Raw genomic sequence first — 51,838 nt, 5'->3', positions numbered from 1 at the left:
TTACTTTCTTGTTCTTGGTTAATACTGATTGTTTTTATCAGGTGCAAGATATGAGGTGTCAAAACTAAATTTTTGCAATAAATTTTCTTGTGGTGTGGGCCGGAAAGCCCGCACCGGACGGGCGAGACGCCCATCCCACAAGAGGAAAGCTAATGCACTATTTTAGCCCTGTCACGCCAGTAGGGTGCGTTATGTCCACGCCAAAATAACAAATGAGTTCGCCAAAATAACAAATGAGTTCGCCAAAATAACAAATGAGTTCGCCGAAATAACAAATGAGTTCGCCGAAATAACAAATGAGTTCACCAAAATAACAAATGAGTTCGCCAAAATAACAAATGAGTTGGCTAGCAAGAACCGCAGGCATCGCCATGATTGCAACAATTTAGCTATGTCACGCCAGCGTAACGCACCCTTCTCCTATCGGAGACGCACTCGCGTTCGGGTGACGCTCGTGCGTCGCTAACGCTGCGCTAACAGCAGTCGCCTGCAAAGGAGCCAGTGCGGTCTTCTCCCAAGGGGAGACGCCAAGGGCGATGGGGTCTCCCCAAGTGGAGCATCTGGCGTTGGAAACCCTACCAAGAGCGCTGCTTCACCGCAAATTTTTGGTGGATGAAGTTTTTTCGACTTGTGTGTACACCGTAGCCGCAAGCGGGGAGGGGATTAAGGGGAGCCAGTGCGTTGGGCGGGCAAAGCCCGACTTGTTCGCGTAGCGTCTCCGACAGGAGAAGCACCTGGCGTGTGGGGTGCAATGACTGTGGGAATCATAACTAATTATGCAAACATGATATTACTAAATTTACCATCTGCCAAGAATTATCAAAACGCACCAAAATAACTGAGTAGCCAGATCACCAAAAAAAATTTTTAATGAATGCTCTGCCAAGCTTTGACTATTCCACTATCGACTTTTTCGCGATATTCTAATACCAGTCTGATATCTAAGTTCTTCTGTAAGGCAGAAGATAGCATCCCACTAAATGAAGATAATCTAATAATCTGATAGTTGTTAGTATTACTCAGTTTAAAATTATCTTTTAACGTAGGGAGTATCAAAATATGGAAGTTAGCGCTCGTAATTCATTAAAAGGAACTATTAAGAAAATTAACCAAGGAGCAGTCAACTCTGAAGTCATATTAGAAATTGTGCCTGGGGTGGAAGTAACTGCAATTATTACCAAAGAGTCGGTAGACCATCTCCAACTTCAAGAGGGAAAACAAGCGATCGCTGTGATTAAAGCGTCAGATGTCATAATTGCTACAGAATAGCTCGAAATGAGTAGATAAGTTGTGGCGATCGCTCTATAAGCGGATCGCTACAATTATCTAACTATTTTGGTAAAAGTTGTAGCAGACTGCAAAAATAAAGGACTCTTTAGTATCTGCTAATCCCTGACTGTTTAACGCTCTTTTGTGTCTCTGGTGAGATAAAAATGCTCTGATTTGCTGAGATTCTGGAAATCTTAATAATTTGATAATCAAATGGCTTAAGACTCTGGTAGCCAAAAGGTAGTCGCTAGATGCAAACGGTGTTGAGTTGCATTCAAGGAAATAGGGGAAACCATGTGCCAAGAGCGATCGCAACGTACAATAGCAACTGAATATTGCGGCAAGGGTGGAACTTCTTTAACTACAGATGTAGTCTGATTATCTTTGAGAACTCGGAAACACCCTCCCCACTCTGGGTTCCATCCTTCATTGAGATAGAAAAGTTGAGTTACATGTTTACGCGGGATATCTGTATGAGGACGGTTCCAGAATCCTAAATCATGTCGTGTTAAATAAATAGTTAGTGAATGGTTTTTCAAATCCAAATTAGTAAGATGCTCCATTGCCTCTCGATAATCAGGAGTGAGAAGTTCTTCAATCAATTTTTGCCAACTAAGACTCAGATCCTTGATATCTTGTAAACCTTTGTACTTACTTTCATCCAGAATGCAGCGTGCAAAAAACCTGTAGTCATTATATGTATATTCCGGGTATCCATCTGGCTCAAAGTCTCTAGCATGATATTCTTTATAGTTTGTAGTCGGAAAACTATTTGCTAGTTCAGATTGTACTGAAGTGTCAAGCAAGTTTTCAAATACAATCCATTTATAAGGAATTTCCTGCATAGTTGCATTACTAATTGCACTCAAGTTCAACATCATCCCTCCTAAAAAACTTTCAAATAGTTTATTGCTGTTTAACTAAATATCGCTCCAAATCGTCTATCATCCGATTGGCTGCAAGGGGGCCAAACTGAACCCAGTAAAACCCCACCTCATGAACTTTTTCCTGTTGGACAACTTTCAACTTTGACCACAACGGTTCTGCTTTCAGTTGCTCAAGCATTGGGTGTAAATCCCTTGTGCCCAGTACGTCTTCTGATACTAGAAATAAAATATCCCCATCTAACTCCCTCAAAAGTTCTTTTGATAAAGCATAGGCAGCAGGGCCACCCCCTAAACTCAGGGTTGCTTGACTATCCAAAGTTTGAGAGTAAGGACGTGCAACACCCGCATCTTTAAGAATAACTCCTGAAAAACTTGCCTTCGCCCACAGCCAAAGTGCATCAGTACGCAATTCGGCAACCGAGACTAAAGTTGTGTTCAGGCGATCGCCCATTTTTGCTTTAAACTGTGTCAAACGTGCATAATAATTATCCATTACCTGTTGGGCTATTTTAGTTTTACCCAGAACACTGGCTGTGAAAGCAAAAGATTCTTTCCAAGCTCCACTGGCTCCAGGAGGAGCCAAAACAGTGGGTGCAATGTGTGATAACAGTGGATAAATATCTTGATGAAAATGCATACCAAGAATTAGGTCTGGTTTGAGAAACAAGACTTTTTCGATACTAGGAGAGAGCCAATCTACATCTTCAATACCTGATAGCGGGCCTACTAATCGCTGCAATTGTGAGACAAATGACTTTGAGGCAGCTATAGGTTTGATCCCCAACGCCAAAGCATTTTCTAAACAACTACCACTAAGCACAACAACTCGTTGAGGATGAGCAGGAACTATTGTCTTACCCATTAAGTGCTGAACTACTCGAACCTGATTTAAAGAAGAAACACTCTTGTTATGGCTAACTTTTGGGTAATTAAAAAAGAAACAACCGTTTAGCCACACTACCACAGCAAGCAATCCTAAAAGGGGCAGGCATCGGACAAAACACTTGGTTAACCAATGAGTTGTTCTCATTAAAATTCCCACTTCACTGTCAACTGTGCTGTATACGGACGACCAGGAATAATTCTTTGGAGATAATCAAAGCTTGCTTCATAATATCGAACATTAAATATGTTGTTGAGGTTGAGTCCAACGCTAAAGTTGTTATTCCGATAGTACAGAGCTGCATCGGTAAGAAAGTAGCTTGGGATCGTATATGTATCAAAACTATCTGGCATTTGATCTCCAACGTAGTTAAAGCCAATTCCACCTCCAAAACCTTTGAGAGAGCCAGTACCAAAGGTGTAAGTTGTCCACAAACTAGCGACATGAGCTGGTACTCCTTCTACTCGATTCCCGACTGGAAGATCATTGTCTTTGGTAATGCGTGCGTCTGTATAACCGTAAAAGCCAATCACATTCCAACCAGGAAGAATCTCTCCGGTGACACTCAGTTCTACTCCCCGACTTCTTTGTTCTCCTGTTTGCACACTATAATCGGGATCGGTAGGATCGGTAGTCAAAACGTTAGTTAGTGTCAGATCATATAAAGCAAGTGTTGCTGAGAGTTTGTTATCGAATAAATCAGTCTTAACGCCCACTTCATACTGAGTACCCAGCCGTGGTTTAAAAAGGTTGTCATTTTTATCTGCACCCGTTTCTTGTTCAAAAGAACGGCTATAGCTGGCGTAGAGTGAGACAGGCGCTACGGGTTGATAAACTATGCCTACCCTTGGACTAAAGGCAGAATCAGACTGGACACTCGCCGTTGATGTAATCCGATTAGCAAACTCATTCTCTACCAAGTCATAACGTCCACCCACAAGCAATTTGAGGTTATTGGCAAGTGTCACTTGGTCTTGAAGATAAAAGCCTAAAGCATCATCTCTAAAGAAGACATCAACTCCTCCAAGAGTATCACCTAGTGGTTGACCATACACTGGGTTAAAGACATCAAGAGGGGCCGCAGCTGTTCTAAGTACACTAGTTCTTCGGGTTTGTCTAAATAAGTCAAACCCCACCAAAAGTTTATGTTTTATATTACCAGTGTTAAAATCACCAATAACATGAGTATCTAAAGTATAAGCTTCATACTCTGTTGGCTTTGGAAAAGTAGTCTGATCTCTTTCGACAGTGCGGTTGTCTGCTTCCAGCAGACTGGTAACAGCTGTTTCACGTAAATCAAGGGTTAAAAATGCAGCTTGAAATGAATTACTAATAGACCAGTTATCGTTAAAGCGATGTTCTAGATTGTAATTATATCTATTAAGCTGGCGGTTAAAGAAATCAGTCGGTTCCCCTAAATAACGGTTAATAGGGATTTTGCCATTTGGGTTAGGAAGTATAGTTGCACTAGCAATCTGCTCCAAACCAGTGCCTAGCGACTGTTGTATGTCTTCATACTCTGTATCAAAAGTTAGATTTGTATTTTTCCCTATACGCCAATTAACAACAGGCGAAACGAAAAAACGCTTTTCATTATAAAAATCAGTAAAGTCTTCTGCGGTTCTGTAAGAAGTGTTTAAACGATACGACAGACTGCCATCTTTTGTCACAGGGCCAGAAAGGTCAAGTGAAGGTTCAAAAAGTTCATAACCACCACGCCTTACCTCTAAGGCATAGTAAGGTTGACTCAAAGGCTTTTTAGTAACTATATTAATGATCCCACCTGGATTGACTTGACCATAAATTACAGAGTTTGGCCCTCTAACAACTTCTACTCTATCTATATTTGTCAGCGAACTTGAAAGAGCAGCAACATCTGCAAAGCGGTCTTTGACACCGTTTCTATAAACGTTTCTGGCTCTAAAACCTCGAATAGAAAAAGTGTCTGCAATTCGAGATGAAAAATTATTTTGGACAACGCCAGCATTTCTGAGTATCCCAATTAAGTTACGCGGTTGTTGGTCTTCGATAACCTGCTGAGGAATTACCTGAACTGAAGCGGGAATATCACGCAATGGTGTATCTGTTTTCGTTGCAGTAGTTGCATCTGGTACCCGATAGTTTGTATCTGGTGGAGCAGTCACCTCTAGTTCTATGGGATTTTCTGGCTCTGTTGTAGATGGTTTTTGTTCTGGCGTTGTTGTTGGCTGTTGAGCAGTAGAAGTACTAGGGGTCACTCCAAAAACTAAACCTTCTTTTGTACTATCAAACAACTCCACCGCAGGCACAAAAGCTTCCCCAGTCACCGTTACTCGCAATGTGTTCGCATCTACATTTGCAACTGTAATTAATGCAATTCCGGCTACTGGCTTTGATTGTTTAAAATCCCCACTTCTTAGTTGCAACTTGGCGTTAGGGATATCTGCAATATAAGAATTACCCTCAGTTTTCGGTAAAACTTGTAATTTAAGAGAATTAGCTGTGACTAAAATTAACTCTATCCCTTTATCAGTAGAGTTAACCTGAACATCCGTAACTAATACCACATCTGTATTTGCTTGACTAAGTTCGGGAAATTTATTCTGTCTGGGTACTCTCCATAAATATGAAGCATTAGTTTTAGGAAGCTGTAGCTGATTCAATGTTTGAATTTCTTTAAAAACTTCACCTGAGCGTACTAAAGTTTTTTTGACTGACGGTTGTTCAGGATATGCTGGATTGGCTAAAGTTAGACAAACAATAGATATTAACCAGCAAACAGCAGGATATTGTAGTCTGATAAGCATTTTTACATACACTCCTCAGTGGTTACCAGGTCTTAAAATTGATATTTAAGTATAATTTTTATCATTATTTAGAGAATAATTATTTTTACTAACTAAGTTGGTAAAAAATATATTTATACCAACCTAATTCTTGTAAAAATATATAACTTTTCAGTTTTTGCGTTTTATTCGAGCCGGAATTTTTTTTATTCGAGACGGAATTTTTATTTCTGACAGGACTTAGGACTTACCCCAAACTTCTTACGAAAAGCATTACTAAATGAAGGTAAGCTAGCATAACCTACTGTTCTGGCTACTTCTGTGACATTCATATTTCTTTCAATCAGTAGCTTTTGAGCTAGTTCCATACGGTGGTTATGTAGGTAGCCAAATACTGTGATCCCAAAAACCTGCTTAAAGCCTTGCTTCATTGTGCAATCATTTAAACCAACTTGCCGTGCTAATTCAATAAGAGATGGTGGGTTGTCTAAATGTTTTAACAGAATTTCCTTAACATTGTAAATACGGTCAATATCTGATGGCTTGAGTTTATTAATCTGGAAGCAATCTTGGTTGATTTGTACTTCTTGCTCGACTAGCATTGCTACCAGTTCCCAAACCTTACCTTCAAGATAAATTTGTTTAGTAAAGCCTTGGTAGGGACATTGAAGGATTTGCTGTACTGCTATTTGCATTGCAGGAGTTTGAGTTCCATAGCGTTCATAAGTTGGTTGATCCCAACGTCTAATTAGATGTTGTAATTCTTTTGGGAGTTTACCAGATGTATTTTCTGCAAAGCTATGAAATATATTTGGATGTAGGTGAATAGCTACTTCTACTATCCGCGCTGATGGCTCGAATACAGCGCACTCAGATGCCATACCACTGCCACTTAAAAAGTATTCTGCTGTCTTGAACTCAAGGTTTTTAAATTCGCTCTCTAACAAAATAAGGAATCGAAATTCTAATGGATGCTTTCGCTCATGAAGTTTTAAAATGAATGATTTTGGCTGCTGATAATTGGAAATTTCTAAAGATATGCTATCTCGTAGCTGAATATGTCGCCAATACCCTTGCCCAAATTGATACTTTCTAGTGATATCAAAATTATCTGAACTATCATTATTCTGAATTATTTCTGCTTGGTATAATAGTTCTACGTAATCTGGATACGGGAGTATTAATGTCATTGTAATGGTAAGCTACTATGAAGTATTTAAAGAGTCAAAATAACAGATACTTGGCTCATCAAGTAGATTCGGTTGTTTATAAAGATGTTGTTTACGAATTTTCCGAACAAGAACTACTACCACACACTAGACATGAAGGATCGCGATAAGAATGTCGTTTGGCAAATTCCATTCGCATTAAGTCAATTGTCAGCAGTTGTGACAATAGGGGTTGACTAAACTTAGTAATCAGCTTTATTACCTCTAATGCACTAAGACAAGCTAGTGTCCCAGAAACAGCACCGAGAACCGAGAACCCACGCTGATTCCAATCCGGCTTTTCTGGGAACAAGCATGATAGACAAGGAGTGACACCAGGAATAATCGTTGTCAGGTAAGCTTCCATTCCGTCCATTGCAGCTTCCACCATTGGTTTTTGCCAGCGCACGCAAGCCTCATTGAGCAAGTTCCGCTCTGTGAAATTGTGGGCGCAATCAACAGCTATATCAGCAGATTGCACTAAAGAATCTACATTCTCCTTTGTAACGTAATCATGAACTGCTTCCACTTGAATATCAGGATTAATAGCTTGCAGAGTTTTTTTGGCTTTGAGTACTCTTGGCTTACCTACCCAATCATTTGTCATCAGAACCTGACGATTCAGATCATCTAGCCGTAAATCACCACCCCGAACTAGGATTAGCCGCCCAACACCCGCTACTGCCAAATAAAGCGCTGATGTACCGCCTAATCCCCCGACACCTGTAACCAAAACCGTTGCAGACTTTAAGCGCTTTTGTCCTGCTTCTCCAAAATTGGGAAGCATCATTTGGCGGTGATAGCGTTCTAACTCACTGGGTGTTAAGTTCATCGCTTTTTTCCTCTTTATCAGTCGTAAAATCTACCACCTAGTTGGTAGCAAGTATTGTAGTTGTCTATACATTTTTCTGATTTAATACCTGTAAAGTTGGTATTTATTTCAGGCATCATTAAGGGAGCTATCTGCAATACTCTTTGTCCTGAATTGAATGCCCAATGAAATAAGCCCCACAGCAAAGCGTGGGGCCTTTGAAGTTATTATTACTTTCTGGTGGGATCTACAGCAATGGCTGATGCAGGAATCAGTACGGCATCTATAACTGCTGCCTTTAGGTTGGGATTTATCCTTCTTCATAGTGCGCGATCTGATTTGGCGATTCTCAAAGAATACTTGGAACAATCACCAGTACAGCAGTTTATCGCTATCTTGGGACATCGGAAGCGTGCGATCGCAATCCTATGCAGATATTTGGTGGTATGGCTAATAAACTAAATAGCTTTGGTTTAGCTTATCTACAACATATTATTGATGGGACAGTTGTAGTAATACCGTTTCTTTATGAAGCTGCAATATATTTTACCAAACTCAGTACTGAGTCATAATTACTGAGTAAATTAAGACTTATTCAATCTTTGTATAAGTAGGTATTAGCCCCGCCCCTAGTGGGCGGAATCCTTTTCTCAGGAGAAGGTTGATACTCCGCCCCTCATGGGCGGTTTTTTAACTCAGGACTCAAGACTCAGCACTCTTCATCCTCCGGCTAACGCCGTCTCCCCAAAGCATCGGGGGGACTAGAGGGAGGTTTATAAGGCGCATTTTTATACAGAATTGCTATAACGAGTTACCTACGCGATCGCGTACAAAAATGGTGACGATCAATTTAACCAAATGCTACATTAACCTTTATGATGACGATAGCAACAAGCAAAAATCGTACCTGTTCAGTCAATGAAATGGATCTTAACAACTGCTCTGATTTTGAGCAGCACTACCCAATATTCAGCACAAGCAACAGATCAAATTAAACAACCAATTACTAATAAACAGCCTGCACAACCAATTAAAACACCTGCTTCACCTCAACAACCTACTTCTCGACCAGTTTTTGTTTTGCCAAAAGCACCTGCTCCATTAAGTCCTGTATCTGGGCGTAGAGCAGGAATGAGTAGTCGAGATAATTGCCCTGCGGTTTCAATCCCGCTCACTGCCTTAGTACCATTTCAAGAGGAACAAAAAGTTGGCAAACAGACAAACAAATCAATTATCGGGACTGTAGAGGGACTAACCACTTTAGAACGGCCTACATTTTGGTTTTATATCCCCTACACTAAGGATTTGTCTAACTCAAGCGCTGAATTCAGCTTACAGGATAGCGCCGAAAATGATATTTATAGAAATGCGATCGCCCTACCTTCAAAGCCCAGTGTGATTGGTATTTCTCTCCCTAGTACTGCTTCATTAGAAGTAGATAAGACATATCGCTGGTATTTAAAAGTACGTTGTAACCAAGAGACAGCAAGCATTCCTGTATATGTAGAAGGAGACATTAAAAGAATCAATTTAGATGAGCGTATTATCCAACAATTAGAAGCCGCAAATGAGCCTCGACAAAAAATTATAATCTATGCTGAAAAAGGGATTTGGTTTGACGCTTTAAATATGCTAGCCCAAATACGCATTTCTAATTATAATGATCCATCTATTGAAAAAGATTGGCAAAGTTTATTGCAATCAATCAATTTGGATAATATTGCGAAGATCCCCCTAATAAAATTACCAACCCGCTAATAATTTCATATCCAGTAAAGTATCTATAAGCCTAGATTTTTACAACCAATTACCAACTAGAACGTAGGCTGCCCAGTACATGGGACGGTTATATTCAGGAGCTTCAAGTAATTTTAATTGAGCAAAGCGTAAAGCTTCTGCCGTAGTTTTACCAGTCATTAACTGGCGGTAAAATTCATCAATAAATAAAGCTGTAGAGTTATCGCCAATTTGCCATAGTGAGGCTAAAGTACTCCGCGCACCAGCACGCAGGGCAACTCCTGCTAATCCCAAGGCAGCTCGGTTATCTCCTGCTGCTGTTTCGCAAGCACTCAAAACAAGTAATTCAACTGGCTCTGTTCGTTTTTGCTCTCTACTTTTGAGCAAGCTATCTAATTCGCTCACATTGATGCGTCCATCAGCTGCTAGGATAAAAGTGTCTTTTGCTTTAGAGCTAAATTGCCCGTGAGTTGCCAAGTGAACAACTCTAAAAGGTTGAGCGTTGATGGTTTTTCCTAAAGTCGTACTGGTAAAATTTTTATCCAATAATGTAGTTGTCGATACCCCTGATTCCTGAATTAATTTCAGTTCAACCTTAACGTAGGGAAGCGCTGCAAAATTTTCATTTTTAGGTGATTGCGATAATCCTCCAGCAAGGGCATTTAATTTTTTCTGTCCTAGAGGTTTGGGAGTAAATAGTTGCAGTCCTGGGCTAATAACTACAGAGTATTTTTGGACTAAATACTCTCTGCCATCATATAATGCAGACATCGGGATATTTCGCAATAACCCGTCTGGAATAAAGACTAGAGTATTAACTTTACTATTTTTAAGGTCTGTTTCAACTGGTTTAATTAACCAGTTATAAAGCTGTTGAGAAACTGCTTTAAATTTCTGATTAGCATCGGGTTCGACTATTGTCTCTCGTATTTCTGTAATAACTTGCTCTACTTGCTGACGGTTGACTTGAGAAGTTTTATGAATCAACGGTTGCTTGGGAAGTTTGATGATAATTTCTAAATAGTTATCTAGGATAATCGGGTAGAAAATAGCAGTATTCGGGTTGTCGCGGTCTACTACTTTGTCCAGCACCACAAATTGGTTGCTCAAGCAAGCTTCTCGAAAAAAATTGTCGAGTTCTGCAACTTGCAAGGCTTCTATTCGCTGACGTGCTTTATCTAAATCAGGCTTTCCTTGTCCTTTCTCTTGTAAAATCAACTCTACAGACTGCCGATAAAGAGGTTCTATGCGATCGCGAAAATTGAACTGCACGTCTTGATTAACCGCAACTAAATCGCTGCGAAGAGACTGAAGAGTTGTTACAGCAGCATCATAAGCAGATATGGCTGCTGGCATATTTCCCTGTGCTTTGAGTAAGCGTCCTAACTGCCACTCAAGGCGATAAGCTATATCTGAGGCATCAATTTTTTCAGCCGTAAACAACGCTTGCTGCGTTAAATCCTGTGCTTCTTGCAATTGTTGGTTCTGCTCGTAAACTTCTCCCAAGCTGCCCAGTGCATGGGATTCGGCACGTTCATCACCGATTATTTTGGCTTGGTGAACACTAGTTGCCAGAATCTCTGCAATGTCTTTTCTGTTACCAATTGTGGTTAAATTTTGAGCAAAATTGATCCGTGCATAAATACCAGCTTGATTGGTAGGCAGATTCGGGAGTTGAGATTGAATTGTGGGTATTAATGACTTTGCTTCCGTGATGCGTTGGTTTTCGACAAGTAAACTCAGTTGATTAATCAGGGCTTGAACTTTGGCCAGAGGGTTTGGTGCAATTTTGGCAGCGTTTTCATAATGAGTGCTCGCACCTTTAATATTACTTAACGACCTAGCAGTATTACCGAGACTAAATTCCGTCAAACTAATTTCTAGAGGCAGTTGCAGACGTTGAGCAATTTCTAAGCTTTGTTGTAAGTTTGTCTGGGATGACTCAAGTTCGCCTAATTGTTGTAAGACATTACCAAGCAATCGCAAAGCTGTTACTTTTACAGGCGAGTCAGGTTGGGAAATTAATTGTTGGGATACTTCTTTCAATATATCTAAGCTACGGCGGTAAAAACCAGCAACTCGTAGAGCTTGTGCTTGGTTAATCCGGCTGCGCGTTACTCCAGCATTGTCACCTAATTTCTTCCAGATTTGCTCTGCTTGTTGTGATGTTTTGATAGATACATCAGTTTGTCCGTCTGCTAGTTGCAATTCGCCCTGAATATTTAGAGTTTGTGCCAGAATTTCTAACAATTCAGCTTTTGGATTGTTGAAATTTAACTTTTGATTTAGAGTATTCCAGCCAAGTAGATTTAAGCTATTGTCAATAGTTGCATAAGCTTCTTTCCACGAGCCGAGTTGCTGGTATACAAGAGAGAGGTTAGTTAGCGCTGCGGCTTGTGCGAGGGTATTGCTTTCTCGCTCATAGGTACGGATAGCTTGTTGGAGAACATTTACTGCTTCAGTAAGGTGTCCAGTTTGATAAAGTGCTTCTCCTTGCTCAAGAAGTTGCTGTGGTGGTGTAGCTGGGGGTTTATTGGTTTGGATGTAAAATTCGTCTGGTGAATTTGTCTTTTGTTTAGCAAATGTGCTAGGGATAATAGTCAGTAAAACAGCAAGGGTAAATAGGATTACGGGAGTTACCGTAAATCTAACTACTCGCTTTAGCAGCTGAAGTTTTGCCATATTTCACACCTTTTTGAGATACAGGACAGGAAGCAGGTGTTTGCCAAGGGCTGTGGGGGTTAAGTTGAGGAAGTGCTACTAATTCTATATTTCCCTTGCGATCAATTACCCAGCCAGAAGCTTCTACAATTGGAGTTGTAGCAGCAATTTTAGGAGTAGTTGAAACTGCTGTTGGTTGTGGCACAGGCGTTGTGTCTACCAAGTTTTCTGCGTTTGGTCTTAATCTTACCCACGCAGATACAGTACTTGAATCTTGTAATGGTTCAGTGGGACTCATGGGTAGTCCACCGCGTCCTGTTGCCACAAATGTATTCTGGAATTGCCGAGTTCCAGGTGTGCAGGCATTGGAAATTTGCCTAGAAGCATCAACTAGATTAATTGGGAGTTCGACTAAGCCGTTACTAGGGTCTACATCAGGTTGAGTAATTTCTATATTGCCGCTTAAATCAGGTGTTGCTCCTTTAGCGGTGATATCGCTTGTGTTTGGGGAAGGCTCTTTTCTAGACTGGATACCAAAGATACCAGCAGTATTCTTGATGGTGACATTCCCGCCACGGGAGTTAGCGGAATCTGCTCTAATATCACTGTTTTCCTTAGGAACAGCGACGATGAAACCATTTTTGGCATCAATGGTAATATTGCCGCCAGTGATATCATAACCACTCGCGTTAGTGGTTATGCTGCTACCTCGACGTAATAATAATAGAGGCGAGTTGAGAAAGATATTTCCACCTCCTCCCGTAGTATTAGCATTAATTGTGGCTGCGCCATCCAGCAGGATAGAGTTATTAGCATCTACTGTTAAATTGCCAGCTTTCCCAGAATTTGCGCTGCTGACTGTAACTTGCGCCCCATCCCGTGCTACTAAATTTCCTGTACTCAAAGTTAAGTCTCCGCCATTGCCAGCACCTGTAGTTTCAGCGGATATAATTGAGCCATTGCCAGTGATAGTAATAGATTCAGGGGCAGTTATTCTTAAGGTTCCACCTTGACCGCTACTACTTGTAGATGCTGATATCTGCGCTCCTTTTTGGAAGAAAACCCTTAAACTTTGTCCATCACCACGCGGTTGAATAGTTAAGTTCCCTGCTTTCCCTGCACTGGTTGTTTGAGCTAACAAACCACTCTCTGAGTCGGATAGTTGTATTTGTGTTGCATTCACTGTTATATTACCAGCATCCCCAGTGCCGGAAGTTGAGGTAAGAATCTGTCCACCTTTATCAACACTCAAAGTGTTGGCGCTGACTGTAATATCGCCCCCTGTTGAGTTAGTTACAGTTGTGGCATCTAAAACAGCTCCATCAGTTACCTGTAGGTTGTTAGCTGTAACGCTGATATTACCACCCCCTCCAATAAGACTGCTGGATGTTCCTGATAATAGTTCATTAGTACCACCACTGGCAGAACGTAAAGCGCTTCCTTTATTAGAAATGCTGACTGTATCAGCATCCACCACTATATTTCCTGCAACTCCTCCTCCCAAAGTCTGGGTTTGTACAATTCCAGAATTGGTTATGGAAATTTTAGGGGTACTCATTTCAACTTTACCACTGTTACCAATTGCTCCTGGAGCCACCCCGCTCAATATTGAGCCATTGTTGATTGATATCGAATCACGAGCATTGATTGAAATGTTACCTGCATTGCTATTTTTTCCAAAGCTGGTTGTGGCGATCGCAGCACCATCATTAACGATGAATCTTCCGGTATTAATTGTCAAGTTGCCTGCACTACCTGTAGAGTTGGTAGTTGTTTGGGAAAACACACCCGAAGGAAATTTAGTTCCAGAGTCAGGTTGGCTAGTAGTTCCATTTGGAATATAACCGCCTAGATATATATCATCAGGTGGAAGTCCTATAATGTTACTAGAATTTTGTGGAACAAAAATGCCTCGAGGTATGCTGGTTGTTTCACCAGTCAGTTCTAGTTGATCAAAAGCAACTAAAATGATGTTTCCGCCTGCTCCTGTGCTGTGCGTGGAAGCGGATAGTTGTCCACCGTTAGCCAGAGAAATTGAAGGAGCAGTAATTTGGATATCTCCTGCTTTACCAGAACCAAATGTATCACTTGATATTGCTCCATTATTGAAAACAAAAGGAGCATTGCTGTTTATAGTAATGTTTCCTGAACCTGTTGCTCCAGAAGAGTTAATTGTAATTAGATCTATGGTATTTGTGGCGCTCAATGTTATCGCTCCTCCTGCACCTGAACTACCTAAAGGGGAGTAGGAGTAGGAGTAGGAGTTCAGGTTTTGTGTTTTAATATTAGCTCCAGCGCTCAGTGTTATCGCTCCCCCATCACCTGCTGTACTTAAGCCATATAAGGAGTAGAAGGAGTAGGAGTTCAGGTTTTGTGTTTTAATATTAGCTCCAGCGCTCAGTGTTATCGCTCCCCCTACCCCTGATGTACCTGATGACTGGGAGTAGGAGTTCAGGTTTTGGCTTTCAATATTAGCTCCAGCGCTCAGTGTTATCGCTCCTCCTGTCCCTGCGTAACCTGAACGAGAGAAGGAGTAGGAGTCCAGGTCTTCTGTATTAATATTCTCTCCAGCACTCAATGTTATCGCTCCCCCATTACCTGTTGCAACTGAACGGGAGAAAGAGGAGGAGTTTAGGTTTTTTGTATTAATATTAGCTCCAGCACTCAGTGTTATCACTCCTCCTGTCCCTGCGTAACCATAGGAGGAGGAGCTCAGGTCTTGCGTTTCAATATTAGTTCCAGCACTCAGTGTTATCACTCCCCCTGTACCTGCTCTACCTGTGCTGGACTGGGAGTAGGAGTTCAGACCTTGTGTTTTAATACTAGCTCCGGCGCTCAGTGTTATCGCTCCCCCTGTACCAGCTGTACTTGCATCGAAAGAGACGGATCTAGAGTCCAGATATTGTGTATTAATATTAGCTCCAGCGCTCAGTGTTATCGCTCCCCCTGCCCCTGCTGAATCCAAACCAGACACAGAGTAAGAGTCCAGAAATTTTGTATCAATATCAGCCCCGGCGCTCAGTATTATCGCTCCCCCTGCCCCTACTGCACCACCATAGGAAAAGGATCGAGAGTCCAGCGATTGTGTATTAATATTAGCTCCAGCATTCAGTTTTATTACTCCCCCTGTCCCTGTAGAAATCGCTCCCTTTGTACCTGTTATACCTGGATTGGGGTTGTTCGTGGAGTAAGACAGCAAATCGCCAGTGGTGACAATGTTGCCATTAGCGGCACTGATGGTAATGTCGCCACCATTACCGCCTGTACCTGCGGCATTGGATGTTGAATTAGATGTCAAAGAGCCAGTTTTAATGTCTCCCAAGCCAGTAGTTAGCTGAATCTCACCCCCATTTTTGGCGATACCTTGTTCAGAGTAAGAGTAAGAGTCCAAATTGCCCGTTGTAATGTTGCTTAAGGCAGTCAAGGCGATCGCGCTCCCATTTCCCGCATTACCAGAACTAGAGGAAGAGAAGGAGTTCAAATTGCCAGTAGTAATGCTACCGTTAAAAGCTTTGAGGCTAATGGCACCCCCCTGACCTGTGCCGCCATTTCCAGGTATGTCAGAATTAGAACCAGAGAAAGTACCTAAGTCACCAGTGGTAATGCTGCCGTTTTTAGCTTCAAGGCGAATATTACCTCCATCTCCCGCAATACCATTAATAGAAATCGAATAAGAGTTCAAATTGCCAGTGATGTTGATACCGTTAGTAGCAACCACGTCAATTCCACCGCCTTTTTTCGTCTTACCAAGAGAGAATGATGAAGAATTCAAGGCACCACTTATAAAAGCTCCAGATCCAGAATTAAAAGTGTCAGTGATGTTAATACTATCAGAGGCTTCAAGATTAATTGCACCGCCATTTCCAAAGTTTGAAGCAGAGAACAAACTACCAGTGTTAATGCTGCCTTTAGCACTTAATGTAATAGCACCCCCGTTTCTATCACTGTCAGAATTAGATCCTGAGAAAGAATCTAAAATACCTGTGGTAATGCTACCATTCTCAGCTTTTAAGCTAATTTCACCTGCATTAGTTGTTATTCTTTTAGTACTCACATTCCCGGATGCTGTCGTTAAGCTAACTAATCCCCCAGCACCATCAAATGGCTGTAAGCGCAGATTTCCATCTATCGTGATTCCTTCTGGCCCAGTTCCACTACTAAACGCAGGTACTGAACCAGAATTGATACCCCTATAAGCTAGAGTATTCTGCCCAGAACGCATAATTAAGGCCGTACTCTTGCTTAAAGTTGCAGTATCTTCTCCAGCAGGTACGCTAGTATCCGGTGTAGTGATATTTATATCACCCTGAAAGCGAATATTACCCTTGCTTTCGACTAACAACGATGCTCCTGTATAGTTAGCTACAACATCCACGTCGCCATTGCTACTAATAATCGGGTCATAAAGACTCACAAAGTTTGCCAGTCCCCCCGATACACTCCTAAGCGAAAAATTTCCACCACTCTTCAAACGAGCATCAAGAGAAATAATTCCATCACTGATTAAGCTGAAATCGCCTCCACTTACAAACGGTGTTTGCGTTGGATGATTTAGCGCCAGAATATCAATTCCTTGATTTCCGGCAATTATGAAATTACCACCTGCTTGAGCTAAAAACGGAGTTGTCACACTGTCTCGCACCCGAACTGTATCAGTAGTTCGCAGTGTTAAATTTCTTCCTGCTTTTAGCTGTCCCTGCAAATCAAGTTTGTCAGCTACTAATGTCAAGTCTTGTGGGGATACTAAGTTTCCGGTGTTGCTAATAGTTGCCCCTGACTGACTTGCTCCATACTGTAACCCAGGTGTAATATTTACCGTCAGTAATGGCGGTGCTTGGGGATTAGTAGCACTGAAGGTACTGCCATTAGGAAACTTGAAACTGCTTGCCGTAGTTGCAGAAAACGAGCCACCAATGTCTAACCGGGCATTTTGTCCAAAAATAATACCATTGGGATTAAGTAGGAATAAGTTTGCTTTACCGTTAGCACGAATTAAGCCATCAATATTAGAAATTGACTTACCTGTTACTCGTGTCAGGATGTTCTGAATATCCAGAGCATTATTGAACAAAGCAGTACTGCCATTGGGAACAGAGAACTCCCCAAAGCTGTGGAACAGATTACCCCCTCTTGTGGTTCCACCCTCAATAATCCTGGTATTGCCCTCTAATTTCACATTGGAATTATTTGGCAGAGTGCCATCTGGGGTGATTTGGGCAACTGAGATATTTGCATACAAGGCGATGAACCCACTTCCAATCGCAATTCCTATACCTTGTAACCAGTCCAAACGCATGGTTCTAAAAGACATCGCACTCTCCTATAGAAAAGGAAATTTAGCTTGGAAGCCTCAATCAAGAGATTGAAAAAGAATTCAGAAGTCAGAATTCAGGAGTCAGAATCAATCAGTGGGGGATTCAGACCCGCCACTACGAAAGTTGACCACTAAATCTTCTCTTTCAGAGACGCTCTTGCGTTCGATAAGCGTGGGGGTGCAAAAACGCCCTTGATTCATCCGCTTTTTCGCACAAAATTCATTCTGAATTCTGGCTCCTGACTCCTGAATTCTATTTTGATAAATGTCAGGACTTACGCATTGACAAAATAGACCAAAAGTGCAATAGAGAAAAAGGAAAAACAGGCAATGCCCTAGGCATTTATCTGTTCAAGTAGCTCGTGACTTTATCCTCGAACATCTAAAACAGAAGGTGGGCTTGAATGCACATAGTCAGTTTATTGTCAATGCGTAAGTTCTGTAAGTGTCAGGATAATCAACTTATGCACAAGAGAGGATATTACCAAATTGGCGTTACTGAATCAAGTGAATAAAATCATGTCACTGCTACCAATTAAAAATCAGAAGGTAAAGCCAAAAACGCCTGATTGCCAACAGTGAATAGAATCATATCACTGCTACCAATTAAGAATTAGTCAGGTTAGCAAAGCTAAAAACCTCTGATTTCCCACAGTGAATAAAATCATGTCACTGCTACCAATTAAGAATTAGAGGAAAAGCAAACAAGCGATTACCTTCAGTTCAAAGACAATCTGAAACTCAGGAGAAAAACAATGTCTAACATTAATAACCACGGAGTAGATATGAATAACAACACATTAGCCCAATTAAACTTGAGCGCTGTGAAGGAAATAAACGATGAGGTGGCTGCTAACTGTAGTGGTGGTGTAGGCTATCTTTACAGTTCCGATCCAGATGTAATTTTATATAAAGACCCAGACGGCCAGGGACTGTCCCTAAACGTGAATGCAGCAACTGGTGATGGTGTTCCCAACATCGGGTTTGCAGACGGGCAAGGAGGCGGGTTTGAAACCACATTCAACGATACAGTCTCATCTATAAGAATCCTCCGAGGTTCATGGCAGTTCTTTGACAATGCTGGTTATTCGGGCGACACCACTGGTCGTCTGGAACCAGGAGTGCTTTATAATCTTGGGTTTAATGACGACAAAATCACTTCCGCCTTCCGTGCAGTGTAGATTTTACTTCCCTCTAACCTTAAGAGTGATTTTTGTCTAGAGGGCAAAGCTGCCTCAGAATATAGATTTCTGAGGCAGTTGAATATCTGTATTGATCTATGTTGCCTCTACGGCATCAAAAACTTCAGTAATTTAACTATGAAATACTACAGCGTACTGCAACACAGTGAAGAAGACTGTGGTGCAGCAAGCCTAGCCACAGTTGCCAAACACTACGGACGCACCTTTACCCTCAACCGCGTGCGAGAAGCAGTGGGCACAGGTTCGCGGGGAACCACGCTACTAGGTTTGAGACGGGGAGCAGAAACTCTGGGATTCCATGCTCGTCAAGTCCAAGCCACCGCAGAACTACTAGAAAAATTAAATGAAGTTCCCTTGCCTGCGATCATTCACTGGAAAGGCTACCACTGGGTAGTATTGTACGGGCTAAAGGGTAAAAAATGTATAATCTCTGACCCCGCAGTTGGTATCCGTTATCTCAGCTTAAAAGAGTTAATGGTGGGTTGGAGTGACGGTGTGATGCTGCTGCTGATGCCTGACGACAGCCGCTTCTATGAGCAACCAGAAGATCAAATTGGCGGTTTTGGGCGCTTTATTGCTCGGATATTGCCCTATCGTAACCTTCTGATTCAGGCGATCGCCATCAACTTTGCGATCGGGCTGTTGTCTCTCGCTTCCCCTTTAATGATGCAACTCCTCACCGATGACGTGCTAGTACGAGGAGATACCCAACTGCTAACAACAGTAGCAATTGGTGTCATTGCTATGAACCTAATTCAAAATGCCATTGGTTTGGTACAATCTCACCTAATTGGTCATTTTGGTCAACGGTTGCAATACGGGCTAATTCTAGAATACGGGCGAAAACTGTTGCGCTTACCCTTATCCTATTTTGAAGCCCGTCGCAGTGGGGAAGTCGTTAGCCGGATTGCTGATGTTCATACCATCAATAATCTCGTTTCTCAAATTGTCCTTGGTTTACCCAGTCAATTTTTTGTGGCTCTGGTTTCCTTGGGTTTCATGCTTTTCTATAGTTGGGAACTTACTCTAGCTTCCGTCGCCGCTTTTATCATTGTCACAGGAGTCAACCTACTTTTTCTTCCCGCCTTGCGCCAGAAAACCCGCAGCCTCATCGTTAAAGGTACAGAAAATCAAGGCTTTTTAGTCGAAACCTTTCGCGGGGTTCAAGTCCTCAAAACCACCCAAGCAACTCCTCAAGCTTGGCAAGAGTATCAGACAAATTTTGGTCGCATTGCAAACTTAGGCTGGACTACGATGAAGTTGGGGCTTTACAGCAGCACAGTCACGAGTATTCTTTCCAAATTGACGAGTATTGGCATACTCTGGTTAGGTTCTAGCTTGGTGATTAATCAGACATTATCCATTGGTCAACTGCTGGCGTACAGTGGTATGAGTGGCAGCTTTCTTGGGTTTTTAGCGTCAGTAGTCGGGCTAATCGATCAATTTATCACTGCTCAAATTGTCGTTCAACGCTTGACAGAAGTAATAGATGCTACCCCAGAAGATGAAAATGACTTTAAAAAACCTTGGGCAGAAATTCCTGGCAATGCAGATATTATTTGTTCTCAAATTAACTTCCACCATGCTGGTAGAACTGACCTGTTAGAAAACTTTTCTTTAACTATCCCTGGTGGTCAAGTAATAGCCTTAATCGGTCAATCAGGCTGTGGTAAAAGTTCCCTTGGCAAATTAATTACTGGTTTATATGAAGTCCAATTTGTTAACATTCGTTATGGCTTATATAACCAGCAAGACTTATCTTTAGAATGTTTGCGGCAGCAAGTCGTATTAGTTCCCCAAGAACCTCATTTCTGGAGCCGTTCGATTGTAGAAAATTTTCACTTTAGTTATCCCAACATTAATTTTGAGCAGATAGTCAAAGCTTGCCAAATTGCGGGTGCAGATGAATTTATTAGTAAATTACCCGATAAGTATCAAACTGTTTTAGGCGAATTTGGTGCAAATCTTTCTGGTGGACAAAGGCAAAGATTAGCTATAGCTAGAGCAATTGTTACTGACCCACCTATATTAATTTTAGATGAATCCACAGGCGCTCTTGACCCAGTAAGTGAAACCCAAGTTTTGGATAAATTACTTGCTCACCGTCAAGGCAAAACTACAATTATGATCAGCCACCGTCCTCAAGTTATCAAACGGGCTGATTGGATTGTGTTGCTTGCAGATGGGCGCTTAAAAATTCAAGGAACTCCTGAAGAATTATGTCATATTCCTGGAGAGCATTTAAGCTTTATTGATAATATTTATTCCTCTAAAAATGGATTTAAATCTTCTTTAATTTTGCGGAATTAAGTAATGGTTATTGGGTATTTTATATCTACTCGGAACTTATGATTAGTAAGTCTCAAACAAATTTTTTACCCTTAGTTCAAGACAAAGAGTTTCTCCCACCAATTAGTCGTTGGACTACATTTGGTGGACTATTTATCGTGTTTGCCTTGTCGTTAGCTGTTCCTGTGGCTGCGGTTGTTAAATATAAAGTTACGGTCATTGGGCAAGCTGTTGTCCGTCCTGCGGGTGAATTGCCAATTGTACAGGCGGCGACAGAAGGACAGGTAATGCAGATTTACGTCAAAGAAAATCAAACGCTGCAAAAAGGAGATATAATTGCCACTATTGATGACTCTCGATTGCAAACCAAAAAAAACCAGCTGCAAACCAATATTCAACAAGCTAGGTTACAACTAATTCAAACCGTTGCCCAAATTAATGCAATTGATAGTCAAATTCGAGCCGAAAGCGATCGCACCAATCGGACTATCGCCGCTGCTAAAGCTGAATTGCAGGGACGCGATCGCGATCATCAAGACAAAAAAATTACCAGTATCACTGAACTTCAAGAAGCAGAAGCCAATGTCAAAATGGCTCAAGAAGAATTATATGCAGGACAAGCACAGTTACAATCAGCACTAGCTAATCTCCACGCAACTGAGGCGGCTTTAGGAGCAGCGACATCAAAGCAGAGCCGATATGACAGTGCCGCCAAACAAGGGGCATTATCCCGCGATCAACTTGAAGAAGTACAGTTGGCTGTGAAACAACAGGAACAAGCTGTACAGGCGCTAAAAGCAACTTATAAGGCCCAAGAAAAAACAAATGAACGCCTAAAACAAGCTGTTAACGGGGCTATTGCTAAACGCGATCGCACTCAAGTAGCCCTCAACCCAAGCAATGCAGATGTAGCAATTGCAACTGAACGCATTGCTCAAGAAAAAGCCTCTGGGGAAGTAAATAAAGCATCCTTAGAAAGAGAACTTCAAGCACTTCTCAAACAGAAAATTGAAACTGAAAAACAATTAGAGCGCGATACTAGCGAATTCAAGCAAGTTAAAATTGACCTGAAGCAAACTACTATTACCGCTACAGCAGACGGGATTATTTCCAAGCTCAATTTGAGAAACCCTGGTCAAACTCTCCGGGCTGGGGAGGAAGTTGTGCAAATTGTTCCTAGTCATGCACCTTTAGTTATCAAAGCAGCTGTCGGTTCTGAGGAAAAAGGTAAGATAAAAGTCGGTCAAAAGGTGCAAATGCGAGTTAGTGCTTGTGCTTATCCTGATTACGGCACTCTCAAAGGCGTTGTCAAAGCGATTTCCCCTGATGCTGTTAGTTCGCAAAAAAACGATGCAGATACTGATACGAACTCTATCCCAAAAGCAACTGCTGTAGGTGCTTTTTACGAAGTCACAATCGAACCAGAGAAACTTGCTTTAGGTCGCAGTACAAAGAAATGTCAAATTCAATTGGGTATGAATGGCAGAGTTGATATTATTACCCGCGAAGAAACTGTACTGCAATTTGTGCTTCGCAAGGCAAGGTTAATCACAGATTTGTGACATTGACATCAGGAGACAGATTTATGTTCATGCAAAACTTTAATATGCATGTTTTTTGGTGGATTTTGGTTTCCCTAATCAATATTTTACTTTTAGTTATTTTTTACGAAACAATATATTTGACAGACATTTCAACGGCAATTTTTAGCGTCAGCAATATACTAGTAGCTGTTTTAGTCCGTAATGAACTGATTTTGCATTTATTGTATCGTTTGGCAGTATGGACTTCGGTAAAGATTGTTTATGGCAAATACTATCTTAATAGTGGCGTTCATTACATCGGTGGCGTTCACGCCTCATGTGCTACTTGGGGTTTTCTCTGGCTAATTGTTGATGTATTGCAGCAGTTGGGAAACCCAAGCGATCCTCTATCAATGGCTACATCCAGCGATCCTATATCAATCGTTACATCCAGTATACTGTTAACACTTTTATTTATTATTATCTTCACCGCTATTCCCCCATTCCGCCATAAGTTCCATGACACGTTTGAAATCAGCCATCGCTATCTGGGATGGTCTTGTTTGGGTATTCTCGTCTTACATCAAATTAGATTTCAATTTATTATCGCTCTCAACCAAGCTTATCCTCTAGAAAGTTTATTAACTAATCCAGTTTTACTCGCGATCGCGCTGATGATTTTCAGCATATTTTTGCCTTGGATCAGCGTGCAGTGTTTTGATAATTTTAGGATGGATTGTCCATCTGTTGGGGTTTTAGTTGTGACTCTTCCAGGAAGGGCTGATGTCGGGACATTTGCTCGAATTAGTCTAGATGGTATTGAATGGCATTCTTTTTCTGTTGCAGGAACGAGTTTCAGCAAACAAACAGACTCTTCAGAAATTCATTTAATAATTGGTGCAGTAGGCGATTGGACTAAAAATTTGATTCGGCAAGTTGAAAAAGGAAATTTGCCCAAACGACTATGGGTTCGTCGAGTCAAGCCTCCTGGTTTTATGTTCTCAATTAACGCTTATTCACGAGTAGTTGTAATCGCAACTGGAGCAGGAATTGCACCAGTTATACCTCATGTGATAGAAAATAGTCACAAACTTTGTATTGTGTGGATCGCTAACGAACACGAACAAACTTACGGCAAAAAACTTTGGTCATTACTTGACTCTCATCCTCATTGCAATATTTTCGATACAGGAATGCATGGTAGACCAAATGTAGAGCAGCTAGCTCTTGGCGCCGTTCGAGATTTTCGGGCGCAAGCTGTGTTTTGTGTATCCAACAAAGCGGTTACTGAAAAGGTGGTCAAGACTTGTTTGGGAAAAGGTATTCCAGCTTATGGAGCTACCTGGGACTCATGAGGCTGCCGTATGCTTTACTTGTTACTTAAGTAATGAAATTACGTCCTGTACTTGTTTGGATGCTGGTTTCCTAAATACCCTAAATTGCTTTTGATACAGAAAATCTTTTCTGCTATTTGTTTCATGAAATTGATTAAAACAGCTTCCGGGAAAATTATCCTTTCGATTCTAATCCTTAGCTGTCTAGCTATTATTGGAGTTAGGCTAAGACGCAACTTTTCTCAAATTCGTAGTGTCCAAGCTTTTGTGAACGGTGAAATCATTTTTGTGCGGGCATCTATCCCAGGCGAACTACAGTTGAAAACTCAGAAAATTCAGTTGAGTAAACAACTTGAGAAAGGTACAGAAATCGGCATAATTAAATCTACTGTCGAAAATCCACGAGTGTCAGTCCTCACAGTTGATAAGCAGCAATTGAAAACTAGCCTACAGGATGTTCAACAACAACTCTCTGGGGTAAAACAGCAAATTCAAAATCGAACTGAACTGATGAACCTGTTTAAACAGCAAACAGGTACGCAGAAAATGCTTCAATTTAACTATGCCCGTCAACAGATAAAACAATATGAAGGGGAAATTGCTCGTGCTAGGGCCAAAGAAAAAGTAGCGCTTGCCGACGCTCAACGCTTTGCTAGTTTAGCTAAGGAAGGAGCAGAGACCATTTCCAGAGCTGAAAACCAAATTGCAGAAGCACAGCAAGCATCTGTTTTAGTAAAGGAAGCTCAATCAAGAATTGAGCTAGCCAAACTAAACTTAGAAGCAACGAAAGCCGGACTTCAGCTAGAAGGAACTCGCACCTTAAGCTATCCTGAAACTCGCGTTCTCGAACTTGATGTAGAGTTAATAGACCTAAAGCAACAAGAAAGAAACCTCTCTAAACAAATCCAGAGTATTCAGTCACAGCTATCCATTACCAGTAAAGAATTGCTCTTTCAACAAAACGTCTTGGTTCTAGCACCAACAACAGGCGTAATCTGGTCAATTGATTCCCAGTCCCAGGAAATAGTCGAAGCTAATAAATCGATTATTCAGTTACTCAACTGTCACAATCTTTGGATAGAGGCATTCATAAATGAGACTGATGCTAATAAACTGGTCGTTGGACAAGAAGCTCAAATCAACCTTAATAACTCAAGTAATGTTCAATGGAAAGGACGAGTAGAGACAATCAGAGCAGGTACAGGTCGTGTTGAAGTTGGGCAATATGTTGTAGAACCACCGCCAGAAATTGCCCGCCGTCAACTATCAGTACGGGTAGCGGCAGTGCGAATCAAAGTTGATTGGCAGAAAACCCCTATATTTAACGATTTTTGTCTGGCAGGGAGGAGTGTAAATGTTCGCTTTATCGAGTCAAAGTCCTCCCCTTTTTAGCAATTTATGCCTTTAATTTTTACTAGTTTGACATTAGTCAACTAATGATTGTGGAGTAGCGGAAAATTACCGATGACTTTGAATAAATATAACTAAAACACCACTTACAACTACGCCAAAGGCAGAAGGAATAAATGGCAACCATAACCCTTGTTTTAAAAGAGCGATCGCACAAATTCCATATAATATGACAACCGTCACAAAGATAGCGTATCTCTTATATGAGAGCGATCGCACCCACCAAATAATCAGACTCCCAACTACAGACCAACCGCATATCCAGAGAATATCGCCCCAGTAAGGCAAAACCCAAAGAAAGTCCTTGAAGTCTTTCTCGTGCTTCTCGCACAGCCAAGTAAAATGGTTTGCTATCTGCAAAGGCAGTAAGAAAGTTTTTTAAAAATTCCTGTGCTATTAAATCTGGCACTCCTTCCCGCATTACAATCATTTGGGGAATGTTTAAATCCGCTAAATTTCGTCCTAAACTAATTCCGTCACAAGAGTTGAAAATTGCCAGTTTTAAACCGCGTCTAATTGCTGTCTTCAGTGCATGTTTCAATTGCGAAATTGCTAAACTTTCTGTTTGATTGATGCAAATTTCCCCAATCTCTCCGTCAGCAAGACTAGTGCTATGTCCGGCAAAAAATAGAATATCCCAATCCTGATTCCATAGATATTCGTCAAGTATTTGCCGTGTTGGTTCTATCAGAAAGGTGGTTTTGGCATCTGTTAAACCTTGTAACAAAGAGGCGTCTTTATCAATATCAATACCAACTCTATTGCCTAGAACTGCCAAAATTTTGACTTTACCTGTAGGAGATTTTTGTAATAGCTGAGGAGATTCATACTCATGATTGCTCAAAGCTAATTCCGCTTTCGGGTAATCTTCAAAAAAATGCCATAGATGCCAAGGCAAACGGTGCAATAGAACTATATTTGTTTCAATAATGACTCTAATTTCATCATCCTGACTGAGTAGAGTCCGCAACTGCCGCTCAATATTCTGAAATGAGTCAAATTTTAACCAAGCATTGATATTTGTTTGTAGCTGTTGACACACTTCATCGAAGTCATTGACAGAAATATTGGTTATGTCTTGTGAATGTACTTTTATCCGTTGATTGTTACTACCCAGGCGTTGATGAACTGCTGCGTAGAGTAACTGCCATCTGCGATAGAGTTCGCTTAGTTCTGGAGCTGGCGGTAGACTCCCTGTTAATTTCACAGGTACAAATTGGTTATGAGACCAAAGTTGAGCCGTGACAACAGGAAATCCTTGATTTAAATCTCCTCCCAAGAAGCTGAAGACAACTAGCTTACTCATAAGTTAAGTGGACTTTGCCATTCGTGATTAACTAATGACTAATCAACAGGGAGCATTCTACTTATGCAAAAATACCAAAGGAAAGTGTAGTATAAGGACTATACAAGACAAATTTGGGCTAAACCGGTGACCCTCGAAGAAAAATAACGTTTACAAGCCGCCACGAAAGAGATCGCATCAATCTTGTATAAAAATACATCACCAGAGGCATTAAAAACTTTTGAAGGGATCGAAAAAACAGTGCGTAGTTTACCGCCGTAGGCATCGCTTTTTGCTTAACCCTCTTCTGTCACTCTGGGAAAAGAAAAATAAGAGCCAAATTTTGAACTGTAGATAGAACGCGCATTTGAGCGTTTATTTTTTAACAGAATTTTTTAACAGAATGATTGAAATCAATATTTTTGGTAAAAGTCTTATGTTGTAAGCTTTTCAGATTATTCTCTTCCGAAAGTGATAAAAGAGGGTTAAGCATTTCAGCCCTCAAATCGCCTTTTTTTATGGAACAAACTACGGGTACAAGCAAAGGACGGACTACTTAATATCTCAATTTGACACTGTTGGCTCCTAATAACTAAATTATGAAATTTTCTGTTATTTGATAATTATTCAGATCGATCTGGATGCTGAAACATTCTCCTACTTCCCCATCAAAGAGTTTCAATTGCACGTAGATGTCTTGAATTCTTGCTTGTACTTGTTGAAGTATTTCTCCTCGATCTGAAAGCAAAACTAGCTTGATAGTAGCAGGTAGATAAGGTTGATTACAAGCTGGATGTAGCTGCACGCGAATCCTAACTTGTTGGTTAGCCTTTGGTATTAAGGCAACTAATAAAACAACTTTTTGAGCTTCTATTTCCATTCCCAAGTCAATCAGCTTGGCGCGTTTGATAGCGGTAGTATTTAACCCAGAAGAAGTGCGGAAATTAAAAGCTAGACTACTAGAGTTTGGCTCAAAAAAAGTCTCTAGAGCTTGCCAAGAAGCATCGTAAATCTGCTCCAGCCAACGACTGAGACTCACTTGTACTTGTGAAAATTGCGTCGGCGCAGCCCGTCGTAAATATCGCAGCCTTTCTTGGTACAAACGCTGCCGCGACTGCTCATTTTCTAGTAGCACTCCCCAGGTTGTAAATGGCACTGCAAGTCTCGGAAATGTTACAGAGGAATTACTTAACCGATGCACAATATTTTCTGCTTGAACATTCGATAATTCTGGTAGTGGAGCGATCTCCGCTTTCATCTCCTCTGTTCCACAAAATTGGTAGGTGATCCAAAAAGCATTCAGGTCTTTAATTAAGTGCCTTGCATCTATACAATAAGTCCTATCTACTTGGTCATAGTCTGCTAGTGATTTAAGTTCTTGATGGGTTATATAGCCCCAAATTCTTACCCACTCGCCATCTGGTGTGACTTGCACTGCTAAATAAAAGTCTGCTGCCCAAGTGGGAATGTCTACCCATTCTTGAGGAACTTCTAACTCGCTATCATCAATTGCCTCGCTGGGAATTAAAACGACTCGCTTTTCCTTTAACAAAATTGTTGTACCATTGACAAATTCCCAAAAAGCAGGAATACCAGGGGAACTGTACCAGATACTTGCTTCTGGAACATATTCAGCTTTTACCCAATTCAGAAACCCATGAAGGCAAATTTGATTCATGTAAGCACGCCAGCGACTGCTAGGTGTGGCATACATTTGGCTTTCTTGCCAAGAACTTGTCTGTAATGATGGTGATATTTCTAACAATAGTTCCTGCGGTTCCGTAAAAGCAGAAGTCATTTTTACTACCTTATCTTTCATAACATCAGCGAGATTCCCCATACTTAACTTTCAACCATTCTTCCAAAGCACTACTCATATCATTAACTAGGTTGGAAGTCACAGAAATATTAAGCGTGTCTTGACTCCATTGAATCAATGCTTTCAGCATTAATTCTCTAGTTTTGAGCAGTCGGCGAGAAACAGTAGACTGACTCATTTGTAGGCGTTCTACAATCTGTGGCTGAGTCAACCCCTGTTGGTAGTAAAGTTTAAGTATTTCCTGGGATTTTGCCTCAAAAGTTTGTAAAGTTTTTAGCAAAACAACTTCAATCTGAGATTGTTGATTTTGTTGGTTTTGGGCATCCTCTTGGGTTATCATCTGAGCGATTAATGAGTCAGAGAATGGATCTGGCAAATCAAAAGTTGTTGTGGAGTCATCTTTTGATATCGCTGCATTTAGAGAACTAACAGGTGGATACAGATAACCACGCACGTACATAGCTATCTGGGTTAACCACTGTTCCATTTTCTCTCTCGTGCATTGTGGAGTAGGTTGAGTTAACTGATTTTGGCGTTCACAGTTGTAGAGGTTGACAATAGCTTCCCAAAGTTGGGGTTCTGGTTCTGGTAGTGACTTTGTGCCACCTGGTTGGTTTTGAACATACAGTTCTTTGAAACAAGTCCAGGCGAGTCGATATTGGGCAATTAGAATCGGTGATAATCCAGCTTGAGCAAGAGCTTCTAATAACTGCTTTTTGCTTACTTTGCGTAACAATGCCCAATTTGTGCAAATATCAGCTTCTTTGCGTTGGCGTAAAATGTCTTTTAGCCGACTGGGAACTGCTATAGTAGCATAGGCTTTTAAGCTAGAGCATTTTTCTAGATTAAAATTTTTGAGAATTGTTTCAATTTCAGCATTCGCCATTTGAAAATAATCTGCTAGGCTATGTTGACTATTTGTAAATTTGGCAATTGTTTTTTTAGCAGCCCAATAATTTGGTTCCTGTAAATAAGCAGATAAATGCATTCTAGCAAGGCTATTAGATTTCTCTCGCCAGCATTTGTGCCAATGTAACGCCCAAAAATTTTCTGAGTTAGGGACGGATGGTGAAGACTCCAAGGAATTTTGAATATTTCGATGCAGTTTGATGTCAATCAACCATTTGCTGAATCTGTCTCCTTCCAACTCAACGAAGGTTGAGAACATCTCGATAATTTTTTGACGAGGACGCATAAGCAGTTAAAAATTTCAATTGATCCGAACTTAAGCAACTATCAAAGCCGCAGACACTTCTGTGGACAATTGCAGGATACTGGTTTGATAATTTGCAATTCAATAGTGCACATATTTTATTCCTTGATATTTTTTGAAGATAACTCTACTCATATTCTGTTGAATCTAGATAATTCAGTTATTTTAAAGTTAAATTGGCGTAAAAAGCGATTTTAGGCGTTGCATAAATGCGGCATAAAGCAAGTAAACACTGGTTGAGAAGGTTTAGCAAGATATTGTCTCTTAACTTTTTGAAAATTACCTTGCAAATTTCCGTGTGTCGGAAATGTTTATCGATTAGCGGTTGTACGCCCATACGCTCTATTTGAGTTAGAAGTATAGGTATATCATCAACTCCTTCGTTTGTAATTATGGGTTCAGTAGACATAGTTGCGAACATATACCTAATCAAGTCTTTTTGGGAATATGCCCTTCGGCATACTTTTGACTATTTACTTTTCCTAACTCCCTAAAAAATGGGCGAGCCGGGAGTAATTAAAGTTACAGCAGATTGCAACTTGGTGAAGCAGCGCGGTCAACTCCTGCGGGGAGACGCTTTAGCGCATAGCGCCGGCGGCAAGCGAGTCATCAAGCGTCTGGGGGTTTCCCCCATGAGCGACTGCTGTTAGCGCAGCGTTAGCGTTAGCGAAGCGGTAGCGAGTACTCGAGCGTCCGCAGGAGCGTCACCCGCAGGGTGAGGTACAGATAATCGTAGGGAACATGGCTGTGCCCGTACCCATGTACTTCATTTACCTGAAATACGCTGTAATTGCTTATTATTCAGCTTAAAGTATTTTAATTAAATCAACTAAATCAACTTTTTTGATCTAACTGCAAGTGAGTTTAAAAGTGAGAAAAATCAAACTACTGGCTTTGATATTAATTAGTTTGGCAATGGTGTTGTGGTTTAATTTGCGTTTTTCAACACCGTCAATACCCACTATTGCGGCTTCACCACCAAAAACTATCCGCTACTTCGATCGCACTTTGCCCCAAAGCATCGCTCACATCGTGCTGATTCCAGTTAATAGCAAATTTTTGGTTACTCCTGCACTATCACAAAAGGTAGCCACTGTAGAGGAATTTGCCCAAAAGCATCAAGCCGTGGCTGTTTTGAATGCAGGCTTTTTTGATCCAGCCAACCAAAAAACTACATCTTATGTTGTCCGACAAGGAAAGTTGATAGCCGATCCCAAGGAAAACGAGCGGCTGGTGAACAATCCCAACTTAAAATCTTATTTGGGTCAAATATTCAATCGTACAGAATTCCGTCGCTACTTATGCGGGCAAACTATCCGCTATTCTATTGCCTTACACAGTCAGTCACCACCAGCAGGTTGTCAGTTAGTTGATGCTATAGGTGCTGGCCCACGCCTATTACCAGAACTCACCTTAGAAAAAGAGGGCTTTGTGGACAATGCCAATAAACGAGATGCGCTTGGTAGCAATCAACCTAATGCCAGAACTGCTGTAGGTATCACCCGTGATGGCAGCGTTATTTTAGTTATGGTGGCTCAAAAACCCTTGGCTCCCGCGAATGGAATATCTTTGCCAGCATTAGCTGATTTGATGAAAACTCTTGGTGCCGAGCGAGCGATGAATCTGGATGGGGGAAGTTCGTCTTCGCTTTATTACAATGGGAAAACCTTTTACGGGAAGGTTGATTTGGAGGGAAATTTTATCAAGCGTCCTGTGAAGTCGGTTTTGCTGGTTCAGGAAAAGTAGGGGTTGTGGGAATTGATAAGATACAGCCAAGCGTGAGGCAATTGCCATATAGGACTCATATTTGATTTTTGAAAAAACTCAGTACACCTTTATTCCTTCTTAAGAGTCCCCAGTCCCCAGTCCCTAATCTCTATGAGTAATTCAGGAATCAAATCGGATTGCTATATCAAACGTAAGTACTAGTTGAGCTATACCTACCTACTGGTAGATTTTTGCCATATCACCAACTCCCGAATCCGAATTGAGTCACAATGATAGTAGGCAATCATTGAAGGTACTGTTATGCTTCGTCTAACTCAATTTATTCGGAACTTGTTCCTTCGTTTTGAAGGCTTGTTTGGTGTTTTATTCCAAAGTATTTCTAATTTTTTCGGAAATTTATTTGGTTTTTTTGCCAAGCTTTTCGGATTCAGTGAGTCTGGTTATTTCTTGGAATCTGATCAGGTGCAGGGCATAAAGCAAGCTTCAGCTAAACAGCCAATTGAAACGAATCAGGATAACACTGCTAAAATTCCTGTTACTAATCGCCGTCGTTCTAATGCCAAACTTGACGACTACTACCTCAACATGGCTCGTAATGTGAAAAAGAACTGAAAAAAGCAATAAGCTGTTCCACCTTTAACTTGCATTATTAGGGCGGGCAAGACTTTAACATCAGCACTACTTTAATAACGCTCAGTACAAGTCAGCCGAACGCTGTCCACCCCACAATATTTTAATGAAATTTAGATATGCAAATTATATCTGGAACAGTTTATCAATAACTAAATGGCGCTTTGCATTTTCACAAAAATCATCTAGCCACAATTAAGGAATTTGCATGTGCGTAGGCGCGTATTTACCGCAGGCATCGCACCTTTAATAAAAATTTTGTCCAGTTTGAGGCTGGACAATAGCTAGAAATATTTTTGAGATTGAATATTTACTTGGTTTTTAACTTACCAAATCAACTAAGGCGTTGCTTTGGAAGCGGACTATAGATGAAACTGAGCAACCGCGATAATTCTCAGAGGTGAATACTGATAGTGTGATATTAGCTTGACCTGGATCTAAAATGCGTTTTACCTTGCAGGTTTGCATTTTATTGTTGCAGTAAGCAATAATCCGATCGCCAGCCTTGACTTCCAACGCTTGAATTTTCAATTAATACCAACCTTGCCAGGAATTTGCTTTGTTAAAGGAAAAATATATTGCTATATCTCACTCGCTTGACAATAGCAATGTTCTTTTAGTGTAGCACAAAAATCAAGGATATCAATGCTATCAATTTAATCTTGGTAATGTCAAGTTTATTCATGCTGCAAATACTAGTGCAGGAGGTTGGAGGCAGAAATTTATCTGTTGCTCTCAACCCTATCTAATTCCAAGCCACCAAATCGTTTGCGCCGTTTCTCGGTCAGAGTATTTGTTGAAATTCAGATGTAGGGAAACCTCTACTTCAAAGAAGTTGGAGCTAAATTTTTTTGATGAGAGATTTTTCTCTCAATGTTTTTGTTACAATCATTGAAATTTTTACCTAAAAATACCACTATGGCTTTATACGCTGAATTACATAGACATCTAGGCGGCTCGGTCGTACCACGAGTTTTATGGCGATATTTTGAGCGACATTCTACGGAGTTAATTTCCCGCTTTGCTGACTATTCAGATTTTGAAGATTTTTATACCCGCCCACGTAACTCCCTAGATGAGTATCTAGAATTACACACCCTGGTAGAAAGCGTGCAAACTGTGGAGACTTTGCCTTACTTTATCTATCGCTTGGTGCGGGGTGCTTACATATTTGAAAATTTGGCTTATCTGGAACTGCGCTACACTCCTTATTTGCGGACACCTGAGCATCTGAGTCAATCCGAAAGAATTGACAAGATGGCAGAAATTGTCCGAGTCGTTGGACTTGCCAGCCACCAGCCAGAATATCCGATTGTTACTAGCCAAATTCTCTGTATGCACACGCGCCTACCATATCAGGTGAACAAGGCGATTGTTGATTTGGCGGCGCAAAATAAACAGTATGTCTGTGCAGTAGATGTAGCGGGAGGTGGTAGTAGTTACGCTGAACGCTTAGAAGAATGGATTAGCTTATATGATTATGCGCGATCGCTGGGCGTTAACACCACGGGACATCTATATGAAACCACCGCTAGTTGTTACCCAGAACTGTTACCATATTTGATGCGAATTGGTCACGGCATTCAAATTCCCCTACTATATCCAGAACTACTTAATGATGTGGCTAGACGCGGACAATGTTTGGAGGTTTGTCCGACAACTTATCTCAAAACTGGAACTTTGCAAGATATACGTCAACTCAAATTAGTTTTTGACCGTTGTCTTGATGCTGGGGTTGATATCGCTATCTGTACTGATAATGCTGGATTGCACAATGTGCGTCTACCGTTTGAGTATGAGAATCTCTTGACTTACAACATTATTAGTTTTGAACAACTACAAGCTTGTCAAGATGCGGCTTTCCGTCATGCTTTTGCTTGGCCTTACAGTCAACCTCCTGCATCACTGTTGAACGGTTTGCTCAAACCTGAACCAGCTAAAATTCTGTCCATAAGAGATACTAATTAACGATCGCCTAAAGATATTCATAAAATCAGGTGATTGAATGTTAATTAATGTTGCAATTACTAATTTTTCCTGATGCCATAGAAAAGTTGTAATGCATAATAGATATCTTGCAAAATTAATGTTTTAGAAATTAAACCACAGATGCACACAGATCATTTATCGGTGTATATTTGTGGTTCCTTTTTTGCTGAGAAAGGATTCTTGCTATAATATAAAGTTAGGATAATTATATAACAATCTCACCAATAGAAATACTGAAACAATTTCACTTACCTCTCCCCCAACCGCTAGATGCGCCCGTTTAAAACTTAGCTATGACTTGGACATGAGAAGGAAAGTTCATTGTTATATGATTACCAGGGACTTCGTGGATTTCTAGCCCTTCCATCGCCAAATCATGCCAACCGAGTTCTGGATTTTGCGGGTTGAAGGAGTCGCGATCGCTTGCTCACAAGAAGATGACTCTACCTGGATAAGCTTTTGGGACGTAGTTCCGCATTGCTTTAATTATGGCAGGCTTTACAGTCAAATACATCTAACGACGCAAGGACAATTAAGACAACATCAAATAAGCTTCATATAACAACTTAATTGCTTTGTACTAGATTATAAAGGTGGAATCATGATAAGTTATATCAGCAGGGGTAAAGAGGGAGATTGTGTTCAGCAAATTTTGGGCACTCACATGAAGTATTCAGAAATAAGCTTTTGGATTGCCCAGCAAAATGCACCGAACACCACAAATCTAGAGTCACAAATTGCAAACTTAGAGTCACAAGTTACAAGTCTCGAGTCACAAGTGACAAGTTTAAAGTATCAAGTCTCTAACCTAGAACATGATGTTAGGCAAGCTGGAGCCATTGCAATATTTTGTGTTGGAGCGTTTTGTGCATTGTGGGCCCAGAATACCGGTCGTAATGCATGGTTATGGTTTTTCCTTGGAATCTTCTTCGCTCCAATTACTCTCATAGTGCTACTTGCCAAAAATTCAGATGACAAAAGGTCGCAGAGATAATTGACCGAAAAAGACTCATGATACAAGCCCCTAAATTTATTTATGGGGATTATTAATTTTGACTTTTGACTTTTGACTTTTGACTTCCCCGAAAGGGCTGACCTCCTCGTTTGATAAGCCGATATAGCCATAAGGTCAAAATCACAAACGTCTACGCAATCTACAAAAACAGAGATTGAACAGTCAGATCCTTCTGGGTGATGGTGAAGTTACGCTGTTCTGCTGTCGCAATGAATGAAACGATCGCTTCACACGCTACAGCCACTGTTAACATCACTAGGTTTCGTGCCAACGGATAATCACAGACATCATCATTCACCTCGGAAGGAACACGATAAACGTCATTCCAAATCACTTCTGCATAATCTGCTGATAGTCCAGCATGAAGACAAGGAATGTTTAATTGTTCAGCATAATCTTTCACTGCTTGACGTGCCACGCTATTGTCAAAGACATCGACAATTAACTGGCTGTCTTTGAGTAATTGAGTTGTATTTGCTGGTGTTAACTCTTTTGTCTTAGCATCAACTTTAGTACCAATTGCTCGATATAAATTATTCGCTAAAATCTTCGCCTTGAACGCTCCCACATCAGAACGGTAGTAAGGCTGAGTCGAAAGGTTACGCTCCTCAATGCGATCGCGATCTATCACTGTCAGTTTATCAAAACCAGACCGAGCTAAGTTTTCAGCTATGTTAGCTCCTAATGCTCCAGCCCCACAAATAGTTACAGGATAGTTTTTCAACTTTGTCATCACAGCATTGCTGCGGTAAAGCTGTTCGTGAAAAAAGATGTTCATTATTCTCACTACTCTTGTTGTTCCATGACACCCACTAAGGATTGCAAGTCAAAATCGCGATCGCGTCCACTCAGACAAATACCAGAACTAACAACAGTCAAATCAGTTTTAGCGATCGCACTACTATGGCGAACACCATCAGCAGTTGTCCAATCGACTGTCCAGTAATCGCTGCGATCGTGGAATTGATTTAATTCACCACCGCCCATTTGCAATGCCTTTCTCAATCGCTTTTCATCCTGTTGGGGTTGAGTAAATCCCTCAATGCGCCGAGTTGCTAATTCATACACTGTGCGGATTTCTGGAGTAATGCCCTTAAACTCTAATTCCTCAGCAGGAGTGAGTTGTTTGAGGGCAGATTGCAGAGTTTCAGAAATTGCCGGATCGGTACGGCGATCTACTTCCTCGAACCAGCAAGACTGCCCATTCCATCGGGCAATGATTTGTTCAAAGGCGATACCCTCAGTAACTAAGTGGACTGCGATCGGCTTAACCACCTTCAACCGTTGACGTATATCTGCTTCATTCACAGGGTATGCTAACCAGGTTTGTTTCCGTAGTTGGTGTGCTAACCGCAGCCGTATTTGGGGAAAGTGTTGCAGGTATTCTGCAACTTGGGGTAAGTCTGCTTCTTCTACAACCGTTGCTATTTTCTCATCCACAGGCTGAAAGATGCCCCAACCTTCAAATTTACTAGGCTTTGGACTGAAAGTGTAGATCATCCCGGCTACCCGTGTGCAAACTCGTCCACCTTTGACGCAGGGGGCAAGAAATTGGGTAGCAGACAACTGTGCTTCTGCGATCGCAATTTGGTTGATTAGCTTAAATATGTTAGTCATAACTAATACCAATTTTTTTTAACAAGGTTACAGATGCAACCCTATAAAATCTGATTTTCTTAATTACAAATTAATATAATTCTGCGTGCAAGTTGGTGGAGCATTGCGTGTTCTCAGTTACTAGAGGGACTCCGCTGGTGAGCTTTTACACACTCTTTCAAGGATGGCTACTTTTAAGCCTACCTCCCAGGTTCTTCGTACTCCCCGTTCACACACGCCCACTGATTTGACAGTGTTACCTTTCCTCTCGTACTAGTATGTAGGCTCCACAAGTTGGGGCACGCAGGATATTATATTACAATATACTACAAATTAAATGGAAAAGCGATCGCGGTTGTCATTGACATAAGGAAATTGAGATAAAATCTTTATCAGTCAGCTAGGGTTCAAGGGTTTTAAGTTTTATCTGCCAACAATATTCATTTAGCATTCTTTCAAATCAGTGTATAGTTGAGGTTCGATTAGAGAGTGTCGCAAAAGCATTTTTACAACTAATTTTAAAAATTTTTTGGCAGTGAAATCATCTTTTAAAACTAATAGCTCTTTTATAAAATCAGGTTGACCACCGTGCGCTATATTACTTCTATAAGCGTAAAGCTTTTTCCAAACTGTACTTTCCGGTGTATTTCCAAAAAACTGAGAGTAGTCGAGTTTATTAATAAAACGCTTTGATAATAAATTAATTTTATTTATAACTTGTCGTGTAATTGAATCCTCTTTATCAATTGGTTTATGTGTAATCAAAAATTCAATAATAGTAAATAGCCCAAGAATTTTGAATTTAGAATTATGAGGAATATGCTTGAGTTCTTCTAGCATATTAATAGCTTTTTTTATGTCTGGATACTTCATTTCATCTAACTGCTGATAAGTTTTATATACTGAGCCTATATCTTGCAGAGTTACACCATCAATATATTCAATTGAAGGCAAGTCAGTATCCATTTCATGAAAATAATTAAAAATATGTGTAGGGTTTTTCAGGATTCCAAAATTTTTTACTCCTTCATGGTAGAGAAATTGTAAGGCAAATTCTAATTCGACTTCTATTAAATTAGCTGCCAAACTTAAATCATAAATTTTAGAATTATTTCCATAAAAGTTTATTACATAATATTTCCAATTTTGTGGTTCAAGCGGCTGACTTTGAAAACTCTTATGATTGAGTGTATTTATGGCTTCAATATATTCAAATTGATAAGGAGATGAATTAAAGCTGGAAAACATTGGAAAATAACCTGAATATCGGAAATATTCTTTAATCTGCTCAATTTGAATAGGGTTAGCTTTTTGGAAGTAGCAATCTTCAATAACTTTGAAAGGCAGGTCGCAGTTTACATTAACTAGGTTAGCTACAAAAGCAAAGCTAGTATTTTTTAACATAGTTTTTCTAAGCCTACTTTTAATTGTTTTATACTTTAAGAGTATTTTATCTGAAATCCCAGGATACGTGCAGGGACAAATTATTGTCAACAGCAAATATATTTGTTGCAAAATTAATTTATATTTCTACTTAATTAAAGTAATTTAAAATATCCAAAGTAGGCAAGGCTTACTATTTGTATTAATAAACATTGCCATACTTTGCAACTTACTTATCATCTCGCACAGGCAACGGCATGTCCAAAATCTCCATCAGCAAATCCAGACGAGAGGGGCGCGTCAGTAGTGGAACGATGTTCGGCAAACTGTAGTAGTCACCCGCGAAAGTGAACGTATCTACAGGTGCTTGCTGCTGCTTCAGTTGACTCTCTACCCAGTTGTAATGAGTACCCACACGGACAATCACCACATTGGGCATTATCGCCAATTCCCGGCAGTAGTTCTTGTAGACTTCACCGAAGTAAGGAGCAGCATTTTCGCCCTCATCCGTCACCAAAATTATCTGGTCAACTACCTGCTTCTTCTTCCGCATTGCTTCCAATGCACAGCCGATGCTAGTACCACCGCCTGCATTGATGTACTGGAAGGCACGCTCCCAGTCGGTCAACTCCTTGCCCTTTGCTGTAATAGCGTAAGGAATGGTGTCGAAAGCGTAGACAAACAGTTCTGCCTTAGTGATACCAGAGATTAAGGCAGCGAGTTGCAAACCCGTCGCGATCGCATTTTCCATTGAACCAGACTTGTCTACCAATAAAGCAGTTGGACGAGCGATCGCACCACGCCGTTTCACCTGTTCGTTTGTCACCTTTTCCAGTTGGGCAACGGTGTCTGCGTCAAAATCTCCTGCATCTGTGGCAATCTGTGCTTTAAATGCTGAAACACGCGCACTCTTAGATGCTGCTTCCAGCTTAGAATCAATCAGCTTCTTGACTTGTGGGTGATCCATTGCACCTCTAGTCTGGAGAGACTTGAGGTTGTTGATCGCTTCTTGAGGAGTCATGCTGTTGATTAACGCCACCAATACAACTGGTGTAAGTTGGTTGATTGTACCAATTGCGATCGTATATGGAATTTTGAACTCGACAATCAGCCGTGCCTGTTCTGCGGCATTTTCTGCCTTAGCAAGCTGCTTCAGCACATTTGCTAAGGAACCCTCTGGAGGAGTATCGCCAAATAGAATCGCATTTGCCCGCTCATTTGGCTTGATGTGCAGCGAAGCGTATAAGTGCTTCATTGCTTTACGACCTCTCAGAGCAGCGCGATCGAACAGAGCTGGATTGCTCTCCCGTACCTTTAGATAACGCCGTACCGCAGTGCGGGCGGAACGAGGCAATTTATTCTGCTGCTGCTTCATGAAGTCCACCACACGAGCCACTTGATAGGGAGGAAATTCTTGCAGCATCATAAATCCAGCATCTCGGTGTTCAGTCAAATTGCTGGTTAACAAATGAGCAACAAACACCTCTTTGTGGTCGCGGACATCACCATGACGCTGATACCAAACTGCCAGGTGTCCGTAGAAGATGGGATCGAGTTCAACAATCAACTGATGAATTTCTGCGACTTGCTCAAGCTTGCGGTGAGGAGTTGTGAGTAAACTGTTGAGCATTTCTAAACGCAGGTCACGTTCTGCGGTGTTCATTATGAACCTCCTCTAATTGTGATGGATGAGGAGGCAGATGTTGCACGCGAGGCGATCGAGTCACCGCGCAAGTTGTAGAAGCATTGTGTATAAATTTTTCAGACTTATGTAAGCTTCTGCGATCGGGGCGCGGCAACAACTGCCAATTAGAAATTTAATGTAAATTGAAATCGTTAGTACTACTCCCTAAAAGTAGTAGCTGCGTAAGCTGCCATCATATCTGCCGAAGAATGCGACAGCACTTTTTGAAAGCAGCGACCAGAACCACAAAGACAAAGGTCATTGTTACCAAGCTTTTCTTGTAGTTCCTTGTCGCCATGAACAAGGCGGTCGCCACGACGACATTTACTCAATGATTCAAAAGCAGAAATCGTCAAATTGTTCAGGCTCGATGTTGAAAGAATTAATCTTTTTCATCGTTCTCACCTCCATGTTGAAATAAAATAAGATCACCTCGTGCAAGTCGAAAAAGCTGTTGATTCACACACGGGATTTGAACCCGTAGTTGCTTGATCTCAAGTCAAGTGCCTTACCATTCGGCTAGTATGTAAGCTTTTTCAGTTAGGGCACGAAGTGAAAATTTTAGTTTTTAGAAAGTTGATTTAAAATAAATCGAATTTCTTTCTTGTTACACTGCTGTTTCCTAACAGCGTAAATCATTCGACCTCTATACATTGCCGCAGAACGATGAATTATACCTTTGACAACATCGGTCACATAATGAGTTGGTGGGGGTGGAAAATCTTCAAAGGTAATTAAATACCAAATTTCATTTAGCTTCTGGTATTGATGATAATTATCAATGATGACAATATCACTTTGTTCCTGCTTTTGCTTCTGCTTTCGAGGTACTTTTTTGGCTGCACAAAGAATTCCAGTTTCAGGATGGATATAGAAGCGATCGCGATGGTTTGCATCTAGCTGAATTCGATACCCTTGGTAAGGCTTGCTATAAAAACCACCATCAATTATTTCTACATGCCGTTCAACATAGTCCCACACATGATCGATAACATGCCGCCCTGCCATTGTACTGGGATCTAATCGTTGACACAGTTGGCTGTAAACGTCATTCCAAGGCTGTCCGACTTTTGAGCGCAAAAACCGACGCAGAGGGCCGAGATGGTCTGAAAGATACTTAGATTTATTTGTTGGTTTAATCAGGTAGGGATTCAACAATCCATCCTGAATTGCATCCTGGGTGATTTTGTCTAATTGCTTCTTAAAGCCAGTCACCTTTTTGAGGCTAATTCTCCTCCCACCGCGAGGACGCTCAATCACAATCTCGCTCAAACGATGTTCGCTCATATCTCACGTTGTTTAAATGCACTTGTACTAATTGAGTTGTTATTAAACATGAGTTAGCTAACATCATTGAACTCACCTCTGTGTTGAGTAAAGGTTATAGAAAAATCCGATTTTAAGAAGAATGCAGAATTCAGAATTTATAATTCAGAATAAAAAAATGTGTAATTTAGACTCGCTACTAATTAAAGACCATTAAATTTTTGATTTAGTGGGGAACTTCAACCCCTTTATTTATCAGACAATCACACATAATTAAATTCTGAATTCTGGCTACTGACTCCTGAATTCTGTTTTGTTAAATAATTGAAATTCCGCACAAGTTAGCAAAGCAGTTTTCACAATTGCCTATACCAATTTGGCTACGCTCCCATCAAAGGGAGCGACAGGATTTGAACCTGCATTCCGTTGCCGGATGGTGTGTGTAGGCTTTACAAGTTAGGGCGCGGAATTAAGTCTTAAATCATTCCGTGCAAGTTTAAGAAGCTTTTTACAGCTACGGTCGCTCTTACCAAATATTGGCAGTGGGCACGCACGCTAAATCTGCGCTCTTACTTAGAAATCATGCTTCGCTTATTCGATCGCTCGAACTTTACTACCTTAGAACCGTTATGAATGTGTATGTATGCTTCTTCTGTTAGGGCACGGATGACTCTGAAATTTAACCATAGACAGCTTCAGGGCGGACGATCAGATCGCCACTAGGACGGCGATCGATTACGTAAGCAGAGAGGCGATCGCTATTCACATCTAAATGCCGAGCAACGCGCTCCTTCACTGCCTCATCATTCATCCCTGCTGCAATTCCCAATTGTGTTTTTGGCACATCAACAGAACGTCCTTCAAATCGAATATGAACCATTGCAATCACCTCTTGTTTTAATTACGAATTGATATTAGTGGATCTGATCGGGATTGAACCGATACCCTCCCTGTGAGAGTTACACTCACACCTCGTGCGAGTCGAAAAAGCTGTGGTGACACACGCAGGACTTGAACCTGCAACTTATCGTTTTAGAGACGATCGCTTTACCATTGAGCAAGTATGTAAGCTTTTTCTGTCAGGGCACAAGTGACATCTGGGAACTCTACCGTTAGAGCTACAGACCCAAGAAAGCATAATTGCGATGCTCTTATCTTGCTCCCAGAAGTGTTTACACAACTTCAATCGCAGTCAAGAAAGAGTGGAGTCGTCGGGAATTGTAGGCTTTGCCTTCCCGTTCGCGGAGCGTTCCCGAAGGGTAGGGTACCCGAATCCTGCAACCGTCCGTTTGTTGGCTTCGGAGCAGTCGAACACCAATCGCGGCCCCAAAAGTGGCATCTATAGCAATTGTCAAGGTTCCAAGGGGTTTTAGTTTTGCCTTTTGAGGAGGCTTTTATTTTTATACTACAAGTGTATTACGTAAATTACATAATGTCAAGTGTCGAGATGGATCGGGCAATTGTCCTTGATAAGGAACTGTTGGGCTTACCAAGAGCCAAAGGCATGGCGTGATGACTACCTGGAACTACCAATGCTAGAGTCAACCCCTTCTCTGCGAGACGCTACGCAAACGGGGAATTCAAAATTCAAAATTCAAAATTAATAATCCCCATAAATAAATTTAGGGGCTTGGGACCCTATATGCTGAGTGCAATTAATTTTACTTTTTACTCTAAGCCGAGTTACTCTACAGGCGAGGCACTGTTTTGGTGAGTATTCTACGAAATATTTCTATAGTTAGCAAAAGCTAGTACAGTATTTAGATGCGTTTGCCCTGCGGGGTTCTCTGGCTTAAGTAATCAAGCGAACATGATATAAGTCATATATAACGTGCCCCCAGAAGCTATAAACTATAATTTATGGCATCTACTATTCAAGCTCTACCAACAGAAGTCGTATATCTCATTACAGCTGGAGAGGTAATCGACTCTTTAGCTTCTGTGGTGCGGGAATTGGTAGAAAATTCCCTAGACGCAGGTGCAACGCGAATTGTGGTTTCTCTATGGCCGCAGCAATGGCGAATCCGTGTGGCAGATAATGGCTGTGGAATGAACCTAGATGATTTGCAACAAGCAGCCACAGCCCACAGCACTAGTAAAATTCGCTCTAGTGCCGATTTGTGGAAAATTAATAGTTTGGGGTTTCGTGGTGAGGCGTTGCACAGTTTAACGACTCTGGCAGATTTAGAAATTTTGAGTCGTCCTCTGGACGGAAAATTAGGATGGCGGATAATTTATGGCGATGGCGGGAAAGTTGTACAAGTTGAAGCAACTGCGATCGCACCTGGTACAGTAGTTACAGTTTCCCATCTTTTCGGTAATTGCTCATCTCGTCGTCAGGGATTACCCACAACAGCACAGCAAATGAAAGCTGTGCAAGCTACAATTTACCAAATCGCCCTGTGTCATCCCCATGTCACCTGGCAGATTTGGCAAAATGACCGTCAATGGTTCACCATTTGTCCTGCTGCCACAACTGGACAACTATTACTGCAGATTTTACCGCAAGTGCGACAAGGTGACTTGCAAGAAGTGAAACTGGAAATAGCCAACCCATTAAACTCAGAAGACAAAACTCAGAATTCCGAATTCAGCACTCCTAACTCCTCACTCTGTACTTTGCACTCTGCACTAAATTTAGTGGTAGGATTACCCGATCGCTGTCATCGTCATCGTCCAGATTGGGTACGTGTAGCCATTAACGGCAGGATGGTTAAGACGCCAGAACTAGAGCAAACGATATTATCAGTATTTCACAAAACATTACCACGCGATCGCTATCCAATTTGTTTCTTACATCTTGCCATTTCCCCGGAGCAAATTAACTGGAATCGCAATCCAGCAAAAACAGAAATTTACCTCAACGAAATCATTTATTGGCAAGAACAAATTACCCAAGCAATTAACCAAGCAATCAGCATCTCTTCTAACAATCTCAAAGAAGCTGTTCACACAACACGAGTTAGTAAATTACTCAAAGCCGCAGAAGCCAAAGGCGGTTACAATTTCAATCCTCAAAATCCCAACGAAAATCATAAAAATTCTAACCCCTCGCTCTCAACTCCTAACTCCTTAAAAGCTGTCGCTCAAGTTAGCAACACTTATATTGTGGCGGAACATTCAGGTGGTATGTGGTTAGTAGAACAGCACATTGCCCATGAGCGAGTTTTGTATGAGCAATTATGCGATGATTGGCAACTTTTACCCGTCGAACCGCCAATAATTCTTTATCAATTATCGCCAGCGCAAGTATCGCAACTGCAACGCATCGGTTTAGAAATAGAACCCTTTGGCGAACAACTTTGGGCAGTCCGTAATATCCCCGCCCCTTTGCAGCAGCGAGACGACTGTGCAGAAGCAATTTTAGAACTTAGTTGGGGAGGCGATTTACAAACAGCCCAAGTAGCTGTCGCCTGTCGCAGTGCCATTCGTAACGGTACACCGATGAATCAACAAGAAATGCAGACACTTTTAGATAATTGGCAACGCACTCGCAACCCCCGCACGTGTCCCCACGGACGCCCAATTTATCTCTCCTTAGAAGAATCAGCTTTAGCTCGGTTTTTCCGGCGTAATTGGGTAATTGGTAAAAGTCATGGAATTTAATGTTTTCGGCAAGACATTAGAATAGGTGTCGATTGCCAATTTCTTTGTCTGCGTTGACAAATTAATGTCCATATTGACAGATAAATGTCCGCGTTGACAAATTAGTGTCTATTAGACAGTCTGGATAAGGCATATCAAAAATGAACTGCTATGTTCACAATACCAGTTTAACAATTTTTGACTCATCGATTTTAAATTTAAAAACATATTATGTTCAATAATACTATATATGTATATTAAAATGCTGTGCAATCTGTGATTTAACGCAGAAAAGTTTTTTTACGAGTAAACAAGCTGCTGAAATCACAGGCTGCACTTTGCGCCAGCTCCGATACTGGCGAGAAAAGGGTGTAGTTATGCCTGTTATCGGTGAGACTGGAATAGGGCGTAGTATTTATTACTCAAAGCCGAATTTGATGGAACTGGCAGCTTTTGTTTTTTTTTGTCTATGGGGCTAAATTTTGATGTTGCTAATACTACGCTCAAAACATTGAAAGACAAGGAACCAGAATTATTTGAATCTGGTAAAGGTACGCGGTGGATGCTCCAACGAGACAATCACAAGCGATCGCTTGAACTTGTAGAGTTTGAATTAGAACAAGCGATGCCTAACGGCAAGCCGCTTTGCGTCTACGCCCAAATAAAAGCAGGTCAACCTGTAATTCCAGTATGGTTAGATACCATATACGAGCGTATAGCCAGCAAGTTGAAAGATTAGACTTCAGCAATTTGGAAGTGTGTTGGAGTGTCATCTCAACAAGAGATATACTGGCAAAGCATTATTGTCGCAATCTCAGCATCTAATATGGGCAAACTCACACTGCCGCAACTAGAACGCCATCTTTTTTCTGCTGCGGATATTCTGCGGGGAAAGATGGATGCTTCGGACTTCAAAGAATACATCTTCGGGATGCTTTTTTTAAAACGCGCCTCAGATGTATTTGAGCCGCAGTATGAGCAGATTTTGCAGCATAATTTGCAAAGGGGACGGACACAAGAAGAAGCAAACATGAGGGCAGAAAGCCCCATCAGTTACCAAGAAACTTTTTTTGTACCAGAAAAAGCGCGGTGGGGATATATTCGTGATCAGCTACATAAAAACGTCGGACAAGGGCTAAATGATGCTTTGACGGCATTTGAGGAAAGTAACGAAGCGCTGACGGGAGTATTAAAACATATTGATTTTAATCGTCAAGCTGGTAAAAATCGGATTCCTGATGTCAAGTTGCGCGAACTGATTAAACACTTCAATAAATATCGTTTGCGAAATGAGGATTTTGTATTTCCTGATTTGCTGGGTGCTGCTTACGAGTACCTGATTAAAGAGTTTGCAGATTCAGCCGGGAAAAAAGGGGGCGAGTTTTATACGCCGCGTGAAGTAGTGCAGCTGATGGTGCGCCTGTTAAAACCTCAACCTGGAATGTCAGTTTATGATCCCTGTTGTGGTTCTGGGGGAATGTTAATTCAGTCTAAGCAATATGTAGAAGAATGCGGTCGTGATGCCAGAAATTTAGCACTATACGGTCAAGATAATAACGGCGGCGTATGGGCAATTTGTAAAATTAATATGCTGCTGCACGGCATTCGAGATGCAGATATACATAATGACGATACTCTGTTTAATCCCTTGCATATTGCTGACGGCGAACTAATCCGCTTTGACAGAGTAATCAGTAATCCGCCTTTTTCTCAAAACTATAGCCGCGAGGGAATGCAATTTTCTGGACGCTTTACGCATGGTTATTGTCCTGAGACGGGTAAAAAAGCAGATTTGATGTTTGCCCAGCACATGTTGGCTGTTCTCAAAACTGATGGGATGATGGCGACGGTAATGCCGCATGGGGTGCTGTTTCGCGGTGGAGAAGAAAAGAAAATTCGGGAGAGTTTTATTAAACACGATCAATTAGAGGCGGTGATTGGCTTACCACCGAATTTGTTTTATGGCACAGGTATCCCTGCCTGTATTTTGGTGATGTGTCCACAAGGGGCGAAACCTGTTGAACGCCAGGGAAAAGTTTTGTTTATTAATGCTGATGCTGAATATTATGCAGGTCGCGCTCAAAATTATTTGCGTCCTGAACATATTGAAAAGATTTCCTGGGTGTTTGAAAATTTTCTGTCTTTATCTGGATATTCCACAGTAGTAACTAAAGAAGAATTAAGAGATAACGATTACAACTGCAATATCCGTCGCTATGCTGACAACGCGCCACCACCAGAACCGCACGATGTACGGGCGCATTTGTTGGGGGGAATTCCTAAAGTAGAGGTAGAGGCTAAATCTTCGCTATTAGCAGCGCATGGGTTTGATGCAACTAGGATTTTTGTGGAGCGCAATTAATTATGACTGTAACCTTACAATTACCTCCTAATCTGCAATTTAGTGATGAGGAATTTGCACAAATTGTAGCCGTGAATAAAGAATTACGACTAGAGCTAAGTGCTGAAGGGGAATTAATTATCATGTCACCTACTGGGGGAGAAACAGGAAACCGTAATTTTGATTTATTAGGTCAGATATGGTTTTGGAGCAATCAAAATAATTTGGGAAAAGCTTTTGATTCTTCTACTGGGTTTAAACTGCCAAATGGTGCAACTCGTTCACCTGATGCTTCTTGGGTAAGGATAGAAAGATGGGATGCTCTTACCCCAGAACAAAGAAAGAAATTTATCCCTTTGTGTCCTGATTTTGCGGTGGAATTAGTTTCTGAAACTGATGATGTAGAAGATATTAAAGCCAAAATGGCGGAATACTTAGCAAATGGCTTACAACTGGGTTGGTTAATTAATCCTAAAGAGCAACAAGTAATAATTTATCGCCCAAATCTTGCACCGGAAGTTTTACAATCTCCCACAAGTTTATCGGGTGAAGATGTTCTCCCTGGTTTTGTTTTAAATTTACAGCAGATTTTTACATAGATGAATGATTATCTTGATTTTATTTCTACAATCACAGAACGTTCTCAAATTAAAAGTTTTATAGAATCTGATGCTGGTGTGCAGCAGCAAGAAGGCAAACTTTATAATGTTTTTGCTGCTTGGTGGCAAATACACTCTACGAGTTTGGGTGACTTGCCTAAAACTAAAAAGGTGATGGAACTCCGCGCTGAGTTTTTTAGTTCTTTTGTGGATAGTTTGCAACCTGTGGCATTACTTGACCGTTTTAAAGTGGCGGGTGTGGTTGCTAGTTGGTGGAATGAACAGAGGTATGAACTGAGAACTTTATCAGAGTCAGATTTTGGTGGTTTAGTTGATAGTTGGGTAGATACGATTAAAGATGCTTTAGAACAAGATGATGACGAGAAGAAAAAGCAGGCAAAATTTGACCCTCTAAATCATAAATTGGTTGGACGGTTGATGCCGGACTATTTACAAGACATTGCTGAGGCTGAGGCGAAAATTGCGGAATTAGAACAGCAAAAGTCAGCTTTTGAGCAGGGAGAAGAAGCTGAGGCAGATATTGAAGAAGGTGAAGAATCAGAAGCAGTTAATATTGTTAAGGATTTAGAGACAAAGCTGAAGTATATAAAAAATTTGATTAAAGAGCCGAAGAAGGAATTCAAGATTTTAAAGAAGACACCTTTATTTAATAAAGATAAAATTGCTGAACTTGAGGCTTTTATTGAAGAGAATGAAGCGGAAATTGCCAAAATAGAAGCCCAACTAGAACCCTATAAGGAAATTGTTAAGCAGTTGAAGGAAGAAAAGGCACAATTAAAGACATTAAAGAATGAATTGGTGAAACGTTTGTCAGCTGCGCGGGCTGCGTTGACTGATGAAGATTGTCAGGAGTTAGTCTTAGCGATTTTCAAGGATGGGTTAATTGCTGAATTAGAGCGATATGTTACCGCGCACCGTCAGATGGTGATTGCGGCGGTAGAGAATTGGTGGGATAAGTATCGGGTGACGTTGCAGGATATTGAGACAGAACGGGATGCAGCAGCGAAGAAGTTGAATGAGTTTTTGCAGGGTTTGGGGTATGTTTAATATTTGAAGTAGGGTGTGTTATGCCGTAGGCTAACGCACCACCAGCAATTTAAGGTGCGTTACGCTAAAGCGATAATGCACCCTACAGGTTAATTTTACTAAATATGGTTTATAGTGACTTTACTTTAAGTAAGTTTAAAAAGAATTTCAATATTCGGATTGATGAGGAAGCTGATTTGTTTGCTAATGTTGAGCCTAGAGAAATCAGTGATACGTTATCAACTAGTTTAGAAGAAACAACTGAGTTAGCTTTAGCAATTAATACTGAAAAAGCACGTTCGGAAATGATTATTACGCCGATTTTGTTGGAGGTGAGGCGTAAGGCAAATTATCAGATTAGTTTATTTTCAGGAAGTGATTTTAATGTTGATGCTGAGAAGGGGCTGAATGGGTATTGTGATTTTGTTATTAGTCGCTCTAAGGAACAGTTAACAATTAATGCGCCTGTGATGATTATTGTTGAGGCGAAAAATGAAAATATTAAAGGTGGTTTAGGGCAATGTGCGGCTGCTATGTTGGCAGCACAGTTATTTAATCAGCAGGAAGGAAATGAGATTAAAACTATTTACGGGGCGGTGACTACTGGGGATATTTGGAAGTTTTTGAAGTTGGAAGGGACGGATGTGTTTATTGATTTGAATAATTATTACATTAAGGAGATAAATAAGATTTTGGGCATTTTGTATCAGGGTGTGCAGGGTTATGCGTGAGGTTTTGGTTAAGAATGAGGAGTTTAAGGATTCGCCTGTTGGGAGAATTCCGACGGATTGGGAAGTCAAAACTTTAGGTGATTGTGCATTTATAACTAAGCTTGCTGGATTTGAATACACTAATTATTTTGACTACTTTCAACAAGGCGAAGTTATAGCTCTTCGAGTACTTAATATCCGAAATGGCGCACTTGATTTGTCAGTTGTTCAATCAATTCCTCGTAAAGTATCTAAGCAATTATCTCGTTCAGCACTTAGTAAGGGTGATTTAGTTATTTCTTACGTTGGCACAATTGGGGAGGTTGCTCTCATTGAAGAAGATGAGCGATTTCATTTAGCTCCTAATGTCGCCAAGATATCACCTAATCTAGCAATTATTACATCTCGTTTTCTTTTAACTCAAATTCTCAGCCAAGCTGTTCAAAAACGACTATTAGACCTTAGCACTTTAACTTCGCAACCTGCTCTTAGTATGAGTAGATTGCGCCAACTAACGATTGCATTACCCTCATTTTCAGAACAGCGACGTATTGCTGAAATTTTGGATACGGTGGATGAAGCGATCGCACGCACATCTTCCCTTATTATAAAACTTAAACAAACCAAAGCCGGACTACTGCAAGACTTGCTCACACGCGGGTTAGATGAGAATGGTAAATTGAGAGATCCACAAGCGCATCCTGAACAATTTAAAGATTTGGCGCTGGGACGAATTCCACAAGAGTGGACTGTAAAAGAATTTGGTGAATACGTTGCACATCTTGATAGTGGTTGGAGTCCTATCTGTGAAGCAGAGCCAGTAGCTAATGGTGAATGGGGAGTACTCAAAACAACTGCTGTTGTATGGAGTGGTTATAATCCTTCAGAAAGCAAAAAATTACCTTCAAATCTTGAACCACGATACTCAGCTGTTGTCGAAACTGATGATATTCTCATAACTCGCAAAGGCCCGCGTGAGCGAGTAGGTGTAGTAGTTCATATTCCATCAACACCTGCTAATCTGATGATGCCAGATACAGTATTTCGAGTACGTCTGAAAGAATCAAGCCCTTTATTACCTGCTTTTATACCACTCACACTCGGTTCTGTAGCTGTACAACAAGACTGGAATCGTAAAAAAGTTGGTTTAGCTGAAGCGCAAGTTGATATTAATTATGGAATTGTGCGTGAAACAATAATTTATATACCACCAAAATCTGAGCAAAAATATATAATTCAAATTTTAAATACTTATGATACCCGCATCCGCACAGAAGAAACCTACCTTAACAAGCTCAAACTCCAAAAACAAGGACTGATGCAAGACTTATTAACTGGCAAAGTGCGCGTGAAAAATCTCTAGACATCAACTTTTATTAGTAACCTCATAACTAGCAATTACCTTCCGTTGAGGTTCTAAACTTTTATCTCGATTTTGAAACTCATCTAACAACCGATAGAAACTATTAAAACCCTCTTGTTCACTCCCACAGTGCAGCATAATAATCTTTGCCCAAGAGTTAGAAGTGGAGACATGATATTTTTTCTGCACCCAAGGCTGAAACTCTTGATAAAAATCCATTTCCTCCTCAGTTGCTTTAACTTCTAATTCTCTTAAAGCAGTTTTAAAACCAACTAAAAAATGAAACAGATCGCTAACAGAAGCACGCCCGATATACATTCCTGGCTTAGATTTAATTTTTTGCAATATTTCAAATAATTTGCTCATCTTAATTTTTTTCTCCCAGCTACTAATATTTCAATTCTAAAGCTCATCTAAATAGTCAATCAGAAACTCTCCACCAATAAATGTATAAATAATAGTATTATTAGTTACTCTTGTTAATCGCTAGTTAATTAAAAAGTAATTTAGCCTACATAGTCAGAGGGTATTATTCCATTTAAAACAATAAGTTCGGGAATCATTACTCGAAGCTTTTGAGTGAGAATTTCCATACTAGAAGCTTCTGTTGCTAATCCTGGCACATCTTCACTAGTTGCAACCCAAACCTCTGCATCTTTATCCCAAAATGCTTGAACTTTAAACGTGATTTGTTTCATGATCAAGCGTTTTGTCGAATTTGCAATAGACCTCTTGTATAAGTCGAATAGACCCCCCTTTATCCCTCCTTATAAAGGGGGGAAACTTGAAATCTTGCCCCCTCCCCTTCACAAGGGGAGGGTTGGGGAGGGGTGATTCAAGGATTTTTGCAAGAGGTCTAATGTGTAGTTATATTTTACAGCAGCTTTTACTTGGGTAGACCACAGGCGTAGCGGGGCATCATTGTTAATAACTGTAGAGTAAGGTTTTTAGCTCAGGCGAGGTTCAAGAAAAGATGGTTTAAGTTTTACAAGTTGATGCAATGGCGTTGTGGGCGATCGCACCAGTTGAAGGTCATGAAACTCAACAAAGTCCTGAAATGTTGGGTTACGTTCCTCAAGCCAATCTACCCCGGAGAGGGAAAAATTCAAAGTCTCTCTCCTTTTAGGCTACGGTGTACACACAAGTATGACCAGCATAGGTTTCAATTCTAGTTGTTTCGTAGGGTGCGTTATGGAGACGCCGAAATAACAAATGAGTTCGCCGAAATAACAAATGCGTACGCCGAAATAACAAATGAGTACGCCGAAATAACAAATGAGTACGCCGAAATA

41 protein-coding genes, 1 tRNA gene, 1 pseudogene and 1 other annotated feature are annotated in these 51,838 nt (G+C 40.9%); of the genes and pseudogenes, 20 read left to right on the top strand and 23 right to left on the bottom strand.

What is annotated here, in order from left to right; translation table 11 throughout:
- Positions 1-1,059 precede the first annotated feature (1,059 nt).
- Positions 1,060-1,269, top strand: coding sequence for a molybdopterin-binding protein (locus tag HWQ58_RS33135; RefSeq protein ID WP_292872295.1), 210 nt, complete (start codon positions 1,060-1,062; stop codon positions 1,267-1,269).
- Positions 1,270-1,487: 218 nt separating this feature from the next.
- Here the strand turns inward: HWQ58_RS33135 and HWQ58_RS33130 are convergent, their stop codons facing one another.
- The 5 genes from HWQ58_RS33130 to HWQ58_RS33110 form a co-directional block, all read right to left on the bottom strand.
- Positions 1,488-2,150 carry a 2OG-Fe(II) oxygenase gene (locus HWQ58_RS33130; RefSeq protein WP_292872293.1) on the bottom strand — a complete coding sequence of 221 codons (663 nt, stop codon included), beginning with the start codon at positions 2,148-2,150 and terminating at the stop codon, positions 1,488-1,490.
- Positions 2,151-2,175: 25 nt separating this feature from the next.
- Positions 2,176-3,186 (bottom strand): iron-siderophore ABC transporter substrate-binding protein, encoded by a 1,011-nt coding sequence (locus HWQ58_RS33125; protein WP_292872291.1) that lies wholly within the window; start codon positions 3,184-3,186, stop codon positions 2,176-2,178.
- Positions 3,186-5,825: a TonB-dependent siderophore receptor gene (locus HWQ58_RS33120; protein WP_292872289.1), complete on the bottom strand. Its 2,640-nt coding sequence runs from the start codon at positions 5,823-5,825 to the stop codon at positions 3,186-3,188. Before HWQ58_RS33120 ends, HWQ58_RS33125 begins: the two co-directional genes overlap by 1 nt.
- A gap of 203 nt (positions 5,826-6,028) precedes the next feature.
- A complete protein-coding gene (locus HWQ58_RS33115; RefSeq protein WP_292872287.1) occupies positions 6,029-6,994 on the bottom strand; it encodes a helix-turn-helix domain-containing protein in 966 nt (321 codons plus the stop codon).
- Between the two features lie 91 nt (positions 6,995-7,085).
- Positions 7,086-7,844: a HesA/MoeB/ThiF family protein gene (locus tag HWQ58_RS33110; protein WP_292872285.1), complete on the bottom strand. Its 759-nt coding sequence runs from the start codon at positions 7,842-7,844 to the stop codon at positions 7,086-7,088.
- 228 nt (positions 7,845-8,072) lie between these two features.
- Here HWQ58_RS33110 and HWQ58_RS33105 point away from each other — a divergent pair.
- Positions 8,073-8,231, top strand: a pseudogene (locus HWQ58_RS33105) (substrate-binding domain-containing protein); the annotation flags it as partial.
- A 510-nt stretch (positions 8,232-8,741) separates the two neighbouring features.
- Entirely contained in the window at positions 8,742-9,581 is an 840-nt protein-coding gene (locus HWQ58_RS33100; protein ID WP_292872283.1) for a DUF928 domain-containing protein, read from the top strand.
- Between the two features lie 39 nt (positions 9,582-9,620).
- On the opposite strand, the gene HWQ58_RS33095 is transcribed toward HWQ58_RS33100, so the two are convergent.
- Positions 9,621-12,242, bottom strand: coding sequence for a CHAT domain-containing protein (locus HWQ58_RS33095; protein ID WP_292872281.1), 2,622 nt, complete (start codon positions 12,240-12,242; stop codon positions 9,621-9,623).
- Entirely contained in the window at positions 12,208-17,532 is a 5,325-nt protein-coding gene (locus HWQ58_RS33090; RefSeq protein ID WP_292872279.1) for a filamentous hemagglutinin N-terminal domain-containing protein, read from the bottom strand. The genes HWQ58_RS33095 and HWQ58_RS33090 overlap by 35 nt, the downstream gene beginning before the upstream one ends.
- A 758-nt stretch (positions 17,533-18,290) precedes the next feature.
- Here HWQ58_RS33090 and HWQ58_RS33085 point away from each other — a divergent pair.
- The 5 genes from HWQ58_RS33085 (at position 18,291) to HWQ58_RS33065 (ending at position 25,275) form a co-directional block, all read left to right on the top strand.
- Positions 18,291-18,716, top strand: a complete 426-nt coding sequence (locus HWQ58_RS33085) for a beta/gamma crystallin-related protein (RefSeq protein ID WP_292872277.1) — start codon at positions 18,291-18,293, stop codon at positions 18,714-18,716.
- A gap of 138 nt (positions 18,717-18,854) precedes the next feature.
- Positions 18,855-21,047 (top strand): peptidase domain-containing ABC transporter, encoded by a 2,193-nt coding sequence (locus tag HWQ58_RS33080; protein WP_292872275.1) that lies wholly within the window; start codon positions 18,855-18,857, stop codon positions 21,045-21,047.
- Between the two features lie 38 nt (positions 21,048-21,085).
- Positions 21,086-22,588: an HlyD family efflux transporter periplasmic adaptor subunit gene (locus HWQ58_RS33075; protein WP_292872273.1), complete on the top strand. Its 1,503-nt coding sequence runs from the start codon at positions 21,086-21,088 to the stop codon at positions 22,586-22,588.
- A gap of 23 nt (positions 22,589-22,611) precedes the next feature.
- The gene (locus HWQ58_RS33070) at positions 22,612-23,904 is read left to right on the top strand and encodes a hypothetical protein (protein WP_292872271.1); all 1,293 of its coding nucleotides are present in this window, start codon (positions 22,612-22,614) and stop codon (positions 23,902-23,904) included.
- 123 nt (positions 23,905-24,027) lie between these two features.
- Positions 24,028-25,275, top strand: coding sequence for an HlyD family efflux transporter periplasmic adaptor subunit (locus HWQ58_RS33065; protein ID WP_292872269.1), 1,248 nt, complete (start codon positions 24,028-24,030; stop codon positions 25,273-25,275).
- Positions 25,276-25,341: 66 nt separating this feature from the next.
- Here HWQ58_RS33065 and HWQ58_RS33060 read toward each other — a convergent pair whose 3' ends face one another.
- The 4 genes from HWQ58_RS33060 to HWQ58_RS33045 form a co-directional block, all read right to left on the bottom strand.
- Entirely contained in the window at positions 25,342-25,476 is a 135-nt protein-coding gene (locus HWQ58_RS33060) for a hypothetical protein (RefSeq protein ID WP_292872268.1), read from the bottom strand.
- 16 nt (positions 25,477-25,492) lie between these two features.
- Positions 25,493-26,599, bottom strand: coding sequence for a CHAT domain-containing protein (locus HWQ58_RS33055; protein ID WP_292872266.1), 1,107 nt, complete (start codon positions 26,597-26,599; stop codon positions 25,493-25,495).
- Positions 26,600-27,170: 571 nt separating this feature from the next.
- Positions 27,171-28,376 (bottom strand): DUF1822 family protein, encoded by a 1,206-nt coding sequence (locus HWQ58_RS33050; RefSeq protein ID WP_292872265.1) that lies wholly within the window; start codon positions 28,374-28,376, stop codon positions 27,171-27,173.
- Between the two features lie 25 nt (positions 28,377-28,401).
- Positions 28,402-29,592: a sigma-70 family RNA polymerase sigma factor gene (locus tag HWQ58_RS33045; RefSeq protein WP_292872263.1), complete on the bottom strand. Its 1,191-nt coding sequence runs from the start codon at positions 29,590-29,592 to the stop codon at positions 28,402-28,404.
- 515 nt (positions 29,593-30,107) lie between these two features.
- Here HWQ58_RS33045 and HWQ58_RS33040 point away from each other — a divergent pair.
- From HWQ58_RS33040 to HWQ58_RS33030, 3 genes are all read left to right on the top strand, one after another.
- Positions 30,108-30,260 (top strand): hypothetical protein, encoded by a 153-nt coding sequence (locus HWQ58_RS33040; RefSeq protein ID WP_292872261.1) that lies wholly within the window; start codon positions 30,108-30,110, stop codon positions 30,258-30,260.
- 220 nt (positions 30,261-30,480) lie between these two features.
- Entirely contained in the window at positions 30,481-31,356 is an 876-nt protein-coding gene (locus tag HWQ58_RS33035; RefSeq protein ID WP_292872259.1) for a phosphodiester glycosidase family protein, read from the top strand.
- A gap of 282 nt (positions 31,357-31,638) precedes the next feature.
- Entirely contained in the window at positions 31,639-31,950 is a 312-nt protein-coding gene (locus HWQ58_RS33030; RefSeq protein ID WP_292872257.1) for a threonine dehydratase, read from the top strand.
- A gap of 339 nt (positions 31,951-32,289) precedes the next feature.
- Here the strand turns inward: HWQ58_RS33030 and HWQ58_RS33025 are convergent, their stop codons facing one another.
- Entirely contained in the window at positions 32,290-32,499 is a 210-nt protein-coding gene (locus HWQ58_RS33025) for a hypothetical protein (protein ID WP_094352741.1), read from the bottom strand.
- Between the two features lie 387 nt (positions 32,500-32,886).
- Here HWQ58_RS33025 and HWQ58_RS33020 point away from each other — a divergent pair, with 387 nt between their 5' ends.
- Entirely contained in the window at positions 32,887-33,936 is a 1,050-nt protein-coding gene (locus tag HWQ58_RS33020; RefSeq protein WP_292872255.1) for an adenosine deaminase, read from the top strand.
- Between the two features lie 1,175 nt (positions 33,937-35,111).
- Here the strand turns inward: HWQ58_RS33020 and HWQ58_RS33015 are convergent.
- The 8 genes from HWQ58_RS33015 to HWQ58_RS32980 all read right to left on the bottom strand — a co-directional run bounded on the left by HWQ58_RS33015 (position 35,112) and on the right by HWQ58_RS32980 (position 41,781).
- Positions 35,112-35,750 carry a ThiF family adenylyltransferase gene (locus HWQ58_RS33015; RefSeq protein WP_292872253.1) on the bottom strand — a complete coding sequence of 213 codons (639 nt, stop codon included), beginning with the start codon at positions 35,748-35,750 and terminating at the stop codon, positions 35,112-35,114.
- 8 nt (positions 35,751-35,758) lie between these two features.
- On the bottom strand, positions 35,759-36,589 hold the full coding sequence (locus HWQ58_RS33010) for a hypothetical protein (protein ID WP_292872251.1): 831 nt from the start codon (positions 36,587-36,589) through the stop codon (positions 35,759-35,761).
- A gap of 134 nt (positions 36,590-36,723) precedes the next feature.
- Positions 36,724-36,779 (bottom strand) — a sequence feature (23S ribosomal RNA rRNA prediction is too short).
- 233 nt (positions 36,780-37,012) lie between these two features.
- Complete coding sequence (locus HWQ58_RS33005) at positions 37,013-37,972, bottom strand: HEPN domain-containing protein (RefSeq protein ID WP_292872249.1); 960 nt, start codon at positions 37,970-37,972, stop codon at positions 37,013-37,015.
- 208 nt (positions 37,973-38,180) lie between these two features.
- The gene (locus HWQ58_RS33000) at positions 38,181-39,614 is read right to left on the bottom strand and encodes a VWA domain-containing protein (protein WP_292872247.1); all 1,434 of its coding nucleotides are present in this window, start codon (positions 39,612-39,614) and stop codon (positions 38,181-38,183) included.
- Between the two features lie 179 nt (positions 39,615-39,793).
- Complete coding sequence (locus tag HWQ58_RS32995; RefSeq protein ID WP_292872245.1) at positions 39,794-39,967, bottom strand: hypothetical protein; 174 nt, start codon at positions 39,965-39,967, stop codon at positions 39,794-39,796.
- 128 nt (positions 39,968-40,095) lie between these two features.
- Positions 40,096-40,164 (bottom strand) — tRNA-Ser (locus HWQ58_RS32990).
- A 32-nt stretch (positions 40,165-40,196) separates the two neighbouring features.
- Entirely contained in the window at positions 40,197-40,922 is a 726-nt protein-coding gene (locus tag HWQ58_RS32985) for a hypothetical protein (RefSeq protein ID WP_292872243.1), read from the bottom strand.
- A 658-nt stretch (positions 40,923-41,580) separates the two neighbouring features.
- Positions 41,581-41,781, bottom strand: a complete 201-nt coding sequence (locus HWQ58_RS32980) for a hypothetical protein (protein ID WP_292872241.1) — start codon at positions 41,779-41,781, stop codon at positions 41,581-41,583.
- A gap of 980 nt (positions 41,782-42,761) precedes the next feature.
- On the opposite strand from HWQ58_RS32980, the gene mutL reads away from it, so the two are divergent.
- From mutL to HWQ58_RS32940, 8 genes are all read left to right on the top strand, one after another.
- Positions 42,762-44,507 (top strand): DNA mismatch repair endonuclease MutL, encoded by a 1,746-nt coding sequence (gene mutL, locus HWQ58_RS32975; protein WP_292872239.1) that lies wholly within the window; start codon positions 42,762-42,764, stop codon positions 44,505-44,507.
- Between the two features lie 317 nt (positions 44,508-44,824).
- Entirely contained in the window at positions 44,825-44,965 is a 141-nt protein-coding gene (locus HWQ58_RS32970; RefSeq protein WP_292872237.1) for a hypothetical protein, read from the top strand.
- The gene (locus HWQ58_RS32965) at positions 44,956-45,225 is read left to right on the top strand and encodes a hypothetical protein (RefSeq protein ID WP_292872235.1); all 270 of its coding nucleotides are present in this window, start codon (positions 44,956-44,958) and stop codon (positions 45,223-45,225) included. The genes HWQ58_RS32970 and HWQ58_RS32965 overlap by 10 nt, the downstream gene beginning before the upstream one ends.
- A gap of 27 nt (positions 45,226-45,252) precedes the next feature.
- Positions 45,253-46,848, top strand: coding sequence for a class I SAM-dependent DNA methyltransferase (locus tag HWQ58_RS32960; protein WP_292872233.1), 1,596 nt, complete (start codon positions 45,253-45,255; stop codon positions 46,846-46,848).
- Positions 46,848-47,426, top strand: coding sequence for a Uma2 family endonuclease (locus tag HWQ58_RS32955; RefSeq protein WP_292872297.1), 579 nt, complete (start codon positions 46,848-46,850; stop codon positions 47,424-47,426). The genes HWQ58_RS32960 and HWQ58_RS32955 overlap by 1 nt, the downstream gene beginning before the upstream one ends.
- The gene (locus HWQ58_RS32950; RefSeq protein ID WP_292872231.1) at positions 47,427-48,494 is read left to right on the top strand and encodes a hypothetical protein; all 1,068 of its coding nucleotides are present in this window, start codon (positions 47,427-47,429) and stop codon (positions 48,492-48,494) included.
- A gap of 104 nt (positions 48,495-48,598) precedes the next feature.
- On the top strand, positions 48,599-49,204 hold the full coding sequence (locus tag HWQ58_RS32945) for a hypothetical protein (protein ID WP_292872229.1): 606 nt from the start codon (positions 48,599-48,601) through the stop codon (positions 49,202-49,204).
- Positions 49,197-50,546 (top strand): restriction endonuclease subunit S, encoded by a 1,350-nt coding sequence (locus HWQ58_RS32940; RefSeq protein ID WP_292872227.1) that lies wholly within the window; start codon positions 49,197-49,199, stop codon positions 50,544-50,546. The genes HWQ58_RS32945 and HWQ58_RS32940 overlap by 8 nt, the downstream gene beginning before the upstream one ends.
- 3 nt (positions 50,547-50,549) lie before the next feature.
- Here HWQ58_RS32940 and HWQ58_RS32935 read toward each other — a convergent pair whose 3' ends face one another.
- The 3 genes from HWQ58_RS32935 to HWQ58_RS32925 all read right to left on the bottom strand — a co-directional run bounded on the left by HWQ58_RS32935 (position 50,550) and on the right by HWQ58_RS32925 (position 51,655).
- Complete coding sequence (locus HWQ58_RS32935) at positions 50,550-50,912, bottom strand: hypothetical protein (protein WP_292872225.1); 363 nt, start codon at positions 50,910-50,912, stop codon at positions 50,550-50,552.
- 140 nt (positions 50,913-51,052) lie between these two features.
- Positions 51,053-51,244, bottom strand: a complete 192-nt coding sequence (locus tag HWQ58_RS32930) for a DUF1902 domain-containing protein (protein WP_292872223.1) — start codon at positions 51,242-51,244, stop codon at positions 51,053-51,055.
- A 249-nt stretch (positions 51,245-51,493) separates the two neighbouring features.
- The gene (locus HWQ58_RS32925) at positions 51,494-51,655 is read right to left on the bottom strand and encodes a hypothetical protein (protein WP_292872221.1); all 162 of its coding nucleotides are present in this window, start codon (positions 51,653-51,655) and stop codon (positions 51,494-51,496) included.
- Positions 51,656-51,838 lie beyond the last annotated feature (183 nt).

This window comes from Nostoc sp. LPT (assembly GCF_017115165.1).
GTDB lineage: Bacteria > Cyanobacteriota > Cyanobacteriia > Cyanobacteriales > Nostocaceae > Nostoc.
The sequence above is the reverse complement of the archived record's forward strand: the minus strand, read 5'-3'. Positions and strand labels throughout refer to the sequence as shown.

Excerpts from the sequence above, each read along its gene's own strand:
- HWQ58_RS33135 (WP_292872295.1), top strand. The coding sequence starts at position 1,060 with ATGGAAGTTAGCGCTCGTAATTCATTAAAAGGAACTATTAAGAAAATT.
- HWQ58_RS33130 (WP_292872293.1), bottom strand. The coding sequence starts at position 2,150 with ATGATGTTGAACTTGAGTGCAATTAGTAATGCAACTATGCAGGAAATT.
- HWQ58_RS33125 (WP_292872291.1), bottom strand. The coding sequence starts at position 3,186 with ATGAGAACAACTCATTGGTTAACCAAGTGTTTTGTCCGATGCCTGCCC.
- HWQ58_RS33120 (WP_292872289.1), bottom strand. The coding sequence starts at position 5,825 with ATGCTTATCAGACTACAATATCCTGCTGTTTGCTGGTTAATATCTATT.
- HWQ58_RS33115 (WP_292872287.1), bottom strand. The coding sequence starts at position 6,994 with ATGACATTAATACTCCCGTATCCAGATTACGTAGAACTATTATACCAA.
- HWQ58_RS33110 (WP_292872285.1), bottom strand. The coding sequence starts at position 7,844 with ATGAACTTAACACCCAGTGAGTTAGAACGCTATCACCGCCAAATGATG.
- HWQ58_RS33100 (WP_292872283.1), top strand. The coding sequence starts at position 8,742 with ATGAAATGGATCTTAACAACTGCTCTGATTTTGAGCAGCACTACCCAA.
- HWQ58_RS33095 (WP_292872281.1), bottom strand. The coding sequence starts at position 12,242 with ATGGCAAAACTTCAGCTGCTAAAGCGAGTAGTTAGATTTACGGTAACT.
- HWQ58_RS33090 (WP_292872279.1), bottom strand. The coding sequence starts at position 17,532 with ATGTCTTTTAGAACCATGCGTTTGGACTGGTTACAAGGTATAGGAATT.
- HWQ58_RS33085 (WP_292872277.1), top strand. The coding sequence starts at position 18,291 with ATGTCTAACATTAATAACCACGGAGTAGATATGAATAACAACACATTA.
- HWQ58_RS33080 (WP_292872275.1), top strand. The coding sequence starts at position 18,855 with ATGAAATACTACAGCGTACTGCAACACAGTGAAGAAGACTGTGGTGCA.
- HWQ58_RS33075 (WP_292872273.1), top strand. The coding sequence starts at position 21,086 with ATGATTAGTAAGTCTCAAACAAATTTTTTACCCTTAGTTCAAGACAAA.
- HWQ58_RS33070 (WP_292872271.1), top strand. The coding sequence starts at position 22,612 with ATGTTCATGCAAAACTTTAATATGCATGTTTTTTGGTGGATTTTGGTT.
- HWQ58_RS33065 (WP_292872269.1), top strand. The coding sequence starts at position 24,028 with ATGAAATTGATTAAAACAGCTTCCGGGAAAATTATCCTTTCGATTCTA.
- HWQ58_RS33055 (WP_292872266.1), bottom strand. The coding sequence starts at position 26,599 with ATGAGTAAGCTAGTTGTCTTCAGCTTCTTGGGAGGAGATTTAAATCAA.
- HWQ58_RS33050 (WP_292872265.1), bottom strand. The coding sequence starts at position 28,376 with ATGACTTCTGCTTTTACGGAACCGCAGGAACTATTGTTAGAAATATCA.
- HWQ58_RS33045 (WP_292872263.1), bottom strand. The coding sequence starts at position 29,592 with ATGCGTCCTCGTCAAAAAATTATCGAGATGTTCTCAACCTTCGTTGAG.
- HWQ58_RS33040 (WP_292872261.1), top strand. The coding sequence starts at position 30,108 with ATGGGCGAGCCGGGAGTAATTAAAGTTACAGCAGATTGCAACTTGGTG.
- HWQ58_RS33030 (WP_292872257.1), top strand. The coding sequence starts at position 31,639 with ATGCTTCGTCTAACTCAATTTATTCGGAACTTGTTCCTTCGTTTTGAA.
- HWQ58_RS33020 (WP_292872255.1), top strand. The coding sequence starts at position 32,887 with ATGGCTTTATACGCTGAATTACATAGACATCTAGGCGGCTCGGTCGTA.
- HWQ58_RS33015 (WP_292872253.1), bottom strand. The coding sequence starts at position 35,750 with ATGAACATCTTTTTTCACGAACAGCTTTACCGCAGCAATGCTGTGATG.
- HWQ58_RS33010 (WP_292872251.1), bottom strand. The coding sequence starts at position 36,589 with ATGACTAACATATTTAAGCTAATCAACCAAATTGCGATCGCAGAAGCA.
- HWQ58_RS33005 (WP_292872249.1), bottom strand. The coding sequence starts at position 37,972 with ATGTTAAAAAATACTAGCTTTGCTTTTGTAGCTAACCTAGTTAATGTA.
- HWQ58_RS33000 (WP_292872247.1), bottom strand. The coding sequence starts at position 39,614 with ATGAACACCGCAGAACGTGACCTGCGTTTAGAAATGCTCAACAGTTTA.
- HWQ58_RS32985 (WP_292872243.1), bottom strand. The coding sequence starts at position 40,922 with ATGAGCGAACATCGTTTGAGCGAGATTGTGATTGAGCGTCCTCGCGGT.
- HWQ58_RS32980 (WP_292872241.1), bottom strand. The coding sequence starts at position 41,781 with ATGGTTCATATTCGATTTGAAGGACGTTCTGTTGATGTGCCAAAAACA.
- mutL (WP_292872239.1), top strand. The coding sequence starts at position 42,762 with ATGGCATCTACTATTCAAGCTCTACCAACAGAAGTCGTATATCTCATT.
- HWQ58_RS32965 (WP_292872235.1), top strand. The coding sequence starts at position 44,956 with ATGGGGCTAAATTTTGATGTTGCTAATACTACGCTCAAAACATTGAAA.
- HWQ58_RS32950 (WP_292872231.1), top strand. The coding sequence starts at position 47,427 with ATGAATGATTATCTTGATTTTATTTCTACAATCACAGAACGTTCTCAA.
- HWQ58_RS32945 (WP_292872229.1), top strand. The coding sequence starts at position 48,599 with ATGGTTTATAGTGACTTTACTTTAAGTAAGTTTAAAAAGAATTTCAAT.
- HWQ58_RS32940 (WP_292872227.1), top strand. The coding sequence starts at position 49,197 with ATGCGTGAGGTTTTGGTTAAGAATGAGGAGTTTAAGGATTCGCCTGTT.
- HWQ58_RS32935 (WP_292872225.1), bottom strand. The coding sequence starts at position 50,912 with ATGAGCAAATTATTTGAAATATTGCAAAAAATTAAATCTAAGCCAGGA.
- HWQ58_RS32930 (WP_292872223.1), bottom strand. The coding sequence starts at position 51,244 with ATGAAACAAATCACGTTTAAAGTTCAAGCATTTTGGGATAAAGATGCA.